Source organism: Sphingomonas sp. RS6 (assembly GCF_054489705.1).
This window is the reverse complement of sequence record NZ_JBTMWM010000005.1, coordinates 169961-227631: the sequence shown is the minus strand read 5'-3', so window position 1 is coordinate 227631 and position 57671 is coordinate 169961. Positions and strand designations below refer to the sequence as shown.

The window sequence follows — 57671 nt, the reverse complement described above, 5'->3', positions numbered from 1 at the left end:
GGCGGCGGGGGTGGCGAGCTGGGCGCGTTCGACCTGGAGCCCGGCGGTCTTGAAGTCGATCGGCAGCGCGAGTTCGGTGCGGGTGAAGCCGCGCCAGCCATCCGCCACCATCGACAGCAGCAGGAACGCGAGGAACGCGGCCGACAGGATCACCGCCGCCGCGCCGAAGAATCGGAAGCGGCGTTCGGCGGCGTAGCGCCTGCGGATGCGCTTCTGCATCGCCGGCGTCGTCCAGTCAGTCGGCGCGCGTTCGGCCATCACCGCGTTGGGCACCAGCTTATTCATAGGCTTCCCGATACTTCTTCACGACGCGCAGCGCGACGATGTTCAACAACAGGGTGATGACGAACAGCGTCAGCCCCAGCGCGAACGCCGCCAGCGTCTTGGGGCTGTCGAACTCCGCCTCGCCGGTCAGCAGGTCGACGATCTGCTTGGTGACGGTAGTGGCGCTTTCGAGCGGGTTGAGCGTGATCGTCGCCGCGCCCGATGCCGCCATCACGACGATCATCGTCTCGCCGATCGCGCGGCTGATCGCGAGCAGCACGCCGGCGACGACGCCGGGCAGCGCGGCGGGGATCAGCACCTTCGAGATCGTCTCGCTGGTGGTGGCGCCCATCGCCAGGCTGCCGTCGCGCATCGCGGTGGGGACGGCGGCGATCGAATCGTCTGCCATCGACGAGACGAACGGGATGATCATCACCCCCATCACCACGCCGGCGGCGAGCGCGCTCTCCGACGAGGCATAGGGATTGCCGAGCATCACCGCGAGCTGGCGGACCGCGGGCGCCACGGTGAGCGCGGCGAAATAGCCATAGACGACGGTGGGCACGCCGGCGAGGATCTCGAGGATCGGCTTCATCCAGCGGCGCGTGCGCGGCGCGGCATATTGGGTGAGATAGACCGCGCTCATCAGCCCGAACGGGATCGCGACGAGCATTGCGATCACCGCGCCGATGAAGAAGGTGCCCCAGAACAGCGGCACCGCGCCGAGCGACGCGCCGGGATCCTTCGCGTCGATCACCTGCGGGCTCCAGTGCGTGCCGAACAGGAAGTCGGTGACTGGCACGACCGAGAAGAAGCGCATCGATTCCCAGAACAGCGAGACGAAGATGCCCACCGTCGTCAGGATCGCGATCAGCGAGGCGACGAGCAGCGCCATCATCAGCGAGCGTTCGACCCGCGAGCGCGCCTGGAAGCCGGCATGGATGCGGCTCATCGCGAAGGCACCGCCGGCAAAGGCGAGCAGCATCGCCACCGCCGTGCCGATCCAGCCATAGCGGCTTTCCGCCGAGGCAACGACGGGGGCGAGCTGACGGGCGAGCGGATCGACGTCGACGGCATAGGGGTTGGCCGCCACTTGGCGGGCCTGGGCGAGCACCGAATCGCGTTCGAAGGCGAAGTCCGAAAGCTGCGCGGCGGCCGGGCTCTGCATCACCGCGCCGCGCACCAGGCCGGGCGTGACCGCGCCCCAGACAACGAGGAACAGCAGCGCCGGCAGCACCGTCCACATCGCGACATACCAGCCATGCTGCGCCGGCAGCGAATGCAGCCGCTTCTGCCCGCCGCGATCGAAGCGGACGGCGCGCGCGCGGGCGCTGAGCCAGCCGATCAGGCCGAACCCGACAATCATGAACAAGAGCGCGTAGACGTTCACCAGAAAACCACTTCAGCATTATGCCCCGTCACGACCGCGACCTGCCGCGGTGCCGATGGAGCCCGTTTCACCGCAACTCGCCCCGATCGAGCGCGACTTCGCCCTTGACGCGATCGGCCATCGCCACGCGCATCGCCTCGGGCGCGGCGATCAACCCGCGCTTGGCGAGCGGCCCGCCCGGGCCCCACATCGTCGTGTAGAGCGTGAGGAAATCCTTGAGGCCCGGCACCGCCTTCATGTGCCGTTTCTTGACGTAGAGGAACAGCGGGCGCGCGCCCGGATACTGGCCGTCGGCGATCGTCTGATAGGTGGGGGCGACCCCGTTGATCGGCACCCCGTGCAGCCGGTTCTGGTTTTCCTCGAGATAGGAATAGCCGAAAATGCCGAGCGCGTTGGGATTCTGCGCCAGGCCCTGGACGATCAGATTGTCGTTTTCGCCCTTGTCCACATAAGGCCCGTCCTCGCGGATGCGGCGGCAGGCCTTGTCGAACGGGGCCGGATCGGCCGCCTTCTTCAGCGCCTCGGCCTCGGGATAGGCTTCGATGCAGCCGGGTTCGAGCATCAGTTCGACAAAAGCGTCGCGGGTGCCGCTGGTCGATGGCGGCCCCATCACCAGAATCGGCACCGGCGGCAGCGCCGGATTGACGTCGCGCCAGGTGCGCGCGGTGTTCGGCTTGCCGCGCGGATTGGCGGCGAGCGCGAGATAGATGTCGTTCTTGGTGAGCTGCAGCTTGGGGCCGTCGTTCGACTCGGCGAGCGCGACGCCATCGAGGCCGATGGTGATTTCCATGATGCCGCCGACCTGATTCTGCTGGCAGCGATCATATTCGTTGCGCGTCATGCGGCGCGACGCATTGGCGATATCGGGGAATTGCGCGCCGACGCCTTCGCAGAAGCGGCGGATGCCGGCGCCGCTGCCGATCGATTCGACCACGGGTGCCTTGCGCCCGCTCTTGGCGTTGACGAAGGCTTCGGCAACGGCGGTGGTGAACGGATAGACCGTGGACGAGCCGACGACGCGAATCTCGCGCGTCGAATTGCCGCCGCATCCGCTCAGTGCGAGCACGCTCGCCGTGATCAGAGCCAGACGACCCTTCATCGTCACCTCCCGTGTTCCAAAACCATTGCGATAGGAAAGCGGGTGCCTCGCCCAACCCGCATCTCGGTCCCTCTCCGGCAATCGCGTTACGACATTATGACACGCGCTCGATCGGCAGCCGCACCGTCACGGTGGTGCCGACGCCGACGGTGCTGGCGATATCGAGCCGCCCGCGGTGGCGCTCGATCACGTGCTTGACGATCGCGAGACCCAGGCCGGTGCCGCCGAGCGATCGGCTGCGTCCCGAATCGACACGATAAAAACGCTCGGTCAGGCGCGGGATATGTTCGGCGGGAATGCCCTCGCCTTGATCGGTCACGCTCAGCGACACCATCGTTTCGCCTTCGCTGCGCAGCGATATCGTCACCGGGGTGCCGTGGCGGCCATATTTCATCGCGTTGCCGATGACGTTGTGGAGCAGCTGGCTCAGCTGCGTCCGGTCGCCGCGGACCGGCGGCACGGCGGCGATCTCGGTCACGAGTTCGGCGGCGCGCCTGTCGCCCGCCAATTCGTTGCAGACCTGCTGGATCAACTCGCCGAGCGCCACCGACTCGGCGGGCGCGCGATATTTCTCCGCCTCGATCCGCGACAGCGAGATCAGGTCGTTGATCAGCCGGTCCATGCGCCGCGCCTCGTCGTGCATGATCTTGAGGAAGCGCTGGCGGATCTCGGCATCCTCGCCGGCGCCATCGGCCAGCGTCTCGACATAGCCGAGCAGCGAGGCGAGCGGGGTGCGCAGTTCGTGGCTGGCATTGGCGACGAAATCGACGCGCATCCGCTCGGCGGTATAGCTGCCGGTGCGATCGATCAGATGGACGACGCGCTCACCGCTTTCGAGCGTGCGGACGCGCATCTCCCAGCGCTGTTCGCGGGTGCCGAGGCCGACAAGGTGGATCGGCGCGGCCTGCACCCGTTCGCGCGGATCGAGCAGCCGTTCGGCCGCCGCCGGGTGGCGGATTGCGAGGCGCACATCCTCGCCGACGATGTGCTGGCCGAGCAGCGCGCGGGCGGCGGTGTTGGCGGCGATCACGCGGGTGGCGTCGATCGCGAGCACGGGCTCGGCAATCGCTTCGATCACCTCGTCGATCGCCGGGCCGCGCGGTGTGGGCGGCGGGGCGAGGTCGGCCGGCGGCGGCGGGGGCAGCGGATCGCCGCCCGACGCGGCGAGCAGCACGGCGGCGGTCGCCCCGACAAAGCCGATCAGCGCCGCCTGCAGGTCGCCGCCGAGCAGCAGCGCGGCGGCCGCACCGATGGCGGCGATGCAGAGGGCGAGAATCGTTCGCGAGCCGACGATCGAGGTCATGGCTGCCCCTGTAGCGCGCTCAGGCGTCCCGATACGAGCCCTGATTTCCCGCGGGGCCGATCGGCGGGTTCATTGGCAGCCGCATTGGCGGTGCCGGGCGCGCCAGTTCGACACATGCGCGGCGACCAGCAACAGGCTGCCGGCGACGCTCACCGGCACCTCGCGCGCGGTGCCTTCCAGCAGCAGCGCTGCCAGCGCCATCAGCGACAGGCCGGCGATTCCGGTGAGCAACGGCCCGGCGCTGCGGTGAACGCGGCAGCCCGAGAGCAGCGCGAAGCTCGAGCTCGGGATCGCGAACATCAGCAGCCAGCGGTGCAGATCGGCGGGGAGGTGAAGCCAGGCGGACACGCCGGGCAGGAGCGCCAGCAGCACCGGCAGCGCCAGGCAATGGACGAGGCACAGCGTCGACATGCCCACCGCCGCACGCTCGATCCAGTCGACGCGGCGCCCCTGGATTGCCTGGACAGGGGAAGGGGCGGCGGGCGTCGGATCGGAAGGCATCGCGGCTATATGTGATATTATATCACAGATTCAAGGTGGCGATGGTGGTGATGTCGATCGTGCGCTCGACCAGCACGAGCGGGGCGGGGCGATGCGAGACGAGAACCAGCCCGACCTCATTCGCGGCGAGCCAGCGGTCGAGCCGTTCGACGAGCTGGCGCTCGGTATCGGCGTCGAGGCCCTCGGTCGGCTCGTCGAGCAGCAGCCAGGACCGGGCTGCCAGCAGCGCGCGGGCGAGCGATAGGCGCTTGCGCTCGCCGCCCGAAAGCGTGCCGCCGGCTTCGGCGACGGGCGTGTCGAGCCCAAGCGGCATCGACGCGACGCGATCGGCGAGACAGGCGATGTCGAGCGCGGCGTGCATCTCGTCCGGGGTGAGGCCGGGGCGAGCGACGCGCAGATTGTCGGCGATCGAACCGGCGATCAGCACCGCGTCCTGCGGAGCGAGCGCGAACTGGGCGCGGAGGGCGTCGGCGCTGCACTGAGCGACGGGTGTGCTGTCCAGCGCCATCGCGTGAACCGGTACGCGCAGTCCGGCCAGCGCCTCGATCAGCCGCGTCTTGCCGGCGCCGGAAATGCCGGTGATCGCGACGCGCGCGGCCGGCGCGAGCTCCAGCGAACCGAGCGTCAGCGGCCGGGCGGCTTCGCGTTCGGGCGCGATGCGGGCGGGTTCGCCGTCGAGGCCCGCGAGCGTCTTCAGCCGGGCGATGCCCTGTTCGACGCTGCTCTGGCGCAGCGCGGTGCGTGCGACCGCCGCCATTGCCTCGACCGAGGCGGTCGCCGCGAGCAGCGCGAGCGCCCGCAGCGGCGCTGGGCCGTCGGCAAGCGCGAACACCGTCGCGGCTGCCAGCGCGCCATAGCCGGCGAGCAGCCCGGCGACCGCCCCTTCGGCATTGGCGAGTGCCGCACGGGCGCGATCGAGCGGCGTTGCCAGTTGCGCCAGCGTGTCGCTGACCCGATCGGCCAGGCCATAGGCGATGATTTCCGGCCGCGCCGCCGCATAGTCGACAAAGGCGGTGCGCAGCGCCCCCAGCGCCTCTGCCGCGTCGGCGGCGGGGCGGGCGGTCAGCCGGTGTGCCGCGAGCGAGAGCAGCACCGGGAGCGCCGCGAGCAGCAGCGCCAGCGCCGCCGCCGCCTGCAAGCCGGCAAACGCCACCAGCCCGACCGCGAACAGCGCGGCGATCAGGCTCGCCGGCCGGGTCGGCCGACGGACGATCAGATCCTCCAGCGCCTCGATATCGCCGATCAGCCGGGCGCTGGCATCGCCGCTGGAAAGATCGGGCGCGGTGCGATTGTCCTGCGCCGCCAGCGTGCCGAACAGCCGTCCGCGTGTCGCCGCCATCGCGGTCAGCGCCGCCTGATGGGCGAGCAGCCGTTCGCCATAGCGCGCGCCCGTGCGCAGGATGGCGAGGCCGCGGATCGCCGCGCTGGGGATCAGATAGTTGAAGGCCAGGATCGCCGCGGCCCCCGCCGCCCCGGCGATGCCCGCGCCGGTGAGGAAGGCGCCCGACAAGGCGAGCAGCAGGATCGCCGCCAGCCCGGCGAGCGCGGCGCACAGCAAGGCCCAGCGCAGCGTGCGCCGCTCGGGCGCGGCGAGTTCGAACGGATCGCGGCTCGTGCTCACAATGCCACCTCCGCGTCCGCCGCCGCGATCAGCCGGGGATCATGCGTCGCGACGATCACCGCATGGCTGGCGGCGACGCTGCGCAGCAGTGCGACGATCGCCGCCGCGCTGGCATCGTCGAGATCGGCGGTGGGCTCATCGGCGAGCAAGAGCGGGCGATCCGCGAGCAGCGCGCGGGCGAGCCCCAGCCGCCGCCGTTCGCCGCCGGACAGCCCCGAGCCGCGATGATCGAGCGGCAGATCGAGCCCGGCGCCGCGCCGCGCCAGCATCGGCATCAGCCCGACGCGATCGGCCGCCGTCAGGATCGCGGCGTCATCGGCGTCCGGCGCCGCGACCGCCAGATTGTCGCGCAGGGTGCCGGGCAGGATCAGCGGATGCTGTGCCGCCCAGGCGGCGGGTGGACGGCGTGGTGGTTCGCCGTCATCGGCATCGCAGCCGGCAAGGCGCAGCGTGCCCGCGTCCGGCGTAATCTGGCCCGCGATCACCGCGAGCAGGCTGGTCTTGCCGCTGCCGGTGGCTCCGGTGAGCGCGACCATGCCGGTAGTGCCGATCGACAGGCTGACCGGCCCGATCGTGCGGCCTGACCAGGCGATCGTCACGCCATCGGCGCTGAGCCCGGCGAAATCGGCGGCGGGGGGCGCGGGTTCGGGGCGGACGGGCAGCGCCGCCAGTTCGCCGCGCGCCGCCTCGCCGAGCTGTTTCTCGTGATAGGCCGCCGCCAGCCGCCGCATCGGGAAATAGAATTCGGGTGCCATCGCCAGCGCGAAGAACGCCTCGCGCAGCGTCAGCGTCTCGGGATCGGGAAAAGGCAGCAGCCCCAGCAGGCTGAAGCCGCAATAGACCGCGACCAGCGCGACGGCGAGCGCCGAGAAGAATTCGAGCACCGCGCTCGACAGAAAGGCGACGCGCAGCACTTCGATCGTGCGCTGGGCGACGTCGCGCGTGGCGGCGCTCACCTGACGGGTAATCCGTTCCTCCGCGCCGAAATGGCGCAGGATCGGCAGGGTACGGACGCGATCGACGAACAGGCCCGACAGCATGCCCAGCGCGGCGAGCTGACGCTGGGAGGCGTGTTTGGCCGCGGTGCCGGCGAGAATCATGCCGATCACGAACGGCACCAAGGTCGCGAGCAAAATGCCCGCCGCGACCAGGCTGGCGCAGGCGATGATCGCCAGTGCGGCGACGGGCGCGGCGGCGGCGGCGACGCGCGCCGGCACGAACCGGGTTTCGTAATTCTCGATCGTCGCGACATGATCGATCGCCAGCGTCGCCGACTGGCCGATCGACGGCGCCGCGCCGCCGCCGAGCAGCCGCGCGATCAGATCGCGGCGCAAACGGGTGCCATCGGCCTGTGCTCCGCGGATCGCGAGCACCGGCACCGCCCAGTTGGTCGCCGCCCGCAACAGCCCGCCCGCCAGCATCGCGACGAACGCGCTCGCGGCGGCCGTCTGGCCGGCGGCCGCGGCGGCGACGCCGTCGGCGATCCCCCAGGCGAACAGGGCGGCGCCGCAAAGATCGATGGTCCAGCCCAATCCGGCCGATTTCTGAGGGTTCATATGAGACATTTTGTACAAGCGACCGGGGCAGGCGAAAGGAATAGGGGATATCCCGCATAGGCGCCAACGCCTTGCGCGCCTAGTCCAGCCTCGCGGCTATAGCTGAGGAAATTTTATGGATATGGCAGTTGTGGAGCTGTCGCGCCTGCAATTCGCGCTGACGGCGATGTACCACTTCCTGTTCGTGCCGTTAACGCTCGGCCTTTCCTTCCTGATCCTGATCATGGAAAGTGTCTACGTCGTTACCGACCGACCGATCTGGCGTGATGTCACGCGGTTCTGGGGGAAGCTTTTTGGCATCAACTTCGTCCTTGGTGTTGCCACCGGGTTAACGATGGAGTTCGAGTTCGGGACCAACTGGTCTTATTACTCGCACTACGTTGGCGACATTTTCGGTGCGCCGCTGGCGATCGAAGGCCTGATGGCCTTCTTCCTTGAGGCGACGTTCGTCGGCCTGATGTTTTTCGGCTGGGATCGCCTGAGCAAGCGACAGCATCTGTTCGTCACCTTCATGGTGGCGCTCGGCACCAATTTGTCGGCGCTCTGGATCCTGGTGGCGAATGGCTGGATGCAACATCCGGCGGGCGCCGTGTTCAACCCGGATACGATGCGAATGGAAGTCGTCGACTTCATGGCGGTGATCTTCAATCCCGTCGCGCAGGCGAAGTTCGTCCACACGGTAAGCGCCGGCTATGTCTGCGCCAGCGTGTTCGTGCTCGGCGTCTCGGCCTATTACCTGCTTCGCGGCCGGCACCTCGAGCTCGCCAAGCGCAGCTTCGGCGTTGCCGCGGCCTTCGGCCTGGCGGCGTCGCTGTCGGTGGTCGTGCTGGGTGACGAGAGCGGCTATGCGCTGACCGACAACCAGAAGATGAAGCTCGCCGCGATCGAGGCCGAATGGCATACCGAAGCGGCGCCGGCCGGCATCACCGTGTTCGGTTTCCCGTCAAACGCCGGGCGCCAGACGCTGTACCAGGTCAAGGTGCCCTATGTGCTCGGCCTGATCGGCACGCGCAGCCTGACCGGCCAGGTGGAAGGCATCTTCCCGCTGGTCGCCAAGGCGAAGCTGCGGATCGAGAACGGCATCGGCGCCTATGACGCGCTGCAGACGCTGAAGGCGAATCGCAACGACGTGGCGGCACGCGCCGTGTTCGAGAAGTCGAAGGCCGATCTCGGCTATGCGATGCTGCTCAAGCGCTGGGTCGACGATCCCCGCAAGGCCGATGCGGCGACGATCGACCGGGCGGCCTGGTCGACAGTGCCCAATGTGCCCGTGGTCTTCTGGCTGTTCCGCGGCATGGCGGCGCTGGGCTTCGGTTTCATCGCCTTCTTCGCGGCGGCGCTCTATTACGCCAATGCGCGCCATTTCCATCACAAATGGTTCCTGCGCGCGGCGATGTGGATGATCCCGCTGCCCTGGGTTGCGATCGAGTTCGGTTGGATCGTCGCCGAGGTTGGGCGCCAGCCCTGGGCGGTCGACGGCGTGCTGCCGACCTTCCTCGCGGCGTCGAGCCTGACGGTGCCGGAACTGTGGACGACGATCATCGGCTTCACGCTGATCTATGGCGTGCTGGCGATCATCGAGGTCCGCCTGATGCTCTCCAGCATCAAGCATGGCCCGGAAACCTATACGCCCTGGCAGCCGCAGCACGATCCAGTGCCGCCGTCGCCGGAGCCGACCCCCCTCCACGCCGTTCCCGCCGAATGAGCGCGAGCCAAGGAGAGCAATAATGTCCATTCCGCTCGATTATGAAAGCCTGCGCCTGATCTGGTGGGCGCTGCTGGGCGTGCTGCTGATCGGCTTTGCGCTGACCGACGGCTTCGATCTTGGCACGGCTGCGCTGCTGCCCTTTGTCGGTCGCAACGATGCCGAACGCCGGATGGTGATCAACACCGTCGGCGCCACCTGGGAAGGCAACCAGGTGTGGTTCATCCTGGGCGGCGGCGCGATCTTTGCCGCCTGGCCCTTCGTTTATGCCGTGAGCTTTTCGGGCTTCTATCTGGCGATGTTCCTCGTGCTGGCCGCGCTGATCCTGCGGCCGGTGGGGTTCAAATATCGCTCGAAGCATCCCGATGCCGCCTGGCGTTCGCGCTGGGATTGGGCGCTGTTCGTCGGCGGGTTCGTGCCGGCGCTGGTGTTCGGCGTGGCGGTGGGCAACGTCCTGCTCGGTGCGCCCTTCCGCCTCGATAGCGATCTGCGTTCCTTCTATGACGGTTCGCTGCTGGGCCTGTTCACGCCGTTCAGCCTGCTCACCGGCCTGTTGTCAGTGGCGATGCTGGCGCTGCACGGTGCCGGCTGGCTGAGCATCAAGGTCGAGGCCGGGCCGGTGCTCGATCGCGCCCGGCGCTTCGGCACGGTGGCGGCGGTGCTGGCGCTGGTGCTGTTCGCGGCCGGTGGCGCCTATGTCGCCTATGGCGATCTCGGCTACCGGCTTGCCGGCGTCGCCGATCCGTCGGGGCCGTCGAACCCGCATCTGCTGGCGGCGGTGCGCGCGCCGGGCGCCTGGCTCGACAATTATGCGAGCCATCCGTGGATGCTGATCGCGCCGCTGCTCGGCTTTATCGGGCCGGTGCTCGCGCTGCTCGGCATTCGCGGCCGCCGCGACCTGTTGGTGTTCACCGGTTCGTCGCTCGCCAATGTCGGCATCATCGCGACGGTCGGCCTGTCGATGTTCCCGTTCATCCTGCCGAGCTCGATCGATCCTGCGTCGAGCCTGACCGTGTGGAACGCATCGTCGAGCCACGTCACGCTGTTCATCATGCTGATCTGCACGCTGGTGTTCCTGCCGATCGTGCTCGCCTATACCGCCTGGGCCTATCGCGTGATGTTCGGCCGGGTGACGTCGGAAGAGGTTCGCCTCAACCCCGACCTTTACTGAGGAGTTGAAACCATGTGGTATTTCGCCTGGATTCTCGGCACCGGCCTTGCGGTCGCGGTGGCCGTGCTCAACGGCATCTGGCTCGAATTCCATACCGATCCGTCGACCGACGTAACCGTGCTCGATTGAGCCGATGAGCAAATGACCGGCGGCGGCCCGCGCAATGCGGGTCGCCGTTTCGTCTGTCGGCGCGTGCGGGCGCCGTCAGGGTGTCTCGTCGGAGCCGGTGGGTGCGGGCGCCAGCGTGAAGCGATCGCCTTCGGACGGCGCCGCGACGTCGGGCACCCCCTGTTCGCGCAGCACCGCGTCGATGGCGAGCGCGCGGCGCACGGCGAGCGGCGCATCGGCCACCGCATCGTCCGCCGGGCGTTCGTCCGGTAGCCCGGGCACGACCAGCGAGCGGATGTTCCACCGTTTCGCCGCCCAGGCCGAGAGCTCCACCGCCTCGCGCGCCGCGGGGGACAGTGTGTCGCTGCCATCCTCGAACGTGATCGCGGGCAGCGGCAGGGTCGGCGGCACCAGATTGACCACCCAGCCCGGCGCGCTGGCGGCGGCGCGGGCTTCGAGCGCGCGATAGCTGGCAAGGCCGGCGCCCGGCAGCGGCGCCGCCGAGGCGACGACGCGCTGATGGTCGCGATCCACGGTCACATTGTCGGACGAAACGCCCGCCGCGACTGCGACGATGCGTGCGATTTCCTGCGCGACGTCGCGTCCGTCGGCGGCGGCGGCGTTGGCGCGTGCGAGCGCCTCGCGCTGGGCTTCGGTGCCCTGGTTCGGATCGATCAGGATCTGGTCGACCTGCAAGGTAAGCCGGTGCTGCAACGCCTTTTCCAGATCGCTGCGAAGCGCCCGGGGGCTGCGCGCCCGGTCTCGCGGGGCGATCACCACCGAACGCACCGCCCACGGATCTCGATCGAAATCGACGTCGAGCTGGGTGATCCGCGCGTTCGGGCCGAACCGTTCGGTCAGCGCCGACCGGATCTGGTTCACCAGAAACGCCTCGCGCGCGATCTGGCCGAGCGAATAGGCCAGCGGCACCGACATGGCGACAAAGGCGAGCAGCAGCACCGCCGTCTGCGTCCAGCTTTGCTGGCTCGAGAGGAAATGGCCGAAGCCATAGATCCGCGCCATGATCGTCGCCGCCAGCGCGATCGTGAGGAAGTTGGTGACGAACAGCGCGAGGCTGCCGCCGAGCACCGCCATGTTCCAGGTCGCGAGGCCATAGCCGACCACCGCCAGCGGGGGCATCAGCGCGGTGGCGATCGCGACGCCGACGATCGTATCGCCGCGCCCGCGGATGATGGCGAAGGTGCCGGCGAGCGCCGCGAACAGCGCGACCAGCAGGTCGAACAGATTGGGGCGGGTGCGTGCGAGGATCTCGGCAGTGGGCGCCTTGAGCGGGGAGAACACGACGATCAGCGCGGTGAACAGCACCGCGACCGCCGAGCCGATCGCAAAGGCGGTGCCCGCGCGCCGCAGCTCGGCAAAGTCGAACAGTGCCAGCGCGAAGCCGAGGCCGAGGATCGGCCCCATCAGCGGTGAGATGAGCATCGCCCCGATCACCACCGCCGGCGACGACAGCAGCAGGCCCAGCACAGCGATGCCGGCCGACATCATCGTCATGAAGACATAGCGCGCCGAAAGCCCGCTTTCGTCGATGATCCGCTCCATCACGCGGCTGTGGTCGACGCTGTCGATGACGTTGATCCGCCACCAGCGATAGAGCGGAACGCGGTTCAGCGGATCGGGCGCGGAGGGCCGGACGATCGGCGATGCGGCGGCTTCATTCATCGTTGCGGTACTCGGTCATTCACCTGCGTTAGCTCGTTCGGCCGCCCGATTGAAGCTGCCGGCGGTGGAACCCGGCGGGTGCCGGCTCCGTTCCCCGGGCGTATCGATCAACCTTGAAAGGAGGCACGTCTGGACCAGATCCTCGCGAAACTGCCCGGCTGGGCGAGCAGTATCCTGATCGTCGCGCTTGCCGTCGCGCTCGCCTGGGCGGTGCACAGCATCGTCATCAAGATCGCCTGTCGCGCCGCGAAGCGGACAAGCACCGACGTCGACGACATTGTCCTGCGCCGGCTGCACGGCCCGTCGCGCTGGCTGCTGATCGTCATTGCACTGTCGTTCGCCCAGCCCGCGCTGACATTGGGCGCATCGGGCACCCGTGCCTGGACGCAGGCCGCGGGGCTGATCATCCCGGCCTTGCTCGGCTGGATGGCGGTTGCGCTGCTGGGCGTCGTGTTCGACGTCGTGCTGGCGCGGACCGATATCACATCGGAAAACAATCTCCGCGCCCGTCGGCGGCGGACGCGCGCCAGCATCCTGCACCGCATCGCGGTGTTCCTGGTGATGCTGATCGCCTTCTGCATGATGCTGATGAGCATCCCGAGCGTCCGCAGCGTCGGCGTCACGCTGATCGCATCGGCCGGCCTTGCCGCTCTGGCGGTCGGCGCCGCCGCACAGCCGGCGCTCAAGAACCTGATCGCCGGCCTGCAGATGGCGTTCACCGAACCGATCCGCATCGACGACGTCGTCATCATCGACGGCGAATGGGGCCGGATCGAGGAGATCAGGCTGACCTATGTTGTGGTGAAGATCTGGGACGAGCGCCGCCTGGTGGTGCCCGTTTCCAAATTCCTGGAGGACAGTTTCCAGAACTGGACGCGCGAAACCAGCCAGCTGCTCGGCAGCGTCTATTGGTATCTCGATCCGGCGGCGGATGTGGACCGGCTGCGCGGGCGGATGGAGGAACTGGTGAAGGCCAGCCCGCGCTGGGACGGACGCTTCTGCAACATGCAAGTCACCGACACCAAGCCGGAAGCGATCGAGGTTCGCGGCCTGATGACGGCGAAGGATGCGTCGAGCGCGTTCGACCTTCGCTGCGAAATCCGCGAAGGTCTGCTGGCGTTCATCCGCGCCGAGATGCCCGAGGCTATCGTCCGCTATCGCGGCGCGGTGGAGTTCAGGCCTCGGCCGGAACCCGGGTAAGCTCGTCGGTGAAGCGCTTGAGCCACCACATCACGTCCTGCTCGTCCACCCCGGCCTTCAGCACCTTCCAGCGCTCGATCCGCTCCTCCAGCGGCATGTTGAGCGCGCGGTGGATCGCGTCGGAAACTTCCTCGGCGCTGTACGGGTTGACGAGCAGGGCCTCCTCCATCTGGATCGCCGCGCCGGCGAATTTGGAGAGGATGAGGACGCCCGGATCCTCGGGATCCTGCGCCGCGACATATTCCTTGGCCACCAGGTTCATGCCGTCGCGCAGCGGCGTGACCAGGCCGATCTTGGCGGCGCGGTACACGCCGGCGAGCACGTCGCGCGGATAGCCCTGGTTCACATAGCGCAGCGGCACCCAGTCGAGATCGGCATGCGCGCCGTTGATCTTGCCGGCCAGCCCTTCGAGCGTGTTGCGGATGCGCTGATAGCTTTCCACCGACGCGCGCGAGGGCGGGGCGATCTGGAGCAGGAACACTTCCTTGCGCTGATCGGGATGTGCGCTGAGGAAGCGCTCATAGCCGAGGAAGCGCTCTTCCAGGCCCTTGGAATAATCGAGCCGGTCGACACCGACGATCATCGAGCGGCCGACCGCGCTCTTGCGCATCTGGGCATAGGCCTGGCGCGCCGTATCGCTTTCGGCCAGCGCCTCGAATTCCTTGGCATCGATGCCGATCGGGCAGGCGACCAGCTTCACGCTCTTCAGGCCGATACGCAGCACGCCGTCGGGCTGCACCACCGCCTCCATCTCGGCACGCGCGAAATCAATGAAGCTTTCCATCCACTCTTGGGTGTGAAACCCGATCACGTCATAGGCGAACAGCGTCTCGATAAGTTCATGCGCCTTGGGCAGGCTGGAGAGCAGGCGGCGCGGCGGCCACGGAATGTGGAGGAAGAAGCCGATCTGGTTGTTGCGGCATCCGCGCCGGCGCAGTTCCTGGCCGAGCGGGAACATGTGATAGTCCTGAACCCAGATCACATCGTCCGGCTCGATCAGCGGGCGGACGGTCTCGGCGAAGCGTTCGTTCACGCGCTGATAGCCGCCCGCGAAGCCGCGCTCATATTCGGCAAGGTCGATGCGGTAATGGAACAGCGGCCACAGCGTGCGGTTCGCATAGCCGTTATAATATTCGTCGATATCCTGCTCTTCCAGATCGACGGTGGCGGTGGTGACGCCGTGGCTGCGCTGCATGCTGATCTGGCCGGTGAACTGATCGGTTTGTTCGCCGGACCAGCCAAACCAGATGCCGCCATTTTCACGGAGCGCCGCGGCGAGAGCGACGGCGAGCCCGCCCTGCGCACCGGAATTGGAGCCCTTGGGCGCGGAAACGCGGTTTGAAATGACGATGAGGCGGCTCAACGGATCGAACTCCAGGGTTTGCTCAGCAGAACGGCGCAATTGATCATGCCGACCAGCGAGTAGGTCTGGGGATAATTGCCCCACAATTCCCCGGTGACGGGGTCGATATCCTCGGAAAGCAATCCGGCAGCGGTGCGCCGCATCAACATCTCCTCGAACAATGCTCGCGCGTCGTCTGTGCGGCCCGTGATGTGCAACGCTTCGATCAGCCAGAACGTACAGAAGTTGAATGCGGTTTCAGGCAGGCCGAAATCATCCTCGGTGGCATAGCGAAGCATCGTCGGCCCGCGCCGCAGCCCGGCCTCGACCGCGTTCAGCGTGTCGACGAAACGGGGATCGTCGGGCGCTAGGAAGCGCATCTCCAGCAGCTGGAGCAGGCTGGCATCGAGATCGTCGCCGGAGAAGGTGGCGGAAAACCGGCTGGTATCGTCGCGCCACGCCTTTTCGAAGATCGTCGAGCGGATCGTGTCGGCGCGCTGCTGCCAGAAGTCGCGTCGCGCCGCGAGCCCCAGCACATGCGCGGCATTGGCCAGCCGGTCGCACGCCGCCCAGCACATCGCCACCGAATAGGTGTGGACGCTCTGGCGGGTGCGCAGCTCCCACAGGCCGGCATCCGGCTGGTCATGATATTCCCATGCGCGCTCGCCGACGCGCTCCAGCGCCTCGAAATCCTCGATGCCCGCAATGCGGTACAGCCGCTGGTCGAAGAACGCCTGGACATTGGACAGGACGATCTGGCCATAGGCATCGTGCTGAACCTGCTCATAGGCCTGGTTGCCGACGCGAACCGGCCCCATGCCGCGATAGCCGCCCAGCGCCGGCGCCTCGCGTTCGACCAGCGTGGCCTCGCCGAGCACGCCGTAGAGCGGCTGGATATGGCCGCCGCGCGGTTCCGAGCGGGCGTCGTCGACGATGTTGCGCAAATAGCCGAGATAGGATTCGAGCACGTCGAGCGCGCCCAGCCGGTTGAGCGCCTGCACCGTATAATAGGCGTCGCGGATCCAGCAGTAGCGATAGTCCCAGTTGCGCTGCGACCCGGCATGTTCGGGGATCGAGGTGGTGAGCGCGGCGACGATCGCGCCGGTTTCCTCATGCTGGCACAGCTTGAGCGTGATCGCCGAGCGGATCACCACATCCTGCCATTCGAGCGGGATGGCGAGGCCGCGCACCCAGTGCTGCCATTCGCGCAGCGTGTTGGCCAGCATGTCGTCGATCGTCTCGCCGACATCGCCGCTGAAGCTCTCGTCCGGGCCGAGGAAGAAATGGAGCGGTCGTTCGACACGAAACACGCGCTCCTCGCTCACCATGCCGACCGGGGAAGTGGTGGTGAGGCGTAGCGTCATCGGTTCGACCAGATAGCGAAGATGGTTCGAGCCGCCGATCCGCTTGCCGCAATCATTGCCCCAGCCGCAGGTGGGCCGCAGCTTGACGCGGATGCGCGGGCTGCCCGCGACCGGCCGGACGATGCGGGCGAAGGCGACCGGGCGGTAAACGCGGCCCATGCGCTGGAAGCGCGGACAGAAATCGACGACCTCGATCGCGTTGCCGGCGGCATCGCTGTGCCGGCTGACGAGCACCGGCGCGTTGCGCATATAATGCTGCTCGACCGAGACGACGCCTTCGAGCTCGATCGCCCAATAGCCGTTATCGGGTTCTTCGCCGCCGATCAGCGCGGAGAACAGCGGATCGCCATCGACGCGGGGCACGCATCCCCACACGAACCGGCCTGCGCGATCCACCAGCGCGCTGACCTGACAATTGCCGATCGGCCAAAGATCCAGCGACGTCATGCCTCTACTCCCGCGATCGTGCCGAGCCAGCCGAGCACGGCATCGACATCCTCCAGTCTGAAACGCGCATCGGTCGGCCGTTCCGGCCCCACCAGAATGCCCGCGCCGCCCAGTGCGGCGACGGCGGCGAAGCCGGGTTCGTCGGTCAGGTCATCGCCGATGAAAACGGGGCGGGTGTCGGCGAAGCGCGGCTCGGCGGTGAGGGCGCGGATCGCGCTGCCCTTGTCGCCGCCGCTTGCGCGCACCTCCACCATCATCTTGCCGTGCTGGAGGTGAAGCCCGTGGTCGCGCGCCAGTCGCTCGGCAAGCGCGACGCACACGCCCTCGCGATCCGGGGCAGCGCGGAAATGGAGCGCGGCGCCGAGCGGCTTGTTCTCGACGATCACGCCGGGGGCGTCGGCGGCGAGCGCGGACATCGCGGCGAGCGCGTCGGCGAGGCCGGCCGGGCGCTCGGCCTGTTCGCGCTTGCCGTCCGGCCGGCGGAATTCCATGCCGTGGCTGCCGACCACGGTGCAAAGATCGGCGCCGAACAGCGTGGCGATCTCGTCGGCGGGGCGACCGCTCACCAGCGCAAGGCGACCGTCAAGCCGCCGGTCGAGCGCATGCATCAGCGCGGCGAGGCGGGGGCTGACGGATACCGCATCCGGGCGGTCCGCGATCTCGACCAGCGTGCCGTCGAAATCGAGAAAGAGGCTGGCGTCTTCCAGAAGGTCCGCCGGCGGCGCGATCAACTGCGTCGGATTCCGGTCGGGCATTGCGTCTCCTTGTAATCGATGTGCCGGGCAGCGGATGAATGCTGCCCCAATCGTTACGATTGCGAAGTCAATCCGTTCCCTTCGGGACTGCCTCCGCCCCGGTTTTTTTGTGCGGTGCAGCGCTAAATCGCATCGACAGGCCGTGATAGAGCCGCTCCTTGCAGACGAACTGGGCGGCGAAATCGGCGACCAGCGCCGAGGCGAGCAGCGGCAGCATCAACCCGCGGCTCGCGGTCGTCTCCGAGATGATGATGACGGCGGTCAGCGGCGCACGCACCACGCCGGTGAAATAGGCGACCATGCCGAGCAGGACGATCGCGCCGCTGGGGTCGCGCGGGAAGAGCAGGTGGACGAGATCGCCAACCCCGGCGCCGACCGAAAGCGACGGCGCGAAGATGCCGCCGGGGATGCCGGCGACGGCGGTGGCGAGCGTCGTCGCGAACTTGGCGGGGGCGAACCACCAAGGCGCATCGGCGCCGGTGATGACGGCGCGCGCGGCGCCATAGCCGGTGCCCCAGGTGAGCCCGGTCAGCACGCCCAGCACCGCGACGACGGCGCCGCACAGCGCCGCGAACAGCAGCTTGCGCTGGCGGATCGCGACCAGCGGCGCCCAGTTCGAGCCGCCCGATGCCAGCATCAGTCGCGAAAACAGCCCGCCCGCAACGCCCCCGATCACGCCGGCGACGGGCGCGGCGACGATCGCGTGATCGATCGACAGCGTTTCGCGCATCACGCCGAAATAGACATAATCGCCCGACACGCCGAGGCTGACCATGCCGGCGATCAGCACCGCCGCCATGACGAGCATCGTCATCCGCTGCTCATAGGCGGCGGCCAGTTCCTCGATGGCGAAGGCGACGCCGGCCAGCGGCGTGTTGAACGCCGCGGCGACGCCCGCCGCACCGCCGGCGATGAACACCGACGCACGCAGCGGGATTGCCGCCAGCTTGTGGGCATAGCCCATGATCGAGGCGGCGACCTGCACCGTCGGCCCCTCACGCCCGGTGGACGCGCCGACAAGCACTGCGCCGATCGTCAGGAACAGCTTGGCGATCACCGTCCTGGCCGAGGTCAGGCTTTCCATCGCCTGATTGGGATCGCGCGTCGCGGCCATCACCTGCGGGATGCCCGAGCCGGTGGCATCCGGCGCAAACCGCATCGTCAGCCACGCGAAGAAGGCGAAGCCCGCCGGCGTCATTAGCAGCGGTGCCCACCACCATTGCCGTTCGATCGAGCCGAACACCTCCGTCGCCCAGTCGGCCGTGGCGGCAAAGGCGAGCGCCACCAGCCCGATTGCAATGGCACCACCTAGGATCGCGACGCGCCGGCGCCAGATCGGCGCGCCCGGCCCGTGCCGGCGAACCATTGTGCGTATTCTTCGGCTGGGTTGGGGCGGTGCGATGCTCATCCTTCGGCGGGTGCTCCTGCAAGTGCGGCGACGACGCAGATCAGGCCGATCGCCATGAATCCAAGCCGCTTGACCAGCGGCGTGCGATGCCGCGATCCCACCATCAGCGCGAGGACGCACTGCATCGCATAAAACAGCGCAAAGGCGCGGGAGGCGATCGCGACGACCTGGAACGGATCGGTGAGCCAGACAACGGCGATGGCGAGCGCACCGGCCACCGAGAAGGCGGCGCCCACGCTCAGCCGCTTGTGGGTGACTTCGCTCATCAACCCGCCGGCGCCGATCGAATCCGCCACCGCGGCGCTGAGTTGGCTCGACAGTGCACCCAGCAGGACGAGCACGCCCATCGCGGGCGCGATGAAGCGCATCACCTCCAGAATGCCGGCCACGCCCTCCGCTTCGGCCGCGCGCCCGAGCAGCGGGGTCAGCAGCGCGAGGAACGCGATATAGATCGCCGCAGCAATCCATTGTGCATGGCGCATCGTGCGGATCCGCAGTTGCTGCGAATAGGCAAAGCCCATGTAGCGCGATGTCTCGAAACCCTGAACGGTGATGAGCAGGCCGAGCAGCATCGGGATGCTGGCGATCGAGATCTTCGCGGGAGGAAGCGGATCGCCGGGCGCGTTGAGCACCCACCAGCAGGCGAGACCGGCGAGAAGCCCGACGATGATGCCGATCTTGATCGATACGGTTTCCTGCGCGAGCCGCTCGACCCGGTGAAGCCCGTTGCCGAATGCGAGCGCCATCAGCCCGAGGATCAGCACGGTGACGAGCGCGCTCGACAGGAAGGCGTGCCAGCCGGGCTCGATCTGGAGCGGCGCCAGCGCGAATTCGGCCAGCAGCTTCAGATAATAGGCCACCGACACGGCATAGGCGAGCGAGAGCACAGCCTGGGTCGCGCGGGCGAACCACACCACCGAATCGCGCGGCGACGCGCTTTCGAGATGGTTTTCGACTTCGGTGATGTTGAACCGCACCACCCAGCCGACCGCATAGGCGAGCAGCAGCAGGACGATTTCCGCAAGGATCGCCGCGCCGCCGAACTCGCGCGCGAGCAGCGGGCCGCAGATCAGGAAGCCGCTGCCGATGATTGACGCAAGCGGCGTCACCGTGGCGCGCCAGCCGTCGCTTTTCGCGAACTTGCCGAACGACAGCACCAGTGCGGCTGAAACGGCGCAGACGAGCGCCACGATCGTGATCGTCATTCGACTCCCTTCACGTGGCGGCTGCCTAACGCCAATGGCCGGCATAGGCAAAGCAAAGACACCCGCAGGTGCCGCGCCTGCCGCCGCCTTTCGTTCCCGGCCTCAAACGAAAGCGGGCATTCCGGGCAACAGCTTGTCGAGCGTGACCGGATAGTTGCGCACGCGCACGCCGCAGGCATTGTAGATCGCGTTCGCCACCGCGGCGCCGACGCCGCAGATGCCGAGCTCGCCCACGCCCTTGGCCTTCATCGGCGAGGTCGTCGGATCGGTCTCGTCGAGGAAGATCACGTCCTGATGCGGAATGTCGGCATGAACCGGCACTTCATAGCCCGCCAGATCGTGATTGACGAAGAAGCCGAAGCGCTTGTCGATCGCCAGTTCCTCCATCAGTGCTGCGCCGGCGCCCATCGTCATCGCCCCGATCACCTGGCTGCGCGCCGATTTGGGGTTGAGGATGCGGCCGGCGGCGCACACCGCGAGCATGCGGCGGATGCGGATTTCGGCGGTGGCGGCGTCGACCCCAACCTCGACGAAATGCGCGCCGAAGGTGGATTGCTGATATTTCCGGGCGAGATCGCCATAGTCCATCCGGTCCTCGGCGACGATCTCGCCGTCCTTCGCCGCGTCGGTCAGCGCGACGACGCGGTTGCCCGCGCGGACCTTGCCGTCCTCGAACACGCTGTCGGCCGAGTTGAAGCCCAGCGCCGCCGTGATCTTGTCGCGCAGCGCGACGCAGGCGGCATAGACGCCCGCGGTTGAACTGTTCGCGCCCCATTGCCCGCCCGAACCGGCCGAGACGGGGAAGCTCGAATCGCCGAGCCGGACGACCACCTGGTCGAGCGGCACGCCCATCATCTCCGCCGCCGTCTGGGCGATGATGGTGTAGGTGCCGGTGCCGATGTCCGTCATGTCGGTCTCGACCGTGACGACGCCGTCGCGGCCCAGCCGCACGCGCGCCGCCGAGCGCATGTTGATGTTGTTGCGGAACGCCGCCGCCATGCCCATGCCGACCAGCCAGCGGCCGTCGCGCACCTTGCCGGGCAGCGAATTGCGCCTGGCCCAGCCGAACTCGTCGGCGCCGGTGCGCATGCATTTGATCAGCTGGCGCTGCGAGAAGGGGCGATCCTTGGCCTCCGGATCGACCTGGGTGTCGTTGATCGCGCGGAATTCGATCGGATCGAGGCCGAGCTTTTCGGCCATTTCGTCCATCGCCATTTCCAGCGCCATCATGCCCGGCGCCTCACCCGGCGCGCGCATCGCATTGCCCTCTGGCAGGTTGAGCACGGCGAGCCGCATCGCCGTCAGCCGGTTCGCGCCGGCATAGAGCAGCCGCGTCTGGCTGACGGCCGTTTCGGGGCTGCCGCCGGGCAGATCGCCCGACCAGCTTTCATGGCCGATCGCGGTGATCTTGCCGTTCGGCTCGGCGCCGATGCGGATGCGCTGGATCGTCGCGGGACGGTGGGTGGTGTTGTTGAAGATCAGCGGGCGCGGCAGCATCACCTTTACCGCGCGCCCGGTCGCCTTGGCGCCCAGCGCGGCGAGGACCGCGTCGGCGCGCACGAACAGCTTGCCGCCAAAGCCGCCGCCGATGAACGGCGACATCAGCCGCACCTTGTCCTTCGCGATGCCGAGCGTCTTGGCGACATCACCCTTGCCCCAGTCGATCATCTGGTTGGACGTCCAGAGCTGGAGCTGATCGCCCTCCCATTTCGCGATCGAGGCGTGGGGCTCCATCATCGCGTGGCTGTGATCGGGCGTCGAATAGCGTGCGTCGAGTTGTACAGGCGCGGCGGCAAAGGCACCGGCAAAGTCGCCGACCTTGCTTTCGGCGGGGCCACCAAAGCCCTCGGCGGGCAAGGTCGCGTCGGCCATTGCCGCTTCGAGGTCGTATTTGCCTGGTGCGCGCGCATAGTCGACGCGGATCAGCGCCGCCGCCGCCCGGGCCTGTTCAAAGCTCTCGGCGACGACCAGCGCGATCGCCTGGTGATAATGCTCGATTTCCGGGCCGCCGAGCAGCATCGCGGTGTTGAAATCGCCCTTTTTCAGCGGGCCGGCATTCTCCGCCGTGACGATCGCGAGCACGCCGGGCGCACCAAGCGCCCCGGCCTTTTCCATGCCGGTGATCCGGCCCCTGGCGATCGCCGAGCCGACGACATAGCCATAGGCCGGATTGGCCACCGCGTCGTGGCGTTCATAGGCATAGGGCGCACGGCCGCTGGTCTTGAGCGGCCCGTCGATCCGGTCGGCGGGCTTGCCGATCACCTTCAGTCGGTCGATCGGATTGGTGGTGGCGGGCGTATCGAATTTCATGGCTCAGCCCCTCGCTTCGTGCAGCACGGCGGCGAGCGTCCGCTCCGCCAGCGGCACCTTGAAGGCGTTGTCCGGCGTGGGCCGGGCGCCTTCCAGGATCAGCTTCATCGTCGGGCCTGCGCCCTTCGGCAGCGAGGCTTCCGCCGCTTCGACGCGCCACGGCTTGTGCGCCATGCCGCCCAACGCGACGCGCCCGGTGCCGTCCTTCTGGACCACCGCCGCGACGGAGACGAGCGCGAAGGCATAGGAGGCGCGGTCGCGTACCTTGTGGTAGAAATGCTTGCCGCCCAACGGCCTTGGCAGGGTGACCGAGGTGATGAACTCGCCGGGTGCCAGCGTGTTGTCGCGCTCCGGCGCGTCGCCCGGCAGCCGGTGGAAGTCGGCGATCGGGATGCTGCGAGTCGCGCCGTCAGGCGTCACCGTTTCCACTGTCGCGTCGAGCAGTCGCATCGCGATGGCCATGTCGCCGGGATAGGTGGCGATGCAGGCGTCGCTCGATCCGATCACCGCCAGCTGACGGCTGTAGCCGCCGATCGCGGCGCATCCGCTGCCGGGCTTGCGCTTGTTGCAAGGCTGGTTGGTGTCGTAGAAATAGGGGCAGCGGGTCCGCTGGAGCAGGTTTCCGGCGGTCGTGGCCTTGTTGCGGAGCTGACCCGATGCGCCCGCGAGGATGGCGCGGGCGAGCACCGCATAATCCCGCCGCACGCGCTTGTCGGCGGCCAGATCGGTGTTGCGCACCAATGCGCCGATCCTCAGCCCGCCGTCGGGCGTCGCCTCGATCTTGTCCAGCCCGATGCGGTTGACGTCGATCAGATGGGTCGGCGCCTCGATCTCGAGCTTCATCAGGTCGAGCAGGTTGGTGCCGCCGGCGATGAACTTCGCGCCCTGCGTCTGTGCGGCCTTCTTCGCGGCGTCGGCCGGGCTGGTCGCCCGTTCATAGGTGAACGCCTTCATGCGGACCTCCGGGCGGCGACCTCGCGGATCGCCTCGACGATGTTGGAATAGGCGCCGCAGCGGCAGATATTGCCGCTCATGCGCTCACGGATCTCCGCCTCGCTCATCGCAGGGGCGGCGACGACGTCGGGCGTGACATGGCTGGGCACGCCGGCCCTGATCTCGTCGAGCACCGCCACTGCCGAGCAGACCTGGCCGGGCGTGCAATAGCCGCACTGATAGCCGTCATGCTTCACGAACGCCGCCTGCATCGGATGCAGATCGTCCGGCGATCCCAGGCCTTCGATCGTGGTGATCGAATCGCCGTCATGCATCACCGCCAGGCTGAGGCAGGCATTGATGCGAGTGCCGTCGACGAGCACGGTGCAGGCGCCGCACTGGCCGTGGTCGCAGCCCTTTTTGGTGCCGGTGAGATGGAGATGCTCGCGCAGCGCGTCGAGCAGAGTCGTGCGGCTGTCGAGCGACAGCGCGTGCTGCTTGCCGTTGACGGTCATCGTCACGGGCAGCCGGGCTGGGTCGGTGGCCATTCCCGGGTTCGGCTCCTTCGTCGTTGCGCCTGCTGGAAGCGCAGTCACTGCCATCGTTGCCGCGCCGCTGGCGAGCACGCCGCGACGGGAAACGTGCCTGCCGGTTGGATCATCCATGTGGCTTCCCCTGTCTCCGCTCGATTTGACTTGCCCCTGACGACCGTGTCGGCGGCAACGGCCGAACCGCCGATTTCGTTGCGCGGGCGATGCGTTTTGTCGATCCTAGGCGGCTTGCACCGCTGCGGCAAATGTCCGCGCCGCCGTGTCGGCCCGGCGCCAGGATCAGACCTGTGCGTCGCATAGATCCATGAAGTTGCGCGCCGCCTCCTGATCCGCCGCGTCCTCGAAGGTCGCGTCGAGATCGGGCGCGCTGCCCAGCATGAACAGCAATGCCCACAGCGCGAAGCGGCGGCTTCGATCGGCTTCGAGGCCGATATCGACCTTCATCCGCTCGATCCCGGCGGCCAGCGCGGGCGGGGTGAGGGCACCGATGTCGGTGGTGCCGAAGTAGCGGAGCAGCTGATCGTCGAATTGCATGGCCGCAGCCTAGCAGGCCGGGGTGCCGGGGCGCCAGCGCGATGACGACCGCTAGCCCCAACTACGGAAGTTTACCAAGCGACGTCACGGCGTGATCCCGCCATTGCGGATGACATGCCGACCTATCACCCCGATCTGCTCGCGACGCCGGTGCCGCGCTACACCAGCTACCCGACCGCCGCCGAATTCGGCGACAGCATGGGATCGGACGACATGGCGGCGGCGCTGGACGCGATCGAACCGGGGACACCCGCTTCGCTCTATCTCCACATCCCCTTTTGCAAGGAGATCTGCTGGTATTGCGGTTGCAATACCGGCGCGGCCAATCGCAGCGCGCGCTTGCAGGCCTATCTCGACCGGCTGGGCGAGGAGGTCGAGCTGGTGGCGGCGCGGCTGGGCGGTCGCGCCGCCGTGGGACGAATCGCCTTTGGCGGCGGCAGCCCCAATGCGATTTCGCCCGAGGCATTTCGGGCGCTCGCCGGGCAGGTGCGCGCCGCGTTCGGCGCCGAGGCGCCGGTGCTGTCGCTCGAGGTCGATCCGCGCGGCTTCGATCGCGGCTGGGCCGATGCGATCCGCGAAGCCGGCGTGCGGCGCGTCAGCCTGGGCGTACAGACCTTCGACCCGGCAATCCAGGCGGCGATCGGCCGCGTCCAGCCGGCGGACACCATCGCCGAGGTGGTGATGCTGCTGCGCGATGCGGGGGTCGATTCGATCAATTTCGACCTGATGTACGGCCTGCCTGGGCAGGATATCGAACGACTGGGGGATTCGATCGAGGCGTCGGTAGCGCTTGGCGTCGATCGGCTGGCGGTGTTCGGCTATGCGCACGTGCCGCATCTGATCGCGCGGCAGCGACGGATCGATGCGGGCGCGCTGCCCGATGCGGCCGCCCGGTTCGACCAGGCCGTTCATGCCCGCGCCGTGCTGGTGGCGGCGGGCTATCAGCCGGTCGGCTTCGATCATTTCGCGCGACCGGACGACGCGATCGCGGTCGCGGCGCGCGACGGGCAGCTGCGCCGCAACTTCCAGGGCTTTACCGAAGATCCGGCCGAGGTGCTGATCGGCATCGGCGCGACGGCGATCAGCCAGTTCCCGGACCGGCTGCTGCAGAACGAGAAGAACAGCGGCCGCTGGCACATGGCGATCTCGGCCGACCGGTTCGCGGCGTCACGCGGCATTCATCGCGATGCGGAGGACCGCCGCCGCGCCGAGGCGATCGAGGCGCTGCTGTGCCGGGATGCCGCCGATCTTGCCGGGCTTTCCGATCCGGCGGCGATCGTTGCGCAGCTGGCGCCGTTCGAAGCGCGCGGCCTGCTCCATCGGCAGGGCACCCGGATCACGCTGGCGGACGATGCCTGGCCCTATGCCCGCACCATCGCCAGCGCGCTCGATCGCTATCGCACGCCGGCGGCGACCCGGTTCAGCAGCGCGGTTTGAGGCCAGGCTAAGGGCAATTCCCGAGCCGGTTCGTTTCGCCTTCGTATAGCCTGCGTTCAGCTGGCCTTCTATAACATTGGGTATCCGTTCGCTGCGTCCGGCATTCGATCGATGCCGGTGCGTCTGAAGGCCATTCGATGTCGCGTCCCATCTTTTTCGACCCCACCGGCACCCGCCGGCGCTGGACCTTTCGTGCAGCGTTCGCCGTCGCCGCCGTCGTGCTCGTTGCGGCGGCGGTGTTTGCCGCAACGATCCTGATCGTGCCGCGGGGGCGGGATCTGCCGATCCGCTGGGAGAATGCGCGGCCCGCCGAGCTGCGTTCGGCAAGCGCGCGCGGCCAGCCGCACCATAGCCGCTGGCTGCCGGCGGGCGGCGCGGCCAAGCATCAGGGCGCGCCGCTGACGATCGGCTTCTATGTGCCCTGGGACCAGTCGAGCGCGGATTCGCTGGTGCGAAATATCGGCGATCTGGACTGGGTGGTGCCGGCATTCGTTTCGGTGACCGGCCCAGACCACAAGGTCGACGTGACCGAGGACGCCAAGTTTAACGCGATCCTGGCCGGGACCAAGCGTGCGCCGCGCGTGCTGCCGATGGTCCAGAATATCGGCGAGGGTGACTGGGACAGCGCCGGCACGGCCAAGCTGCTCGCCAGCCCGGCCGCCCGGGCGGCGCTCGCCAACCGTCTGGCCGCGATGGTCAAGGCGCGGCACGAAGCCGGGCTGGTGATGGACTTCGAAAGCCTGCCCGCGGGATCAGTGCCGCACTATGTGGCGCTGCTGGCGCAGATCAACGCGGCGCTGCCCTCGGACAAGCTGGTCGCCGTCACGGTCCCCGCCGGCGACCCGGCGTGGAACCTCAAGCACATCGCCGCCGTGGTCGATCGCGTCATCCTGATGAACTATGACGAGCATTGGCAGGGCGGCACCGCCGGGCCGATCGCATCGCAGCCCTGGTTCGTCGATCAGCTCAAGGCGGCGGTGAGCCAGGTGGGCGCCCACAAGCTGGTCGTCGCGCTCGCCAGCTATGGCTATGACTGGCACGGCGGCAAGGTGGATGCGCTGAGCATCGAAGAGGCCTGGCTGGCCGCGCATGACAGCGACGCCAAGGTCCAGTTCGATCGCGGCAGCGGGAACAGCGCCTTCGCCTATGACGAGAATGGCGAACATCACGAGGTGTGGCTGGTCGACGCTGCGGCGAGCTGGAACCAGCTCCAGGCGGTGCGCGCGGCGGGCGTCGGCAGCGTCGCGCTATGGCGGCTGGGAAGCGAGGATGCCGGAATCTGGACGGCGCTGCTGAGCTTCCGGCACGGCGGCCTGCCCGATCTCAAGCGGATGGTGCCTGCCACCGACGTCGATGTGAGCGGCAATGGCGAGATATTGCGGATCACCGCCACGCCGACCTTCGGCCAGCGGGTACCCTCGTTCGATGCCGCCGGCATCATTCGTGACATGCGTTACGACACGCTGCCGACCCCCTATATGGTCACGCGGACGGGCGACTTGCCGCGCAAGGTGGCGCTGACGTTCGACGACGGGCCCGATCCGACCTATACGCCGCCGATCCTCGACGAACTGAAAGCCGCCGGCGTGAAGGCGACGTTCTTCATCGTCGGCGAAAACGCGCTCCAGCATCCGTGGCTGCTGCGGCGGATGGTGGCCGAGGGGCATGAACTGGGCAACCACACCTATACCCATCCCAACCTCGCGATGATGTCGTCGCAGAACACGGCGATCGAACTGAATGCGACGCAGCGGCTCGTCCAGGCCTATACCGGCCGAGCGATGCGCCTGTTCCGCGCGCCCTATTTCGGCGACGCCGAGCCAACCACCGCCGACGAACTCGACCCCGCAATGGTCGCGCAGCGCCAGGGCTATACGGTCGTCGGGCTGCATGCCGATCCGGACGACTGGAAGCGGCCGGGAACCGACGAGATTGTCGCGCGCGCGGTGGCCGCCGTCGAAGGCGCGACCCCGGACCATTCGGCCAATATCATCCTGCTGCACGATGGCGGCGGCGATCGTTCGCAGACGGTGGCGGCGCTGCCGCGGATCATCGCCGCGCTGCGCGCGCGCGGCTATCAGTTCGTGCCCGTCTCCGAACTTGCCGGACTTTCCTATGACGCGGTGATGCCGAAGGTGGAGGGGAGCGACCTGCTGGCGGTGCGCGCCGATGTCGCGATCTTCATGGTGCTCGCCGCGATCGCGACGACGCTGCGCTGGCTGTTCTTCATCGCGATCACGCTTGGTATTGCGCGCGCACTCGTGCTGGCCGCGCTGGCGCTCTACCAGCGGCGCAGGGAGCGTGGGGAGAAGCCGGTCCATACGCCCAGCCTTACCGTCATCATCCCCGCCTATAACGAGGAACGGGTGATCGCCGCATCGATCCGGCGGGTGCTGGCGAGCGATTATCCGTCGGTCGAACTGATCGTCGTCGACGATGGCTCCAAGGACCGGACGAGCGAGGTGGTCACCGCCGAATTCGGCGATGACCCACGCGTGGCGCTACTGACGCTGCCCAATGGCGGCAAGGCGGCGGCGCTCAACACCGCGCTTCGCCGCGCGAAGGGCGAGATCATCATCGCGCTCGACGCCGATACCCAGTTCGAGCCGGAGACGATCCGGCGGCTGGCGCGCTGGTTCGCCGATCCGGCGCTGGGCGCCGTCGCCGGCAGTGCGCAGGTGGGCAACCAGGTGAATCTCGTCACCCGCTGGCAGGCGATCGAATATATCACCGCGCAGAATCTGGAGCGCCGGGCGCTCGCCGCATTCGATGCGATCACGGTTGTCCCCGGGGCGGTCGGCGCGTGGCGCCGTGCGGCGCTGGACGCGGTTGGCGGCTATCCCGAGGACACGCTTGCCGAGGACCAGGATCTGACCATCGCGATCCAGCGGGCGGGCTGGCGCGTCAGCTATGATCCCGACGCGGTTGCCTGGACCGAGGCGCCGGAGGGGTTCCGCTCGCTTGCCAAGCAGCGCTATCGCTGGGCGTTCGGCACGCTCCAGTGCCTGTGGAAACATCGGGGCCTGTACCGCGATCGCAATCGTGCGGCGCGCGGGCTGGCCTGGGTGGGGCTGCCCCAGGCCTGGCTGTTCCAGATCGGCTTCGCGGCGATTTCGCCGCTGATCGATCTGGCGCTGCTTGCCGCGCTTGTCGCGACCGGCCTCGACGTGTGGCAGCATGGCTGGGAACGCACCAGCGGCGACGTGCTGACGATGGGCACCTACTGGATCGCCTTCACCACGATCGACCTGTTGTGCGGCTGGGTCGCCTATCGGCTCAACAGCCGGCGCATCCGCTATCCGGCACTGCTGCTGCTCGCGCAGCGTTTCGTTTATCGCCAGCTGATGTACTGGGTGGTGCTGCGCGCGATCGGCTCGGCGGTCGGCGGCTGGTGGGTCGGCTGGGGCAAGCTGGAACGCACCGGCAGCGTCGGCGCCGCCGCCCAGCCGGGCATCGCCTGAGCCGGCGCCGCCGCGCGACGGCGCACGCCGACAGGGCGCGCCATGCAAAGGTTTGCAGTAAGCTCCTTGATTTATGTTTGTGAAATTCCTTGGATTCTCAGGTCTTGGTGACTTGCGTGGCCCATGCCGGGCGCATAGCCTTGACTGGTGAAGAACGATATGAACGACGTAATCGACCGCGCGTCGCAGTTTCTGAAGGCGCTGTCTGGTCGCAGCCGCTTGCTCTTGCTTTACCATCTTGCCGATGGTGAGAAATCGGTCGGCGAGCTTGCGAAACTGACCGAAGCGCGAGACACGGCGGTTTCGCAGCAACTGGCGTTGCTCCGCCGCGAGGGCATGGTGTCCGCCCGGCGCGCGGGCCAGATGATCTTCTATTCGATCGCCAGCGACGAGGCGACGCGGATGCTCGACGCATTGAACGACATGTTCTGCCCCTCCGATGACGAGAGGCGGCAGGATGCGGGCCAACTCGCCAGGCGCGAAGCGGAAGCGGTTTAGCGCCCGATCCGGGAGCGACCGCGCCCTTAAAGTTCAATATTTCCGATTCTCGCGGGGTTGCCAGCCTTGGTGCGGTCAGCCTCGACGCGGTCGCTCGATCATGCCGCGTGCCGCCGGCAGGATCAGGTCCATATGGCGGTTCGCGCGAAGGCGATGCCAACCGAACAGATCGCCGATGCTACGGCGGGACTGTTCTCGCGCGACATCGGCCGTCGCATCGGACGCATCGCCGGTGCGGGCGGCGACGCGGGCGATGCGATCGCGCTCCGGCGCCTCCAGCCAGATGCCGGTGAACGGCACCCGCGCCTGGAGCGCCAGCGCCTCGGCGACTTCGCGCTCGCTGCGGTTCATGAACACGGCGTCGAGGATGACGGTGGTGCCGCAGGCGAGATGGTCGTCCGCCGATTCGAACAACGCCTCATAGGTTTCGTCGTCGTTGCGGCGGGTATAGTGCGACGACGGCAGCCGTGCCTCGGGCGGCAGACCGGCTAGCCGCTTGCGAAACACGTCCGATCGCAGCACGCGCGCGCCGGGCGCACGGCCGTATCGCCCGCCCAGCAGCCGGGCGAGGCTGGACTTGCCGGTGCCCGAAAGGCCACCGACAACGATCAGTTGCGGCAGCGCCGGCAGCAACAGGCGATCGGCAAGCTCCGCCTCGGCGACGTGCAGCGACAGCATCAGCGGCAGCAATGCCCAGCCCGCCGCGCCCTGCGGGGACAGATCGAGATAGCGATTGGCGAGAATATTGGCATCGACCATGCGGTCCTGATCGATCAGCGGCGCCAGGACCCGCGCGAGATCGTACAACAGGTCGGCAGGCTGCCCGTCCTCGAACAGGCGAATCCGGCCGGCGCGGGCGCGGCGTTCGATGTCGGCGCCCTGGACGGCGACGGCGCTGCGCTGTGCGGCGGTGCGCGCCTGTTCCAGCAGCCGCGCCCGGAACGCGGCGCCGGCCGCGATGACGGTGGCCGACGCATGGGCGCGCGCCAGCGCATCCGCCTGCGCCTGCAGCGCCGTGATGTCGTGCAGCGGCTCCGCCTGGTCGGTGCCGGTGCGTGCTTTGGTGGTCGCGGCAAAGGCCGCCATCTTGTCGCTCCCTGGTCCGCCGGTCCCGCTCGTCACTTCCGGCCTTTCCACTATAGGACTGGATTCTGAACGGGAGCGTACCGATCAGCCGTTCCGTACAGTCGCCTGTGCAAATCGGTGCGCAATCGCCGTGTACAGCGGCTTTCGCTCGAAGCGATTATCATAAGGCGTCCCTCGCGTCATTGTACCGTCGCTGCGCGGTTTGAAGCCGTTCAGCCAGCTATATCGGTCGCACATGCCCCAGGCCAAGATGTCCCGAAGCTGTGGATAGCCGAACATGATCTGAAGATAGGCGTCCGCATAATCCGCAATCATCCGGTCGCGCTCGGCAAAGTCGGTGGGCAGATGCTGGTCGGCGACATCGAATTCGGTGACGACGAGATCATAGCCCATCGCGACCACCGCATCGAGGAACGCGCGCCATGGCCCTTCCTGTCGGGCGGCGAGCACGCCCGCCTTTTCGTCGCCGACCGGGCCGATATGCGACTGGACACCGAGCGCGTCGACGGGCGTGCCGCGTTTGCGCAGCCCCTCCAGCAGGCGAAGCACGCCGGCGCGATGCGCCTCGTTGCCGGGCTCCCAGCTCATATAGTCGTTATAGACAAGCTGGGCATGCGGCGCGGCCGCGCGCGCCGCAGCGAAGGCGCGATCGATCATCGCCTCGGTGCCGCCGAACGCCGTGGACAGGCTGGTCTCGCGCAGTTCGCCGGTGCGTTCGTCGACGGCTTCGTTGACGACGTCGTAGCTGCCGATCCGCTGGCCGTATCGACGGCAGATGGTGGCGATATGTTCGCTCAGGATGCGATCGGCCTCGCGGGCCGGAGTGCTGCCGAAATCATGCTCGTTCAGCCATTCCGAGAAATATCGGGGCTTCTGCCACAGCAAGGTGTGCCCGCGCATCGCGATGCCGAAGGATTCGGCGGCGTCGAGGATGGCGTCGAAGCGAGTGAAATCGAACCGATCGGGCGCGGGGCGAACCGCCTGCCATTTGAGCTCGTTCTCCGGCACCGCAAGTCCGCAGTCGCGCCGCATCAGCGCGGCATAGGCGGGGTTCTGGAACGACCCCGCGTTTGCCCCCGGCGGGCTCCACGCGACGCAGGAGCCGAATCGCATGCCGTGCCGTGACGCGATCATGTTCACCCCCGGGATCGTGCTGGCCGCGCGCGAGGCCGCGGGCAGGGCGGTGGCGGCGGCCGCGCCGGCCAGGATGGTGCGGCGCGTGACCTTGGCTGGAGGCATGTCCATGCGTGCTCGTCCCTCTCCTTGCCCGGCGTCGACAAGCGCCGGTTGCTTGGTAGCGTTACCATGATCGGGCTGCTACAGCCTTGTCAACGGCGGCAGGCGACCGCGATCGGGAGAGCAGGCCATGTGGCGACTATTGCTGGCGGTTTTGTGCGTTTTTTGCGGGTTTGGCGTTCCGAATCAGGGATATGCCGAAACCGGTTATGATCTGTGGCTGCGCTATGAACGTCTCGATCCGCCGCTGGCCGACCGCTACGCACCGATGCTGCGCTACACCGTCGGCGATGCCAGCCGGCCGACCCTGCGCGCGGCGCTCGACGAACTCGATCGCGGCATCGCCGGGCTGACCGGCACCGCGCCGGCGCATCGCGACGCGGTGGCCGGGACGGGCGGAATTGTGGTCGCGGTGGCGGGTGCGCCGATCCTGCGCGGGCTCGATCTGCCGCTGGCGCGGATCGGCCGCGAGGGATTCGTGCTGCGGACGGTGACGATCGGCGGCGCGCGCGTGACGCTGGTGGCGGCGAACAGCGACGTCGGCGCGCTCTACGGTGCGTTTCGCCTGCTCAAGCTGATCCAGACGCATCAGCCGATCGACCGGCTGGACATCGTCGATGCGCCGAAGCTCAAGCTGCGCATGCTCGACCATTGGGACAATCTCGATCGCTATGTCGAGCGCGGCTATTCGGGCCAGTCGCTGTGGGACTGGCAGAAGCTGCCGGGCTATCTCGATCGGCGCTACACCGATTATGCCCGGGCCAACGCCTCGATCGGCATCAACGGCACCGTGCTCAACAATGTCAACGCCAATGCGGACATCCTCACCGCTCCCTATCTGGCGAAGGTGAAGGCGCTGGCCGCGGTGTTCCGGCCCTATGGCATCCGGGTCTATCTGACCGCGCGGTTCTCCGCCCCGATCGAGATCGGCGGATTGAAGACGGCCGACCCGCTCGACCCTGCGGTCCGCGCCTGGTGGAAGGCCAAGGCGGACGAAATCTATGACGAGATCCCGGATTTCGGCGGCTTTCTGGTCAAGGCCAATTCGGAAGGCCAGCCGGGGCCGTCCGATTATAAGCGCAGCCATGCCGATGGCGCGAACATGCTGGCGGATGCGCTGGCGCCGCACGGTGGCGTGGTGATGTGGCGCGCCTTTGTCTATTCCGAGCATGACGAGACCGATCGCCACAAACAGGCCTATGACGAGTTCGTGCCGCTCGACGGCAAGTTCCGCGACAATGTGCTGCTCCAGGTCAAGAATGGCGCGATCGATTTTCAGCCGCGCGAGCCGTTCCATCCGCTGTTCGGGGCGATGCAGAAAACGCCGCTGATGATGGAATTCCAGATCACCAAGGAATATCTCGGCTTCGCGACGCACCTCGCCTATCTGGGGACGATGTGGCAGGAAACGCTGCGCAGCCGCACCTATCGGCCGAGCGCGCAGAGCACCGTCGCATCGGTGATCGAAACGCCTGTCGACGCGCAGGCGCTGACCGGCATGGCTGGCGTCGCCAATATCGGCAGCGATTTCAACTGGAGCGGATCGCAGTTCGATCAGGCGAACTGGTATGCCTTCGGTCGGCTCGCCTGGAATCCCGATGCGAACGCCGATGCGATCGCGCAGGATTGGGCTCGGATGACGTGGAGCAACGATCCCGCCACCGTGTCGACGATCGTGGCGATGATGATGGAATCGCGAGAGGCGGTGGTGAATTACATGACGCCGCTGGGGCTCGGGCATCTGATGGCGACGGGGCATCATTATGGCCCCGGCCCGTGGGTTTCCGATCTCGCCCGGCCGGAATGGAACCCGGCCTATTATCACCGTGCCGATGCGAACGGGATTGGTTTCGATCGCACCGCCAGCGGCACCAACGCGCTCGGCCAATATGCCCCCGAAGTCGCGAAACGATGGGGCGACCTGAAGACCGTGCCGGACAGCCTGCTGCTCTGGTTCCACCATGTGCCCTGGGACTATCGGATGCGTTCGGGCGAGACGCTGTGGGACAGCCTGGTCGAACATTATGACGCCGGCATCGCAAGCGTCGAGGGCATGCAGCACCGATGGGCCGAGCTGAAGGGCAAGGTCGATGCGCGGCGCTGGGCGGAGGTTCGCGACTTCCTTGGCATCCAGCGGCAGGAGGCGCAATGGTGGCGCGATGCCTCGATCGCATACTGGCAGTCGCTTTCGAAACGCCCGCTGCCGGCCGGCCATGCGGCGCCGCCGCACCCGCTGGCCTATTACGAGACGATCCGCACGCCGCACGCGCCCGGCAACGGCAAATAAGCGAAGAAGGAAGGCGACATGCGACCCACGCCACACTGGCTGCTCGCGGCGCTGGCCGCGGCGAGCCCAGCGATTGCGCAACAGCAACCGGCGATCGACCTCAACCAGCTGGGATTCGAGCCCGCCGACGTGAAGCTCGCGGTGGTGCGCGGGGCAGGCACGCAGCCGCAGTCCTGGCAGCTGCTCGACGCCGAGGGCAAGGTGGTGGGGCAGGGCGAAACCTTCGTCTATGGGCCGGACGCGAGTTCGGGTGCGACGGTTCAGCGGATCGAGTTCTCGGGCTTTCGTCGCGAGGGCAAAGGCTATCGGCTGTCGGTGGCGGGGATTGTCAGCGATCCGTTTACGATCGCGCCCGCGCTCTATCGCCCGCTCGCCCGCGATGCGGCGAACTTCTTCTATCAGCAGCGGGCGGGGATTCCGATCGAGGCGCGGTTCGCCGGTGCCGCCTGGGCCCGGCCGGCGGGCCATGCCCGCGAAGTCGCCGGTTGTTTTGCCGGTGCCGACGGACGTGGCACCAAATGGCCTGGCTGCGACTATCGACTGGACGTGACCGGCGGCTGGTATGATGCGGGCGACCACGGCAAATATGTCGTCAATGGCGGCATCGCCTTGTGGACGCTGCTCAACGCCTATGAGCGCCGGCCCGGGGCGTTTCCCGATGGTTCACTGCGCCTACCCGAATCGGGCAATGGGGTGAGCGACCTGCTCGACGAGGCCCGGTGGGAGATGGAATTCCTGCTGGCGATGCAGATCGCCGATGGGGTGCGGACCAGCGTGCCGTCGGGGCCGCTCGGCGCGCCCAAGCCCGGGCGCCCCGCCTGGGAGCCGAGCTTTCCGCCCTTTGCCGAGATCGACGCCGGCGGCATGGCGCATCAGAAAGTCGCCGATCGCAACTGGACGGCCCTGCCTATGCCGCCGCAGGACGATCGCGAGGAACGGCTGCTCTATCCGCCCACCACCGCCGCCACGCTGAACCTGGCGGCGACGGCGGCGCAGTGCGCCCGGCTGTGGCGCGGCGTGGACGACGCCTTTGCCGATCGCTGCCTGTTGGCGGCTCGGCAGGCCTGGGCTGCAGCGCAGCGCAACCCGAAGGTCTATGCGACCAGCAGCTTCACCGGCAGCGGCGGCTATGGCGATAGCGAGCTGAGCGACGAATTCTACTGGGCGGCCGCCGAGCTCTACGCGACCACCGGCGAGGCGGCGTTCCGTGAGGCGGTGACGGGTTCGCGTCATTTCGGCGAGACCGTGGGTGCGCCAGGCTGGAGCTTCACCGTACCGCTGGGGACGATCACGCTGGCGACGGTCAAGACCGGGCTGGACGACGCCGATGTGCAGCGCCTGCGCAAGGCGCTGATCGCTGGTGCCGACCGCATGCTCGGCGAACGGCGCGCCAATGGCTATGCCATTCCCTATCGCGCAGCCGGCTATCCCTGGGGATCGAACGGCGATCTGCTCAACCAGGCCATGGTTCTGGGCGTCGCGGGGGACCTGACGGGCGATGCCCGCTACCGGGCGGGTGTCGTATCGGCGCTCGACTATGTGCTCGGGCGCAATCCGCTCGGCCAGTCCTATGTCAGCGGCTATGGCGCGCGGCCGCTGCGCAATCCGCACCACCGCTTCTGGGCGCATTCGCTCGACGCGAAGTTGCCGGGGCCGCCGCCGGGCGTGCTTTCGGGCGGCGCGAACGACACCGCGATGAGCGATCCGGTGGCCATGCGGCTGAAGGGCAAATGCGCGCCCCAGACCTGCTGGGCGGACGATATCCGCGCCTATGCGCTGAACGAAGTGGCGATCAACTGGAACGCGCCGCTGTTCTGGGTCGCGGCCTGGATGGACGATTGAACCGGGTGGGGGAGGGCGCTGCGCTCTCCCCCAGCGCCGATCAGCGTACCGTCAGCGTGGCGCTTTTCAGCGTTGCCGAATTCGGGCCGGACGAGATGGTGAAGGTGCCCGGCTCCACCACATGCTTCATCTCGATGTTCCACAGCGCCAGATCGTCCGGCGTCAGTTCGAACCGCACGGTCTTCTTCTCGCCGGGCCTGAGCGTCACGCGCTGGAAGCGCTTCAGTTCCTGCACCGGCCGGGTGACCGAGGCGAGATCGTCATGGACGTAAAGCTGGACGACCTCGTCGCCGGCGACCTTGCCGGTGTTGGTCACGTCCACCTCGACGGTTGCCTTGTCGGCGATACCGATCGTCGGCGCGCCGAGCCGGGGCGCGGCGATGTCGAACGTCGTGTAGCTGAGGCCATAGCCGAACGGATAAAGCGGGCTGGTGTCGCCGAACAGATAGCCGCGGCGCGCGCTCGGCTTCCGACTATAATAGATCGGCAGCTGGCCGACATTGCGGGCGATCGACACCGGCAGCTTGCCGCCGGGATTGTAGCGGCCGAACACCACATCGGCGAGCGCGTTGCCGGTCTGCTCGCCGAGATACCAGCCCTCGATCAGCGCCGGGGCGTTCTCGGCGAGATAGTTGACCGAATAGGGGCGGCCGTTGAGCAGGATCACCACCACCGGCTTGCCGAGCGCAAAGATCGCCTTCGACAGCTGGTCCTGCGGCCCCGGCAGGTCGAGCGTCTCGCTGTCGCCCAGATGATTGTCGGCCCAGGCCTCGCGGCTCACAGCCTCGTTGCCGCCGAGCACCAGCACGACGACATCGGCGTTCTTCGCGGTCTCCACCGCCTGCGCCCGCAGCTGATCGTTGATCGAATCCGGGACCAGCTTGACCTCGTCCTTCGACCAGATCCGGTGATCGGTGATGCGCACGCCTTCGGCATAATCGACCGCGAACTTGCCCTTGCCTTCGCTCTGCATGCCTTCGAGCACGCTGACGACGTGGCGGGGCTCGTCCGAATAGCCACCGATCGGCGTGTCCTTCGCATGCGTGCCGATCACCGCCATCCGCTTGATGCCGCTCGCGTCGAGCGGGAGCAGGCCCTGCGCATTCTTGAGCAGCACGATCGATTCGCGCGCGGCCTGGCGGGCGAGGGCGATCGCTTCGGGCGTATTGGTGCGGGCGGCCGCCAGCTTCACGTCGGGATAGGGGTTTTCGAACAGCCCGCCCTCGAACTTCATGCGCAGCACGCGACGCACGGCGTTGTCGATCTGGCCCTGGCTGATCCGGCCTTCCTTCACCAGCTCGACCAGATGGTTATACGCTTCGCCATCCGGCGTCTCGACATCGACGCCGGCATCCATCGCCCGCGCCGCCGCGTCCTTCAGATCCTTGAACATATGGTGGCGGGTGATGAGTTCGCGGATCGCGAAATAGTCGCTGACGACAGCGCCCTGAAAGCCCCATTCGCCGCGCAGCACGTCGGTCAGCAGCCAGTGATTGGCATGGCTGGGGATGCCGTCGATCTCGTTATAGCTCGCCATGACCGAGAGGACGGGCAGCGTTTTCACCGCCGCCTCGAATGGCGGGAAGAAATCCTCGCGCAGCGTCCGCTCGCCGAACGAGGCCGGGCCGACATTGGTGCCGTTTTCCGGCTGGCCATGCCCGGTCATGTGCTTCAGCGTGACGAACACCTTGTCGGGCGCGAGCGGCAGCGTCAGCCCCTGAAAGCCGCGGATCGCGGCCAGGCCCATCTGCGTCACCAGATAGGGGTCCTCGCCATAGGTTTCCTCGATGCGGCCCCAGCGCGGATCGCGGGCGACGTCGACGACCGGCGCAAGGACGAGGTTGGCGCCGCGCGCCCGCGCTTCCTTCGCGGCCATCGAGAAGACCTGCTCGACCAGCGCCGTATCGAAGCTGCTCGCCAGCCCGATCGACTGGGGAAAGCTCGTCGCGCCGGGCGCGACCAGACCGTGCAGTGCCTCCTCGTGCATCAGCATCGGGATGCCGAGCCGGGTCTTCTCCACCGCCCATTTCTGCGTGGCGTATACGTAGCGGGCGGTCTCCTCGGGGCTGCGGTTGACGTCGCCGGCATTGGCGCCCGCGGCGGCCGATGCGCCGGGGGCCACGCCGCGCCGATCATAGGGGCGGGAGATCATGCCGAGGCCGTTGGGGAAGTTCCGGCTCGCCGCGACAGGATCGAATTCACCCTGAGCAGACTGGACCTTGCCCTTGTTGAGCCAAAGCGCGACGAGCTGCGAGACCTTTTCCTCCAGCGTCATGCGGCCGAGCAGATCGTCGATGCGCGCCTCCACCGGCTGCGACGCATCCTTGTAGAGCGGCTTTTCACTGCTGCGGCTGGCCTGTGCGGCGGCGGGCAGGGCACCGGCCATCGGTGTCAGCGCGGTGGCGGCGACGGCCAGCGCGACAAGGCGGCGAAACGAGCGCATGTTCCTCTCCCTGATGATGACGCGGCAGTCAGCTGCTGCCGTCTGGTCGTTATGGTAGCGCTATCAGCTATAAATGGCGCTCGCGCCGCCGGTCAACAGCCTCGATCGCCGCCGATTGCTTTCCTGTTAGCGCGAACTTATGCGTTCTTGCAGGAGGGGCAATGAGCAAATCGAGCCGGCGCAGCCGGGGGTCCGTGACGGTGCAGGATGTCGCGCGCGAAGCCGGGGTGTCGGCGATGACCGTGTCGCGCGTCGTCAATGGCGGCACCAATGTCCGCGAGGCGACGCGGGAGGCGGTGCTTGCGGCGATCGCGAAGCTGAACTATTCGCCTAATGCTGCGGCGCGCAGCCTGGCGGCGGGGGAGGCGACGCAGATCGGCCTGCTCTATTCCAATCCCTCGACGGCGTATCTGTCGCAGTTCCTGATCGGCGCGCTTGCCGCCGCGCGACGGGCGGGGTGCCACCTCGTGCTGGAAGCCTGCGAGGGCGAGCGGCCCGAGGAGCAGGCGGAGGCGACGCGCGGCTTTGTCCAGACGCATGTCCAGGGCGTGATCCTGCCGCCGCCCCTGTCCGAAGCGGCAGCGGTGCGCGCCGAACTGGAGGCCGCCGACATTCCGTGGGTGTCGGTGGCGATGGGCCTGCCGCCGACGGGGAGCATGAACGTCCGCATCGATGATTTCGCGGCGGCGGCGGCGATGACGCGCCATCTGATCGATCTCGGCCACCGGCGGATCGGCTTCATCCGCGGCAACCCGAACCAAACGTCGAGCGCGGAGCGCTATCGCGGCTTCAAGGCGGCGGTGGAGGCGGCGAGCCTCGACCTTGCGGACATGCCGGTCGAACAGGGTTATTTCACCTTTCGCTCGGGCATCGTCGCGTCCGAGCGGCTGCTCGATTCCGCCACGCCGCCGACCGCGATCTTCGCCAGCAACGACGACATGGCGGCGGCGGCGGTGGGCGTTGCGCATCGGCGCGGGCTCCATGTCCCGCAGGATCTGAGCGTCGTCGGCTTCGACGACACCGCGCTCGCGACGACGATGTGGCCCGAACTGACGACCGTGCGTCAGCCGATCGCCGCGATGGCCGAGGCGGCGCTGACCGTGCTGCTCGACGAACTGCGCGGCCCGGCGGCGCCGGAGGATCGCCAGCAGGTGCTCGCGCACGAGCTGATCGTCCGCGAATCCTCGGGTCCGCCGCCGGCCGGCCGCGATGCGCGCGGCTGAAAAGCGCACGCGCGCTGACGATGCTTGCTTTTCCCGGTTGCACCGGGCAGCGTTACCGCTAACAACCAGCCCATGTCGGGGGCGTTAGGAGAGGGATCCCATGAATCAAACGGCGGAGCGGGCCAATTTCGGCCTGATCGGCGCCATCGTGGCAGTGGCCACAATCGGCGGGTTGCTTTTTGGATATGACAGCGGTGCCGTGAACGGCACCCAGCCGGGGCTTCAGGCCGCGTTCCAGCTCGACGAGGCGGGACTCGGCTTCACCGTCGGCTCGCTACTGATCGGCTGCTTCATCGGCGCCTTCTTCGCCGGCACGCTCGCCGATGCGGTGGGGCGTCGCAACGTGATGCGGCTCGCCGCCTTCATCTTCCTCGTCGGCGCGCTGGCGCAGGGCTTCGCGCATCTGCACGGGGTGTTCGTCGTCGCCCGTATCGCCGGCGGCATCGCGGTCGGCGCCGCATCGGTGCTGTCGCCCGCCTATATCTCCGAAGTCGCGCCCGCGAACATTCGCGGCCGGATGACGACGGTGCAGCAGATCATGATCATTTCCGGCCTCACCGCCGCGTTCGTGGTCAATTATTACCTGGCCGCCGCCGCCGGCGCCTCGACCGAACCCTTCTGGGGCGGGCTGGAAGCGTGGCGTTGGATGTACCTGATGCAGGCCATTCCCGCTGCCGTGTTCCTGATCGCGCTGTTCTTCATCCCGGAAAGCCCGCGCTACCTGGTCGCCAAGGGCCGCACCGAGGAAGCCGGCAAGGTGCTGACCGACCTGTTCGGCCCGAACACCGCGCGCACCAAGCTGGAGGAAATCCGCGCGAGCTTCAGCGTCGACCATCGCCCGAGCTTCCGCGATCTGATCGATCCGCGCACCGGCGGCATCCGCCCGATCCTGTGGGCGGGCCTGGTGATCGCGGTGTTCCAGCAGCTCGTCGGCATCAACGTGATCTTCTATTACGGTTCGACGCTGTGGCAGTTGGCCGGTTTCACCGAGGCTGACTCGCTTCTCATCAACATCGTGTCGGGTGCGGTCTCGATCGCGGCCTGCCTCGTCACCATCGGCCTGGTCGACAAGATCGGCCGCAAGCCGCTGCTGCTGATCGGCTCGGCGGGCATGGCGGTGACGCTGTTCGTGCTGGTCTATGCCTTTGGCCAGGGGGCGCTCGTCGACGGCAAGCTCGTCCTTTCGCCCGATCTCGGCAAGACCGCCGTGGTTGCCGCCAATCTCTACGTCATCTTCTTCAACATCAGCTGGGGTCCGGTGATGTGGGTGATGCTGGGCGAGATGTTCCCCAACCAGATCCGCGGATCGGCGCTGGCGGTGTGCGGCTTTGCCCAGTGGTTCGCCAATTATCTGATTGCGCAGAGCTTCCCGGTGATGGCGTCGAAGCTCGGGCTCGCCGTCAGCTACACCTTCTACGCGGTCTGCGCCGTCGTCAGCTTCTTCCTCGTCCTGAAATTCATCAAGGAAACCAAGGGCAAGGAACTGGAGGCGATGGAAGGCTGACTTGATGATCCTCCCCGGCACGGGAGGGGAACCATCGCCGAAGGCGATGGTGGAGGGGGATTGCCCCAACGGATGTCGCGTGTGGCTGGCCCCCCTCCACCAGCCTGCGGCTGGTCCCCCTCCCTGTGCCGGGGAGGATTGTGAGGTATCGATGACCCGCACGCCCGTCCGTCCGTTCCGATCGCGCGAATGGTTCGCCGCCCCCGGCCGCGCCGACATGGCCGCGCTCTATCTAGAGCGCTTCATGAACTACGGCATCACGCCCGGGGAGCTGACCTCGGGCAAGCCGATCATCGGCATCGCCCAGTCGGGCAGCGACATCGCGCCGTGCAACCGCATTCACCTGGAGACGGTGAAGCGCGCGCGCGAGGGCATCCTGGCGGCGGGCGGCATTCCGATGGAATTCCCGCTCCACCCGATCTTCGAGAATTGCCGGCGCCCGACCGCTGCGCTCGACCGCAACCTCGCCTATCTCGGCCTGGTCGAGATCCTCAACGGCTATCCGATCGACGCGGTGATCCTGACCACCGGCTGCGACAAGACCACGCCCTCGTCGCTGATGGCGGCCTCCACCGTCGACATCCCGGCGATCGTCCTCTCGGGCGGGCCGATGCTCGACGGCTGGCACGAAGGCGAGCTGGTCGGCAGCGGCACGGTGATCTGGCGCAGTCGCCGCAAGATGGCGGCGGGCGAGATCGACGAGGCCGAGTTCCTCCGCCGCGCGATGGAGAGCGCGCCGTCCTCGGGGCACTGCAACACGATGGGCACCGCCTCGACGATGAACAGCCTGGCCGAGGGGCTGGGCATGAGCCTGCCCGGCTGCGCGATGATCCCGGCGCCCTATCGCGAGCGCGGGCAGATCGCCTATGAGACCGGCAAGCGTATCGTCGAGATGGCCTATGAGGATCTTCGCCCGTCGAAGATCCTCACCAAGCAGAGCTTCCTCAACGCGATCAAGCTGCTCACCGCGATCGGCGGCTCGACCAACGCCCAGCCGCACCTCAATGCGATGGCGGCGCATGCCGGCATCACCATCACCCCCGAGGACTGGCAGACCGGCTATGACCTGCCGCTGATCGTCAACATGCAGCCGGCGGGGCAATATCTGTCCGAGCGCTTCCATCGCGCCGGCGGCATCCCCGCGGTGCTCAAGCTGCTGGTCGATGCGGGCATCCTCGACGGCAGCGTCGCAACCTGCACCGGTCGCACCATGGCGGAGAATGTCGCCGAGGCGCGCGTGCTCGATGCCGACGTCATCTTCCCGCTCGACAAGCCGCTGATGGAGAAGGCCGGGTTCCTGGTGCTCACCGGCAACCTGTTCGACATGGCGATCATGAAGACCAGCGTGATCTCCGAGCAGTTCCGCGCGCGCTATCTCTCCACCCCGGGGCAGGAGGGCGTATTCGAGGTCCGCGCGGTCGTGTTCGACGGATCGGACGACTATCACCACCGGATCAACGATCCGGCGCTCGGCATCGACGATAACTGCATCCTGGTGATTCGCGGCGCTGGCGTGCTCGGCTGGCCGGGCTCGGCGGAAGTCGTCAACATGCAGCCGCCCGACGCGATCCTGCAAAAGGGCATCCAGAGCCTGCCGACGCTGGGCGACGGCCGCCAGTCGGGCACGTCGGACAGCCCCTCGATCCTCAACGCCTCGCCGGAGAGCGCGGCGGGGGGCGGCCTTTCCTGGCTGCGCACCGGCGACGTGATCCGCATCGACCTCAACCAGGGCCGTGTCGACGCGCTGGTCGAGGCCGACGAGATCGCCCGCCGCAAGGGCGAGCCGGCGCCGCCGATCCCGCCGAGCAACACGCCGTGGGAAGAGCTGTACCGCGAGAAGTCGGGCCAGCTGCACGAAGGTGGCGTGCTGGAATTCGCGACCAAATATCGCGGCACGGGGCTCAAGGTGCCGCGGCATAACCATTGATGGGGGGGATCGTCGTCCCGTGAGGATGGGAGATGGATGGCGCCAGCGCGCGAAGCCACGCCCATACTGCGAGTACGTCGGGCCGCGCCGCCGCGGCCGGTCGGGCGACGATATGATACGCCTTGCCATCGATCACCGGCCCGAAGGGCTGCACCAACAAGCCGCTGGCAAGGTCGGGTGAGGCGAGCACGAGGCTGCTGACGACGGCGCCATGCCCAGCGATTGCGGCTTGCAAGGCATGGGCGTCATCGGTGAACCGCGGGCCTGCGCTGACCGGCAGGTCGAGGATGCCGGCCTGGTGGGTCCATGCCGCCCAGTCGGGTCCGGCGGCCGGGCTGATCCATTCGGCGTGCAGCAACTGCACCCGTCGCAGATCCGCCGGGGTCGCGACGCCCAGTGCCGGGCTGCACAACACGCCCGTCTGCTCGACCATGAGAGGCTCGGCGACAAGTCCATCGAACGGCCCGCCGCCATAGCGGACTGCGAGGTCCGCATCCCCCGCCTCCAGATCGACGCACAGATCGCTCGCATGGAGGTGAAGGTCGATATCGGGATTGGCTTCCGAGAAGCGCCCGAGCGCCGGCACGAGCAGGCGCGCCGTGAACAGCCGCGTTGCGGAAAGCACCACCGTCGCCCGCTTCTGGACGTTGCCGATCTGGGCGAGCGTCTGCGCAAAGGCATCGAACCCGTCGCGCAGCACCGGATATAGCAGCGCGCCTGACGGCGTCAGCGAGACACGGCGGACGTGCCGGGTGAACATCGGCTGCCCGAGCACGTCCTCCAGCAGTCGGATCTGATGGCTGATCGCGGTTGGCGTGACGCCGAGTTCGGCTGCCGCCTTTCGAAAGCTCAGGTGCCGCGCCGCCGCCTCGAACGCGCGCAGCGTCGCGAGTGGCGGCAGTTTGCGGCCGTTGTTCATCGATGAATTCATTGCATCCATCCCCTGAGGTATTCGCCTTTGTCACCGCTATGGCGCTGGCTTAGCGCGACCGCATCATAGATGAGGAATATGCCACCATGAACATGCCAAAGCACGGCCCGATGCGCCTTCTGCACATCGATTCGAGTGCGCGGACGGGGATTTCGGGGGAAGACCCACGCGGATCGCATAGCCGCCGTCTTTCCCGTCACTTCATGGATCGCTGGAAAGCGGCGCGTCCCGGCGACATCGTCTGTCGCCGCGACGTGGCGGCGCTTCCGCCCGCGCCCGTCGACGAAGCCTGGATCGACGCCGCCTTCACGCCCCAAGCGCAACGATCGCCCGGCCAGACGGCCCGGCTGGCGGAGAGCGATCGGCTGGCCGGGGAGTTGCTTGCGGCCGATCTGCTGGTGGTGGGCGTGCCGATGTATAATTTCGGGGTTCCGTCGCCGCTCAAAGCCTGGATCGACAATATCGTTCGGGTCGGGATGACCTTCGGGTTCGATCGCGCACGGGTCGGCGAGCCCTATTGGCCGATGGTGCCTGCGGGGAAGCGGCTGGTGATCCTGACGTCGCGTGGGGATTATGGCTATGCCCCGGGTGAGCGTCTGGCAGCGATGAACGTCGTCGAAGCAGGGTTGAAGGTTCCGCTGCGCTACATCGGCATCACCGAGAGCGACACCATCGCGATCGAATATGATGAGTTCGGCGACGATCGACTCGCCGCCTCGATCGCCGCGGCGGAAGCGGCGGTGGAGACGCTGGTTGGGCGGTTGCTGGGGGCGCTTTCGGCATAGCAGGCACTGAGGGCGCCTACGTCCGATTCCGGAGATGGCGCTAGTCACTCGGCAGTGATAGTTAACGCCTCCGACATGATTTGGGGGCGTGATGGACGGCACGGATACGGCACCGGCGAAGCGACCGCGCAATGCGGCCAATACGCGGGGCGTCATTCTGGAAGCGGCCAAGCGGCTGCTGGCGGAGCAGGGCTTTGCCCACTGGGGCGTGAACGCGATTGCGCGTGCCTCAGGCTATGACAAGCAGCTGATCTACCGCTATTTCGGCGGCATGGACGGGCTGGCGGAGGCGATTGCTGCCGACGTTTCCGCCTGGATGGAAACGGCGCTGGTGAGCCCCGAGAACGTGCCACCGCCAGCGACCTATGCCGAGATGATGGCGCGCGTCGCGGTGGCGCTGCTCGATGCGCTGCGCAGCGATCCGCTGGCGCAGAAGATCCTCGCCTGGGAGCTTTCTGCGCCCTCCACGCTCGCCACGGCGTTCACCGAGGCGCGTGGCAAGGCGCTGAGCGCGTGGATCGCGCGCGAGCGCGGCACGCTGCAGCGGCCCGCGGGAATTGACGCGCCGGTGCTCAACGCCCTGCTGATTGCCTCGATCCAGCAGTTGGTGCTGTCGGGCGCGCAGAGCGGACGGTTTCTGGGGCTGGATCTCAGCGACGAGGCCGGCTGGGAGCGCGTGCGCAGCGGCATCGCCGGGCTGACCAAGGCGATGTTCCAATAGTCTGGATCCTCCCTCGGCCTTGCTGGGGGAGGAATTTGGGTCAGGCGCCGACGCGGATCATCGATGTTGGCTGGCCGGCCACCGTCACGCGGAAGCTGAACAGATCGCCCGACGTCGGCCGGGCGGCCTTGTCTTCGGCCGAGAGGTGCTTGTTCGCCGTGGTGGCGAACACCGTCTTCAGGTCCGGGCCGCCGAACGCGATCTTGGTGATCGCATCGACCGGGAAGGGCACCGTCTCGACCAGTTCGCCCGCCGGCGAATAGCGGCGAACCTCGGAACCCGCATAGAGGCTCACCCAAACAAAGCCCTCGCTGTCGACGCAGGGGCCGTCCGGATAGCCCTCGCCCTCGGCGATGCGGGCGAACTCGCGGCGGTTCACCAGCGCGCCATCAGAAGCGATGTCGCAGGCGTAAATCAGCTGGCCGAGCGTATCGACATGATAGAGCGTCTTGCCGTCGGGCGAGACCGCCGGGCCGTTGGTGATCGACACCTTCGGACTCGATGCGACGCAGCTTCCGTCAGCGGCGAGGCGGTAGATGGTGCCGGTGGCTTCGCTTTCGCCGTCGTCCATTGTGCCGAACCAGAGGCGGCCTTGCGGATCGACAGTGCCGTCGTTCAGGCGGTTGCCGGGCAGTTCGGGCTCGGGATCGATCAGCTGGGTAAAGCTGCCGTCGGCGGGGTCGAATTTCGCGAGGCCCGTCTGCAGCCCCGCGACGAAGCCGCCGCTGGCACAGGGCAGCGCGAAGCCCACCTGCGCGGGCGCATCCCAGCTCGCCTTGTCGCCGGTGGCGGGATCAAGGCGGTGGATCTTGTGGCTCTTGATGTCGACGAACCACAAGGCCGCGTCGCGCGCCACCCAGACGGGGCCTTCGAGCAGCGGGGCGGCAAGCCCCCACACGCTTTCCGGCGCCGATGCCACCACCTTGTCGCTCATCTTATCTCCAGCCCGCATCCACGAAATACTCGTGGCCGGTTACCAGCCGCGCATCGTCGGATGCAAGGAACAGCGCCATCGCGGCGATGTCGTCGGGGACCAGCCGGCCGGTCATGCACTGCGCAGCGACGATCTCGGCCTCGCCCTCGGGCGTGTACCATTTCAGCTGGCGCGGCGTGCGGACATTGCCGGGCACGACGCAGACCGAACGGATGCCGTCCGGGCCGAGTTCGCGGGCAAAGCTGCGCGTCAGGCCCTCGATCGCGGCCTTAGCCGTCTGATAGAGGGTCAGATCCTCCAGCCCCAAATGCCAGGAAATCGAGCCGAGGTTGATGATCACGCCGGCGCCCTTGGCCTTCATGCCCGGGATCACCGCCTGCGCCATGAAGAACTGGTGGCGCAGATTGACGTTCATCCGGTTGTCCCAATAGTCGGGAGTCACCTCTTCGATCGTGTGGCGATCGTCATTGGCCGCGTTGTTGAGCAGCACGTCGAACGCGCCCTCGGCCTCGACCAGCGCCTGGACCTGCGCCTGGGCCGCGCGCACGTCGGTCAGGTCGACCTTGTGGAATCGCGGCGCGATCGGCGCATCGGCCAGGCTGGCGGCGAGCGCCTGCGAATCGGCATCGGCAATGTCGAAAAAGGTCACGTCCGCGCCCTGGCGCACGAACCCTTCGACCAGCCCGGCGCCGATCCCCGATCCGCCGCCCGTGATCAGCACGCGCTTGCCCTTCAGGCTGGGATAGACGGCTCGCTGGTCGCGGGCCAGCGGCGCCTGCTTGGGGTCGGATTCGGACATCAATTACCCTTACGAATTCGAGAGAAGGCCGCGCGAGGCCAGGTTGCGCATCAGATCGCGAATGCCGAACGTCCAGGGCGCGGCGTCCTTCGACGTGGTGACGCGGTTGACGAGCGTGCCGAGCTTCGGCGTGGAAATGCGGACGACGTCGCCCGGCTTGTGGGTGAAGCCGCGGCCGGGATGGTCGCGATCCTGCACCGGCGCGAACAGCGTGCCGAGAAACAGCGCGAAACCGTCCGGATACTGGTGCTCGCTCAGCGTCTGGCGGACGAGATCGGTCGGATCGCGGCTGATCTCGCTCATCTTGTTGGTGCCCGACAGACGATAGCCTTCCGGCCCGTCGATGGTGAGATCGACCACCGCGCCGCGCACATCGTCCATCGTGAACTGATCGTCGAACAGGCGGATGAACGGGCCGATCGCGGTCGAGGCGTTGTTGTCCTTCGCCTTGCCGAGCAGCAGCGCACTGCGGCCCTCGAAGTCGCGCAGGTTGACGTCGTTGCCAAGAGTCGCGCCCTTGACGGTGCCGTTCCGGTCCACCGCCAGCACAATCTCCGGCTCGGGATTGTTCCAGTCGCTGTCAGAACGAATGCCGATGTCCGCGCCCCAGCCGACGGCCGAAAGCACCGGCGCCTTGGTGAAAACTTCCGCATCGGGGCCGATCGCGACCTCCAGATATTGCGACCACATGCCCGCGTCGATCAGCGCCGCCTTCAGGCTGGCGGCTTCGGCGGTGCCCGGCACGACCGAGCGGATGCCCGATCCGACCTTGGCTTCCAGGTCACCGCGGATTTCGGCTGCCTTGTCCGCGTCACCGCGCGCGCGTTCCTCGATCACGCGCTCAAGCGCCGAGACCGCGAAGGTGACTCCGCAGGCCTTCACGCACTGCAAGTCGAACGGCGCGAGCAGCGTCGGCCCCTGATCGGTGCCCAGCGCCTCGACGGTGCAGATTGTCTCGCCATCGATCGTGGCGATATCGTCGCGTTCGAGCAGATCCGCCACCGTCGGCGCGGTGGCCGACACGTCGATGACGGCGCCGCCGCGGACGATGATGGGGCTGGGGCCGGCCTGACGCTGAACGCGGCCGACCAAGATCGCCTGCGGATGATCCGCGGGCAGCAAAACTTGGGATGCTTCCAAGACCTCTCGCCTACCTTGTCGTGGTTTTGTGATAGCGCTACCAATGCCGCCAGCGGCGCGACATTGTCAAGCGCGGCAATATCCCGGTTTCAGCCGTTTTCAAATATAAGATAGAATTTCACTCACGATCGCCTCGCGCGCGCGCATCGTGCCGTTCTCGCTCGCCTGAACGGTTCGCCACGGGCCGAGCCGGTCGGCCGCGACGATCGCCTCATAATGGGTGCGCACCCGCTGTTGCAGGGCTATGTCGGCTTCATATTCGTCGAAGCTGCGATCGGTATAGCTGCGCTGCGCCTTTTGCAGGATCAGCTCGCGCGCCAGTTCCCACGGCGTGTCGAGATAGATCGACAGGCGCGGCGCGGGCAGGGCAAACTGCCCGGTTTCCAGCGACTGGATCCAGTCGCGCAGCGCGGCCGCGCCGCCGCCGTTCAGCTTGGCGGCCTGATAGGCCATGTTCGAGGCGATATAACGATCGAGCACGACGATATCGTGGTCGGCCAGCGCGTCGAGCAGTGGCTGACGCCATTCCAGCCGGTCGAGCGCATAGAGCACGGCGGCGGCCTGCGGCGTTACCGGCACGGCGAGTTCGCCCGCCAGCATCCGGCCGATCGTGACGCCGGCCACCGTCTCGCCATATCGCGGAAAGCCGATCACCGTCGCGCGCTGGCCGCGCGCGTTGAGCGCCGCGCACAGGCCGAGCGCGGCGGTGTTCTTGCCGACGCCGTCGGCGCCTTCGATCGCGATCAGTTCGCCCATGACGCGGCCTTTAGGCGTCGGCCCAGGAAACGGCAACGGCGCGTCAAACGAAGACGGCCGCGATCACCGCCGCCAGCCGGCTCGGCTCGCATTCGTCGAGCGCGACCTCCAGTTCGGGGTGAAGGCTGTAGCCGATCGTGCGACCGTCACGGTCAGCGCCGACCGACAACAGCCGCCAGCCCGTTTCCTCGCGCAGCGCGGCGATCCCGCCGGGCATCGGCTGGCGATCGGGGTCGACGATCGTGATCGCCTGCGCCGGCAAGCCCGCGCCGAGCGTCGCCCGACAGACGCGCAGGGCAAAGGCGCGCGGCCCGGCGTTCGACGGCGCCTCGACCGTGTCGACGCTGGCGGTCTCTGCGATCAGGCCCTGGCCCAGCGGGCTGCCATGGACGGTGAGGTCGCGGCGCGGCGGGCCAGGCGGAACGGCGTGCGGAGCGAGGGGGGAAACGCCGCTCGCCACCGCTGCGCCGCCATCCACCGGAACCGGTGCGTCGACCGCCAGTTGCGCCTTGAGATCGGCGATACGGGCGCTGTTGCGGGCGAGCCGCCCGCTCGTATCGGTAACCTGATCGAGTGCCTCGTCGAGCTCGCCGGCCCCGAACTGGCGTTCGATCGCGTCACGCAACGCGATTTCGTTGTCGACACCGAACAGCGCGAACAGCGACGCCTGGACCGAGGCGTTCCACCGCGCGAACGGCTTCTGCGCATTTTCGACGCGCGACAGATTGACCGGGGCGAGCGCATAGTCGCGCTCGACCGCACTGATCGTCAGATCGGGGTCGCGCATCCTGCGGGCGCGCGTCGCAGCGGCGAGCAGCACCGCGAAGCGCGCTTCATCGATGTCGGGCGCGGCATTGTCACGGAACGGTTCGGCCCAGGCGGCGATATCGAAGCCGGGGGCATCGATGTCGATCAGCAGGTCCGCCGGGGCGATTCGTAGCGCCGCCGCGATCCGGCGCAACTCGTCCGCGCGCGCGACCACTTCGCCCCGCTCGATCTTCGACAACCGGATGTACGGGATCTCGGGCACCACACTGGCGAGGCGCAGCAGCTTTGGAAAGCCGCGTTGTCGCCGCTGTTCGCGAAGTCGATTGGGGAAAACGATCGATCGATTCAGGTCGACATTCACCACGCGCCCAACTGGTGCACGCGCCCGCCCTTCGCCCTTGCCTTGCATTCATCTGTCCCGATTCGCATCATAGGATGCGTTCTGGAGCCATTTTGAAGTATATTAGGGATAATACAAGGTTAATGGCGCCGCCTTAGTGTCGGCGATGGGTCCGTTCTGGTGTGCATAGCAGCGCACAGGCGCCCGTCGGCTCGAGCGGCAGGATGGCCGTCAGCTGTCCGCCGCCGGTGGCGTGATGAAGCAGCCAGCCCGGCTCTGCCGTGGCCGGGCGGGCGGGGGAGAAGGCCACGCCATTGCCGTCGGTGATCACGCCCAGCCGCGCGGGCGGGGCGGGCCAGCGGCCGGCCAGATAGCTCAGCAGCGCGGACGCCGCATCCTGCATCGCGCCTTCTTCGGTGTCCTCGGGACAAAATCCCTCCGGGGTGGCGTCGATTTCCGCGACGACGCGAAAGTCGTCGCTGCGCCACCAGGTCATCCGCAGCGCGCCATCGCTGGTCTGCTGCAGCCCCAGGATCAGCCTCGCGGTGCTCGGCAGCAACGGCCTTGCGCATCGCGCGACCTGCTGTGCCAGTTCGGTCAGCCTGTAGTTCGGGCGCGGCAGCGCCGGGATCGTTTCGGCGGCTGCGATGGCATTGGTCTGTCTGGGCATCATCTCGTTCCGCAGGCTGTGTCAGCTCATTATAGGACGAAGATGGGGCCTGCGGTTCAGTGGAGTGCGACGCTGCTTGCGGTCGGGGCTGCGGCGAGCACCACCGCCTCGGCGGTTTCGCGCTGTGCCTCGGCGACGACGGCGTCGATGCTGCCCGGCTCGATCGCCTGCACGCTGGCCAGGCGATTGTGCGGCTGGGTAGCGTCGGGCAGGATCGGCGTCGCCGGACGGGCGCCGGGCTGGCGGCGCTTGGCGGCGACGGTGTCGCGATATTCGGCCATCACCGCGAAGCGCGGATCGGCGGCGGCGATCTCGGCGATTGTCTTGGCGGCGCGCTTGGTGATCTGGCGGACGCGCTCCTTGGTCACGCCGGTTTCGAGCGACAGGTCGTCGAGCGTGGCGGTCTGGAACACGCGGCGGGCAACGATCTCGCGATCACGCTCCAGCTTGGCTTCCAGCTTTTCCAGTTCGGCGGGGTCGATGCCATAGGTGGCGTGGCGCAGGCGCGGGCCTTCGCGGCGGATCGCTGCTTCTTCGCGCTTCGGGCGGGGGCGACGGCGGAGCTGCTCGATCCCGACCTTGCGGAGGTGATCGACATAGGCTTCGATCAGCGATCCGATCGCGCCATCGGCCAGGTAATCCGACGCGGCGCTCTCGGTCCGCGACAGGGCGTCCTCGTCCTCGATCATCGCTTCGGGGGACAGTTCCTCGCCGTCGGGCGAGGTGGCAAGCGCGCTGAGCGACACCGTGGTCGCCTCGACCTTCTTCGCCGAGGGGCGCTGGTCGGTCATCAGGCGGAAGCGCAGGCTCTGAAGCTCGCCGCGGATCTGCCAGTTCACGAATGTGGTGAACTGGGCCTTTTCCGGCTCATAAGCCTGGATCGCGCGGTGAACCGCGATCGCGCAGCACTGTTCGGCGTCGTCCCAGTGCGCGGTCAGGCCATATTGGCGGATGAAGTGGCGGATGCGGGGAGCGATCAGCTTGAGGATCCGGGCAAAGGCGCGGTCGACCTCGGCGCGCTGGCGAGCGGTCTGCTTCGCGTCCTTCGGCGTGTTCTCGATGACGGAGGCGACAGCAGCCTCGAGAGCGATCGTGATCTTCGACATGTTTTCTTCCCCTGGTCCGTGGCGGCGCGAACCTTCGTTACGGCGCCGTCGACAAGGGCAGATTTCGCCTGAAACACTTAAAGGAATGCTAATCGATCCTATAGGTAAAACCCGCACATTATAGGATCGGTTCCGCAATCGCGCCCGCTAAGCGCATGAAAATAATATGGTTAATTCGCGGTCCACCATCGTCCCGCACCATTTCGTTGCGGTGTCGAAATTTTTAGGAGGAGAATTTTTCCGGCTGGATTCGGCGATCGATGAAGCCGAGCAGCCATTGCCGGTGCGCCTGGGTGGCATCGCCGGTGGTGCTGATGCGCGCCCTTGCCGCGTCGTCGCCGATCTGTGCGGCGAGCAACGTCCGGGCACGGCCGGCATCGATTCCGCCGGCGAGGAACTTGCGCGCGTCACCAATGCCGAGGTGATGGCCGAGATAGGCCGCCTTGGCGAGCGTCTCCGAATCGGCGCGCACGTTGAGCCCGGCCTGTTCGAGCCGGTCGAGATTTTGCCGCGCCAGGTCGGCCACGCACAGAATCGACGCATCGGGATCGTAGCGAAGCGCCAGCAGCTCGCCGCGCCGGCCGGCTGCAACCTTGCCGTCCTCGGTCAGCCAGCCGCGCTCGCGCGAAACCTGGTTCAGCCAGGTGCCGGGCGTCTGCGCCAGCGTCTGCCACGTGCCGCTCAGAAACTGGCCGAGCCCGGCCGCGCTCGATCGCGGGTTGCGCGAAAGCGGATTCCAGCTGCCGTCGCCGCCCTTGGCCGCCTCGGCATCGAGAATCGCGGCCAGCGCCGTCGCGGGCACGCCGCTGCGCGCCTCGGCGGCGTTCAGCGCCGCGGCGTATCGGGCATTGCTGCCGAGCGCGAGCGGGCCATCGGCCCGGTCGACCATCGGCGGTCGGCTTGCGCCGGCCATCGGCAACGGCGCGGGCGATGCGGCGGGGGCGGGCCTGGCTGGTGCGTCTGCGCCGATCGGGTCCGCGGCGTCGTCGTCGCCCGCGTGGCAGTTGCAGGCGCATCGGCAGTTGCACCGCGCCTTGGCAGCGGGCGTGGCGGGCGCGCCCAGCAGCTGCAGCAGCGAATCCATCGTCATGTCGGTCGCGCCCAGCGGCGATCCGTTGCGATTCTTGTCGTTTTCGCCGTCGCCGATCGCCGCGCGCCACAGCCGCGTCGACAGTTCGGACTGCGCCTGGGCATAGATCACGGCGGCGCGCTGCGACGGGGTCAGCGCGGCGAGGTCGGCACGCTGGATCATGCGGTCCTCGCCCGCTTGCGCCGCTCGCGCAGGAATCGCGCGGCGGCGATGTCGTCGATCGCCGCCTGTTCGGCCGCCTCGACCGCGCGGTCGGCTTCCTGCTGGTAGCGTTCGGCTGCGCCTTCGATCGCGCGCATCGTGCCGTATACTTCCACCGCCTGCTCGCGCAGCGTGGTCAGACGCGCGCGCGCCATTTCGGCGGCCTGCTCAATCGCCTCTCGCTGGCGCTTCGCCGCTGCAAGCCATGCGTCGGTCGCGAACGGAAGCGCATGGGCGACCATCCGCTCATCGCGCATCCGCTCGATCTGGTCGCGCTGCTGCAACTCCAGGCTGGCGATCCGTTCGAGCTCGACGCTGATCGAAACCTTGATCGCATCGACCTCGCGGCGCTGCACGCGCAGGGCAGTGTCGAACGGGGTCATGCGGCAAGGCCCACATTATCGGGCGCATCGCCGAGCGCGGTCGGGGAATTGCCCTCGAGGATCGCGTTCAGCGCGGCAAAGGCGTCGTCGACGTGCCCGCGATCGTCCTTGCCCTGATTGAGCAGCGCTTCGATCTGCGGGGCGAGCGCGACGGCGCGGTCTACCTCGGGCGACGAGCCGGCCTTATACGCGCCCAGCCGCACCATTTCCTCCATGTCGGTATAGGTCGACAGCAGCTTACGTGCGGCGACGCGCGTCGCATTCTGCGCATCGTCCATGCAGTGCGGCAGCGTGCGCGACACCGACTTGAGAATGTCGATCGCCGGATAGCGGCCGCGCTCGGCGATCGCGCGGCGCATCACCACATGGCCGTCGAGGATGCCGCGCACCGCGTCGGCAACCGGTTCGTTATGATCGTCTCCGTCGACAAGGACGGTGAACAGCCCGGTGATCATGCCCGCACCCGGCGCGCCCGGCCCGGCCCGCTCCAGCAGGCGGGGCAGTTCGGCGAACACCGTCGGGGTATAGCCCTTGGTGGCGGGCGGCTCGCCAGAGGCCAGGCCGATCTCGCGCTGCGCCATCGCGAAGCGCGTGACCGAATCCATCAGGCAGAGCACGTTCATGCCGCGATCACGGAAATGCTCGGCGACGGCGAGGGTGGTCCAGGCCGCCTGGCGGCGCATCAGCGCGGGCTCGTCGGAGGTGGCGACGACCACCACCGATCGCGCCATGCCCTCCGGTCCCAGATCGTCCTCGATAAATTCCTGAACCTCGCGGCCGCGTTCGCCGATCAGGCCGATCACCGCGACGTCGCATTGCGTCCATCGCGCAAGCATCGAAAGCAGCACCGATTTGCCGACGCCCGAACCGGCGAACAGGCCAAGCCGCTGGCCGCGGCACAGCGGCACGAACAGGTCGAGCGTGCGCACGCCGGTCTCGATGCGTTCGGCGACACGCGACCGGCCGGCGGCGGCGGGGGGCGGGGCCTTGATCGGTTGCGGATCGGCGCCGCGGGGCAACGGCCCCAGGCCATCGACGGGCCGACCCAGCCCGTCGATCATCCGACCGAGCCAGGCGGTCGACGGGCGAACGGTGAACTGGCCGGCGCCGAGTTCGGCGATCGCGCCGAGGCCGACGCCTTGCGGATCGACGAACGGCAGGCACAGCGCGACGCCGCGATCGAGCGCGGTCACTTCGGCTTCGACCTTGCCGACGGGGGACTGGATCTCGACCCGGCTGCCGATCTGCGCCACGCCCATCAGCCCTTCGACTTCGATCAGCGCGCCGCGAACCGCGACGACGCGGCCGAACCGCCGATCGGGGACCATCTCCCGGATCGCGCGCGCTGCACTGGCGAGCGTCTGCATCGCCCCGTCGCCTCAGGCTGCTTCGATCTCGGGGCGATCTTCGGCCTGCTCGATCGCGATCAGATCGCGCGCGACCATCAGCGCCTTGTAATAATCGCCCTGGGCCAGATCATGCGCAAAGCGCACACAGGTTTCACGCGCGGCGGGCGTCGCCAGGATCGTCATCAGCGACTTCAACACCTGAAGCACCGAGTCATTGTGCGCCTCGCGGCCGGGCTCGTCGATATAGGCGAGCATCGTCGTGAAGTAGAGCTGACGGGCAGGGGTGGTCGCCTCCTCCGGCCGCATCACTTCGCGGCCGCGCAGGATCGCGACCTTGTTCTCGACCGCGATCTGCGTGCGACCCACGGCGCGCAGGACGGCGCCGTTGACGATCGCCTTCTCGCCGTCGCGAAGCGTGATGCGGAGCATGGTCGTGCCTTTCATTGAACCTTATACATTTTATAGGATCAATTTTCCGGCACGGGCGCATCACCCGGCAAATTTTGCCCACCGCCGATTTTGCGCGGTCAATTTCGCAACTCGATTTGGGCCCTCACTCCGTCATCCTACAATGGGCTTGTGGCCTGTGTGAGCATCGCGCGGGCATCGCGAGGAGTGTAAGACTTGAGCCTCTATTCCGCTCTTTATGCCGGTGTGTCCGGCCTGAGCGCCCAGTCGAGCGCAATGGCGACCGTGGCCGACAACATCACCAACATCAACACCGTCGCCTATAAGGGCGTCGAAGCACAGTTCCGGACGCTCGTCACCGACGGTCGTTCGTCGAGCAGCTATTCCGCCGGCGGCGTCGCCGCGGCCCCGATCTCGCAGGTGTCCAAGCAGGGCCTGCTCCAGGCATCCGGCAGCAGCACCGATCTCGCGATCGATGGCGGCGGCTTCTTCATCACCCGGACCGGCCTGACCAACAGCGACGAGGTCGCCTATACCCGCGCCGGCTCGTTCAAGCCGGATGAGGAAGGCTATCTGCGCAACTCCTCCGGCCTGTATCTCTATGGCTGGCGCCTCGACGCGAGCGGCAACTATACCAATACCGGCAGCCTGAGCGCGCTCGAGCCGGTGCGCGTGAGCGACCTGGTCGGCACCGCCTCGGCCACCACCCGGCTTCAGGTGCGCGCGAACCTCCAGATGGACGCCGATACTTATACCGGCGCCTATACCGCCGGTGACATGGCGACCGGAACGGTCACGCCGACCTTCACCCGCTCGTTCACCATCTCGGACGCGCAGGGCACCAATCACCAGCTCAACATGAGCTTCATCAAGACCGGCCCGAACACCTGGCAGGTCGAAAACTATGTCGTGCCGGCATCCGACGTGACCGCCGCCGACGGCCTGGTCTCGAGCGGCACGATGCTGTTCAACGGCGATGGCAGCCTCAACAAGGCAGGTTCGACCGCCGCGCTGTTCGATCCGCTGAGCATCACCTACACCAACGGCGCCAGCTCGGTGCCGATCGACATGCAGCTCGGCGACGATGGCGGGATCAACGGCATCACCTCGTTCGGCCAGCCGTCCTCGCTCGTCTCGTCGAACGTCGATGGCGGCGTCAACGGCAACATCTCGGCGATCGAAGTGTCGAAGGAAGGCGTGGTCAGCGCGATCTTCGACGACGGCTCGAACCGCAAGGTGTTCCAGCTGCCGCTCGCCACCTTCCCGAACGCCGATGGTCTTACGCGGATTTCGGGCAACGCCTATTCGGCGAACCGCCAGTCGGGCGGCATGACGATGAACCCGCCGGGCGAACTCGGCGCCGGTGCGCTGTCGTCGAACACGCTCGAGGCATCGACCGTCGATCTCGCCGGTGAATTCACCAACATGATCCGCTTCCAGCGCGCCTACAGCGCATCGTCGAAGATCATCACCACGGTGGACGACATGCTGCGCGAAGTCAGCGATCTGAAGCGTTGACGCAGCCGGCCGGGGGATCGTCGTCATGTCGCTGAACGATATTTTGGGAACCGCCGTGTCGGGCCTGGCTGCTGCGCAGTCCGGCTTGCGCGCGGTTTCCAACAACATCGCCAATGTCGGCGTCACCGGCTATGCGCGCGAGCGGGTCGGGCTCTCCACCGCGGTGGTGTCGGGTCAGATCAGCGGCGTGCGGGTCGGCGAGCCCGAACGGGTCGCCGATCGGTTCCTCGAAGCGACGGTGTACCGCCGTGCGGGCGATTATGGCCGCACGGAGGTGACGTCCAACTATCTCGATCGGCTTCAGGCGCTGCTCGGCGAGCCCGGCGCCTCGTCCGGGCTGCCCGCGCGGCTCGACGCGATCTCCGCGTCGGCAACGGC

At 67.6% G+C, this 57671-nt stretch carries 48 protein-coding genes (2 of these 48 running past the window's edge); 16 read left to right on the top strand and 32 right to left on the bottom strand.

Annotated features, from left to right (window positions below; translation table 11 throughout):
• The 7 genes from pstA to ACX40Y_RS11735 all read right to left on the bottom strand — a co-directional run.
• Nucleotides 1-285 carry the start of a phosphate ABC transporter permease PstA gene (gene pstA, locus ACX40Y_RS11765; RefSeq protein ID WP_459119755.1) on the bottom strand. The gene continues 1023 nt to the left of window position 1, outside the view, so the window shows 285 of its 1308 coding nt (coding positions 1-285); its start codon is at nt 283-285; its stop codon lies off the left edge, out of view.
• On the bottom strand, nt 278-1654 hold the full coding sequence (gene pstC, locus ACX40Y_RS11760; RefSeq protein WP_459119754.1) for a phosphate ABC transporter permease subunit PstC: 1377 nt from the start codon (nt 1652-1654) through the stop codon (nt 278-280). Before pstC ends, pstA begins: the two co-directional genes overlap by 8 nt.
• Before the next feature lie 67 nt (nt 1655-1721).
• Nucleotides 1722-2753, bottom strand: coding sequence for a substrate-binding domain-containing protein (locus ACX40Y_RS11755; RefSeq protein WP_459119753.1), 1032 nt, complete (start codon nt 2751-2753; stop codon nt 1722-1724).
• A gap of 94 nt (nt 2754-2847) precedes the next feature.
• On the bottom strand, nt 2848-4056 hold the full coding sequence (locus ACX40Y_RS11750; RefSeq protein ID WP_459119752.1) for an ATP-binding protein: 1209 nt from the start codon (nt 4054-4056) through the stop codon (nt 2848-2850).
• Between the two features lie 69 nt (nt 4057-4125).
• Nucleotides 4126-4557, bottom strand: a complete 432-nt coding sequence (locus ACX40Y_RS11745) for a MerC domain-containing protein (RefSeq protein ID WP_459119751.1) — start codon at nt 4555-4557, stop codon at nt 4126-4128.
• A gap of 22 nt (nt 4558-4579) precedes the next feature.
• Entirely contained in the window at nt 4580-6178 is a 1599-nt protein-coding gene (locus ACX40Y_RS11740) for an ATP-binding cassette domain-containing protein (RefSeq protein ID WP_459119750.1), read from the bottom strand.
• A complete protein-coding gene (locus ACX40Y_RS11735) occupies nt 6175-7734 on the bottom strand; it encodes an ABC transporter ATP-binding protein/permease (protein ID WP_459119749.1) in 1560 nt (519 codons plus the stop codon). Before ACX40Y_RS11735 ends, ACX40Y_RS11740 begins: the two co-directional genes overlap by 4 nt.
• 115 nt (nt 7735-7849) lie before the next feature.
• Between ACX40Y_RS11735 and ACX40Y_RS11730 the strand changes: the two genes are divergently transcribed.
• From ACX40Y_RS11730 to cydX, 3 genes are read left to right on the top strand one after another with little or no spacing between them, the layout of a single operon-like run.
• Nucleotides 7850-9439, top strand: a complete 1590-nt coding sequence (locus tag ACX40Y_RS11730; RefSeq protein WP_459119748.1) for a cytochrome ubiquinol oxidase subunit I — start codon at nt 7850-7852, stop codon at nt 9437-9439.
• 22 nt (nt 9440-9461) lie between these two features.
• The gene (gene cydB, locus ACX40Y_RS11725; RefSeq protein ID WP_459119747.1) at nt 9462-10610 is read left to right on the top strand and encodes a cytochrome d ubiquinol oxidase subunit II; all 1149 of its coding nucleotides are present in this window, start codon (nt 9462-9464) and stop codon (nt 10608-10610) included.
• 12 nt (nt 10611-10622) lie between these two features.
• Nucleotides 10623-10739, top strand: a complete 117-nt coding sequence (gene cydX, locus ACX40Y_RS11720; RefSeq protein ID WP_459119746.1) for a cytochrome bd-I oxidase subunit CydX — start codon at nt 10623-10625, stop codon at nt 10737-10739.
• A gap of 75 nt (nt 10740-10814) precedes the next feature.
• Here cydX and ACX40Y_RS11715 read toward each other — a convergent pair whose 3' ends face one another.
• Nucleotides 10815-12401 (bottom strand): DUF389 domain-containing protein, encoded by a 1587-nt coding sequence (locus ACX40Y_RS11715; RefSeq protein ID WP_459119745.1) that lies wholly within the window; start codon nt 12399-12401, stop codon nt 10815-10817.
• A gap of 210 nt (nt 12402-12611) precedes the next feature.
• Between ACX40Y_RS11715 and ACX40Y_RS11710 the strand changes: the two genes are divergently transcribed.
• The gene (locus ACX40Y_RS11710) at nt 12612-13601 is read left to right on the top strand and encodes a mechanosensitive ion channel family protein (protein ID WP_459119744.1); all 990 of its coding nucleotides are present in this window, start codon (nt 12612-12614) and stop codon (nt 13599-13601) included.
• Here the strand turns inward: ACX40Y_RS11710 and ACX40Y_RS11705 are convergent.
• The 9 genes from ACX40Y_RS11705 to ACX40Y_RS11665 all read right to left on the bottom strand — a co-directional run bounded on the left by ACX40Y_RS11705 (nt 13576) and on the right by ACX40Y_RS11665 (nt 24450).
• Nucleotides 13576-14964: an alpha,alpha-trehalose-phosphate synthase (UDP-forming) gene (locus tag ACX40Y_RS11705; RefSeq protein WP_459119743.1), complete on the bottom strand. Its 1389-nt coding sequence runs from the start codon at nt 14962-14964 to the stop codon at nt 13576-13578. The two genes, ACX40Y_RS11710 and ACX40Y_RS11705, sit on opposite strands and share 26 nt — an antisense overlap.
• Complete coding sequence (locus ACX40Y_RS11700; RefSeq protein ID WP_459119742.1) at nt 14961-16754, bottom strand: glycoside hydrolase family 15 protein; 1794 nt, start codon at nt 16752-16754, stop codon at nt 14961-14963. Before ACX40Y_RS11700 ends, ACX40Y_RS11705 begins: the two co-directional genes overlap by 4 nt.
• A complete protein-coding gene (gene otsB, locus ACX40Y_RS11695; protein ID WP_459119741.1) occupies nt 16751-17509 on the bottom strand; it encodes a trehalose-phosphatase in 759 nt (252 codons plus the stop codon). Before otsB ends, ACX40Y_RS11700 begins: the two co-directional genes overlap by 4 nt.
• A gap of 67 nt (nt 17510-17576) precedes the next feature.
• Nucleotides 17577-18875 (bottom strand): chloride channel protein, encoded by a 1299-nt coding sequence (locus tag ACX40Y_RS11690; protein ID WP_459119740.1) that lies wholly within the window; start codon nt 18873-18875, stop codon nt 17577-17579.
• 38 nt (nt 18876-18913) lie between these two features.
• Nucleotides 18914-20122, bottom strand: a complete 1209-nt coding sequence (locus ACX40Y_RS11685) for a hypothetical protein (RefSeq protein WP_459119739.1) — start codon at nt 20120-20122, stop codon at nt 18914-18916.
• 102 nt (nt 20123-20224) lie between these two features.
• The gene (gene paoC, locus ACX40Y_RS11680) at nt 20225-22432 is read right to left on the bottom strand and encodes an aldehyde oxidoreductase molybdenum-binding subunit PaoC (protein WP_459119738.1); all 2208 of its coding nucleotides are present in this window, start codon (nt 22430-22432) and stop codon (nt 20225-20227) included.
• 3 nt (nt 22433-22435) lie between these two features.
• Nucleotides 22436-23386 (bottom strand): FAD binding domain-containing protein, encoded by a 951-nt coding sequence (locus ACX40Y_RS11675; RefSeq protein WP_459119737.1) that lies wholly within the window; start codon nt 23384-23386, stop codon nt 22436-22438.
• Nucleotides 23383-24030 (bottom strand): aldehyde dehydrogenase iron-sulfur subunit PaoA, encoded by a 648-nt coding sequence (gene paoA, locus ACX40Y_RS11670; protein WP_459119736.1) that lies wholly within the window; start codon nt 24028-24030, stop codon nt 23383-23385. The genes ACX40Y_RS11675 and paoA overlap by 4 nt, the downstream gene beginning before the upstream one ends.
• A gap of 165 nt (nt 24031-24195) precedes the next feature.
• Nucleotides 24196-24450: a hypothetical protein gene (locus ACX40Y_RS11665; RefSeq protein ID WP_459119735.1), complete on the bottom strand. Its 255-nt coding sequence runs from the start codon at nt 24448-24450 to the stop codon at nt 24196-24198.
• 114 nt (nt 24451-24564) lie between these two features.
• Between ACX40Y_RS11665 and hemN the strand changes: the two genes are divergently transcribed.
• From hemN to ACX40Y_RS11650, 3 genes are all read left to right on the top strand, one after another.
• Nucleotides 24565-25887, top strand: coding sequence for an oxygen-independent coproporphyrinogen III oxidase (gene hemN, locus ACX40Y_RS11660; protein ID WP_459119734.1), 1323 nt, complete (start codon nt 24565-24567; stop codon nt 25885-25887).
• A 137-nt stretch (nt 25888-26024) separates the two neighbouring features.
• The gene (locus ACX40Y_RS11655) at nt 26025-29348 is read left to right on the top strand and encodes a glycosyltransferase (protein ID WP_459119733.1); all 3324 of its coding nucleotides are present in this window, start codon (nt 26025-26027) and stop codon (nt 29346-29348) included.
• A gap of 147 nt (nt 29349-29495) precedes the next feature.
• Nucleotides 29496-29846, top strand: a complete 351-nt coding sequence (locus ACX40Y_RS11650) for an ArsR/SmtB family transcription factor (RefSeq protein ID WP_459119732.1) — start codon at nt 29496-29498, stop codon at nt 29844-29846.
• A gap of 75 nt (nt 29847-29921) precedes the next feature.
• On the opposite strand, the gene ACX40Y_RS11645 is transcribed toward ACX40Y_RS11650, so the two are convergent.
• Nucleotides 29922-30932 (bottom strand): AAA family ATPase, encoded by a 1011-nt coding sequence (locus ACX40Y_RS11645; protein WP_459119731.1) that lies wholly within the window; start codon nt 30930-30932, stop codon nt 29922-29924.
• An 84-nt stretch (nt 30933-31016) separates the two neighbouring features.
• Complete coding sequence (locus ACX40Y_RS11640; RefSeq protein WP_459119730.1) at nt 31017-32177, bottom strand: endo-1,4-beta-xylanase; 1161 nt, start codon at nt 32175-32177, stop codon at nt 31017-31019.
• Between the two features lie 121 nt (nt 32178-32298).
• Between ACX40Y_RS11640 and ACX40Y_RS11635 the strand changes: the two genes are divergently transcribed.
• Together ACX40Y_RS11635 and ACX40Y_RS11630 are read left to right on the top strand one after the other, a co-directional pair.
• The gene (locus ACX40Y_RS11635; protein WP_459119729.1) at nt 32299-34455 is read left to right on the top strand and encodes an alpha-glucuronidase family glycosyl hydrolase; all 2157 of its coding nucleotides are present in this window, start codon (nt 32299-32301) and stop codon (nt 34453-34455) included.
• Between the two features lie 18 nt (nt 34456-34473).
• Nucleotides 34474-36297: a glycoside hydrolase family 9 protein gene (locus ACX40Y_RS11630; protein ID WP_459119728.1), complete on the top strand. Its 1824-nt coding sequence runs from the start codon at nt 34474-34476 to the stop codon at nt 36295-36297.
• Between the two features lie 40 nt (nt 36298-36337).
• Here ACX40Y_RS11630 and ACX40Y_RS11625 read toward each other — a convergent pair whose 3' ends face one another.
• On the bottom strand, nt 36338-38740 hold the full coding sequence (locus ACX40Y_RS11625) for a glycoside hydrolase family 3 N-terminal domain-containing protein (RefSeq protein WP_459119727.1): 2403 nt from the start codon (nt 38738-38740) through the stop codon (nt 36338-36340).
• Between the two features lie 161 nt (nt 38741-38901).
• Between ACX40Y_RS11625 and ACX40Y_RS11620 the strand changes: the two genes are divergently transcribed.
• The 3 genes from ACX40Y_RS11620 (at nt 38902) to ACX40Y_RS11610 (ending at nt 43394) form a co-directional block, all read left to right on the top strand.
• A complete protein-coding gene (locus tag ACX40Y_RS11620; RefSeq protein WP_459119726.1) occupies nt 38902-39963 on the top strand; it encodes a LacI family DNA-binding transcriptional regulator in 1062 nt (353 codons plus the stop codon).
• Between the two features lie 100 nt (nt 39964-40063).
• Nucleotides 40064-41467, top strand: coding sequence for a sugar porter family MFS transporter (locus tag ACX40Y_RS11615; protein ID WP_459119725.1), 1404 nt, complete (start codon nt 40064-40066; stop codon nt 41465-41467).
• Between the two features lie 151 nt (nt 41468-41618).
• Nucleotides 41619-43394, top strand: a complete 1776-nt coding sequence (locus tag ACX40Y_RS11610) for an IlvD/Edd family dehydratase (protein ID WP_459119724.1) — start codon at nt 41619-41621, stop codon at nt 43392-43394.
• Here ACX40Y_RS11610 and ACX40Y_RS11605 read toward each other — a convergent pair.
• Nucleotides 43369-44313, bottom strand: coding sequence for a LysR substrate-binding domain-containing protein (locus ACX40Y_RS11605; protein WP_459119723.1), 945 nt, complete (start codon nt 44311-44313; stop codon nt 43369-43371). The two genes, ACX40Y_RS11610 and ACX40Y_RS11605, sit on opposite strands and share 26 nt — an antisense overlap.
• A 98-nt stretch (nt 44314-44411) precedes the next feature.
• Between ACX40Y_RS11605 and ACX40Y_RS11600 the strand changes: the two genes are divergently transcribed.
• Nucleotides 44412-45110, top strand: a complete 699-nt coding sequence (locus tag ACX40Y_RS11600; protein ID WP_459119722.1) for an FMN-dependent NADH-azoreductase — start codon at nt 44412-44414, stop codon at nt 45108-45110.
• A gap of 91 nt (nt 45111-45201) precedes the next feature.
• Nucleotides 45202-45831 (top strand): TetR/AcrR family transcriptional regulator, encoded by a 630-nt coding sequence (locus tag ACX40Y_RS11595; RefSeq protein WP_459119721.1) that lies wholly within the window; start codon nt 45202-45204, stop codon nt 45829-45831.
• Nucleotides 45832-45871: 40 nt separating this feature from the next.
• On the opposite strand, the gene ACX40Y_RS11590 is transcribed toward ACX40Y_RS11595, so the two are convergent.
• From ACX40Y_RS11590 to ACX40Y_RS11540, 11 genes are all read right to left on the bottom strand, one after another.
• Entirely contained in the window at nt 45872-46765 is an 894-nt protein-coding gene (locus ACX40Y_RS11590; protein WP_459119720.1) for an SMP-30/gluconolactonase/LRE family protein, read from the bottom strand.
• Nucleotide 46766: 1 nt separating this feature from the next.
• Nucleotides 46767-47564: an SDR family NAD(P)-dependent oxidoreductase gene (locus ACX40Y_RS11585; protein WP_459119719.1), complete on the bottom strand. Its 798-nt coding sequence runs from the start codon at nt 47562-47564 to the stop codon at nt 46767-46769.
• Between the two features lie 9 nt (nt 47565-47573).
• A complete protein-coding gene (locus ACX40Y_RS11580) occupies nt 47574-48686 on the bottom strand; it encodes a fumarylacetoacetate hydrolase family protein (RefSeq protein ID WP_459119825.1) in 1113 nt (370 codons plus the stop codon).
• Nucleotides 48687-48803: 117 nt separating this feature from the next.
• Nucleotides 48804-49460, bottom strand: a complete 657-nt coding sequence (locus ACX40Y_RS11575; protein WP_459119718.1) for a dTMP kinase — start codon at nt 49458-49460, stop codon at nt 48804-48806.
• Nucleotides 49461-49503: 43 nt separating this feature from the next.
• The gene (locus ACX40Y_RS11570) at nt 49504-50589 is read right to left on the bottom strand and encodes a helix-turn-helix domain-containing protein (RefSeq protein ID WP_459119717.1); all 1086 of its coding nucleotides are present in this window, start codon (nt 50587-50589) and stop codon (nt 49504-49506) included.
• Between the two features lie 133 nt (nt 50590-50722).
• Nucleotides 50723-51238: a hypothetical protein gene (locus ACX40Y_RS11565; protein WP_459119716.1), complete on the bottom strand. Its 516-nt coding sequence runs from the start codon at nt 51236-51238 to the stop codon at nt 50723-50725.
• Between the two features lie 56 nt (nt 51239-51294).
• The gene (locus tag ACX40Y_RS11560; protein ID WP_459119715.1) at nt 51295-52344 is read right to left on the bottom strand and encodes a sigma factor-like helix-turn-helix DNA-binding protein; all 1050 of its coding nucleotides are present in this window, start codon (nt 52342-52344) and stop codon (nt 51295-51297) included.
• Nucleotides 52345-52567: 223 nt separating this feature from the next.
• Nucleotides 52568-53596: a peptidoglycan-binding protein gene (locus tag ACX40Y_RS11555; RefSeq protein WP_459119714.1), complete on the bottom strand. Its 1029-nt coding sequence runs from the start codon at nt 53594-53596 to the stop codon at nt 52568-52570.
• Nucleotides 53593-54018: a hypothetical protein gene (locus tag ACX40Y_RS11550; protein WP_459119713.1), complete on the bottom strand. Its 426-nt coding sequence runs from the start codon at nt 54016-54018 to the stop codon at nt 53593-53595. Before ACX40Y_RS11550 ends, ACX40Y_RS11555 begins: the two co-directional genes overlap by 4 nt.
• Nucleotides 54015-55385 (bottom strand): flagellar protein export ATPase FliI, encoded by a 1371-nt coding sequence (fliI, locus tag ACX40Y_RS11545; protein WP_459119712.1) that lies wholly within the window; start codon nt 55383-55385, stop codon nt 54015-54017. Before fliI ends, ACX40Y_RS11550 begins: the two co-directional genes overlap by 4 nt.
• Nucleotides 55386-55397: 12 nt before the next feature.
• Nucleotides 55398-55796, bottom strand: a complete 399-nt coding sequence (locus ACX40Y_RS11540) for a flagellar biosynthesis repressor FlbT (protein ID WP_459119711.1) — start codon at nt 55794-55796, stop codon at nt 55398-55400.
• A gap of 195 nt (nt 55797-55991) precedes the next feature.
• On the opposite strand from ACX40Y_RS11540, the gene ACX40Y_RS11535 reads away from it, so the two are divergent.
• Together ACX40Y_RS11535 and ACX40Y_RS11530 are read left to right on the top strand one after the other, a co-directional pair.
• Nucleotides 55992-57293 (top strand): flagellar hook protein FlgE, encoded by a 1302-nt coding sequence (locus ACX40Y_RS11535; protein WP_459119710.1) that lies wholly within the window; start codon nt 55992-55994, stop codon nt 57291-57293.
• Nucleotides 57294-57318: 25 nt separating this feature from the next.
• Nucleotides 57319-57671 carry the beginning of a flagellar hook-associated protein FlgK gene (locus ACX40Y_RS11530; RefSeq protein WP_459119709.1) on the top strand. 1747 nt of this gene lie beyond the right edge of the window, so only the first 353 of its 2100 coding nucleotides appear in the window; it begins with the start codon at nt 57319-57321; the stop codon falls past the right edge of the window.

Coding starts and splice junctions, on each gene's coding strand:
- ACX40Y_RS11755 (WP_459119753.1), bottom strand. CDS start 2,753: ATGAAGGGTCGTCTGGCTCTGATCACGGCGAGCGTGCTCGCACTGAGC.
- ACX40Y_RS11700 (WP_459119742.1), bottom strand. CDS start 16,754: ATGACGTCGCTGGATCTTTGGCCGATCGGCAATTGTCAGGTCAGCGCG.
- otsB (WP_459119741.1), bottom strand. CDS start 17,509: ATGCCCGACCGGAATCCGACGCAGTTGATCGCGCCGCCGGCGGACCTT.
- ACX40Y_RS11630 (WP_459119728.1), top strand. CDS start 34,474: ATGCGACCCACGCCACACTGGCTGCTCGCGGCGCTGGCCGCGGCGAGC.
- cydB (WP_459119747.1), top strand. CDS start 9,462: ATGTCCATTCCGCTCGATTATGAAAGCCTGCGCCTGATCTGGTGGGCG.
- paoA (WP_459119736.1), bottom strand. CDS start 24,030: ATGGATGATCCAACCGGCAGGCACGTTTCCCGTCGCGGCGTGCTCGCC.
- ACX40Y_RS11605 (WP_459119723.1), bottom strand. CDS start 44,313: ATGAACAACGGCCGCAAACTGCCGCCACTCGCGACGCTGCGCGCGTTC.
- ACX40Y_RS11595 (WP_459119721.1), top strand. CDS start 45,202: ATGGACGGCACGGATACGGCACCGGCGAAGCGACCGCGCAATGCGGCC.
- ACX40Y_RS11555 (WP_459119714.1), bottom strand. CDS start 53,596: ATGATCCAGCGTGCCGACCTCGCCGCGCTGACCCCGTCGCAGCGCGCC.
- ACX40Y_RS11730 (WP_459119748.1), top strand. CDS start 7,850: ATGGATATGGCAGTTGTGGAGCTGTCGCGCCTGCAATTCGCGCTGACG.
- ACX40Y_RS11685 (WP_459119739.1), bottom strand. CDS start 20,122: ATGACGATCACGATCGTGGCGCTCGTCTGCGCCGTTTCAGCCGCACTG.
- ACX40Y_RS11550 (WP_459119713.1), bottom strand. CDS start 54,018: ATGACCCCGTTCGACACTGCCCTGCGCGTGCAGCGCCGCGAGGTCGAT.
- ACX40Y_RS11575 (WP_459119718.1), bottom strand. CDS start 49,460: ATGGGCGAACTGATCGCGATCGAAGGCGCCGACGGCGTCGGCAAGAAC.
- ACX40Y_RS11750 (WP_459119752.1), bottom strand. CDS start 4,056: ATGACCTCGATCGTCGGCTCGCGAACGATTCTCGCCCTCTGCATCGCC.
- ACX40Y_RS11645 (WP_459119731.1), bottom strand. CDS start 30,932: ATGGCGGCCTTTGCCGCGACCACCAAAGCACGCACCGGCACCGACCAG.
- ACX40Y_RS11585 (WP_459119719.1), bottom strand. CDS start 47,564: ATGTCCGAATCCGACCCCAAGCAGGCGCCGCTGGCCCGCGACCAGCGA.
- ACX40Y_RS11715 (WP_459119745.1), bottom strand. CDS start 12,401: ATGAATGAAGCCGCCGCATCGCCGATCGTCCGGCCCTCCGCGCCCGAT.
- ACX40Y_RS11625 (WP_459119727.1), bottom strand. CDS start 38,740: ATGCGCTCGTTTCGCCGCCTTGTCGCGCTGGCCGTCGCCGCCACCGCG.
- ACX40Y_RS11655 (WP_459119733.1), top strand. CDS start 26,025: ATGTCGCGTCCCATCTTTTTCGACCCCACCGGCACCCGCCGGCGCTGG.
- ACX40Y_RS11620 (WP_459119726.1), top strand. CDS start 38,902: ATGAGCAAATCGAGCCGGCGCAGCCGGGGGTCCGTGACGGTGCAGGAT.
- ACX40Y_RS11675 (WP_459119737.1), bottom strand. CDS start 23,386: ATGAAGGCGTTCACCTATGAACGGGCGACCAGCCCGGCCGACGCCGCG.
- ACX40Y_RS11610 (WP_459119724.1), top strand. CDS start 41,619: ATGACCCGCACGCCCGTCCGTCCGTTCCGATCGCGCGAATGGTTCGCC.
- fliI (WP_459119712.1), bottom strand. CDS start 55,385: ATGCAGACGCTCGCCAGTGCAGCGCGCGCGATCCGGGAGATGGTCCCC.
- ACX40Y_RS11640 (WP_459119730.1), bottom strand. CDS start 32,177: ATGGACATGCCTCCAGCCAAGGTCACGCGCCGCACCATCCTGGCCGGC.
- ACX40Y_RS11635 (WP_459119729.1), top strand. CDS start 32,299: ATGTGGCGACTATTGCTGGCGGTTTTGTGCGTTTTTTGCGGGTTTGGC.
- ACX40Y_RS11600 (WP_459119722.1), top strand. CDS start 44,412: ATGAACATGCCAAAGCACGGCCCGATGCGCCTTCTGCACATCGATTCG.
- ACX40Y_RS11665 (WP_459119735.1), bottom strand. CDS start 24,450: ATGCAATTCGACGATCAGCTGCTCCGCTACTTCGGCACCACCGACATC.
- paoC (WP_459119738.1), bottom strand. CDS start 22,432: ATGAAATTCGATACGCCCGCCACCACCAATCCGATCGACCGACTGAAG.
- cydX (WP_459119746.1), top strand. CDS start 10,623: ATGTGGTATTTCGCCTGGATTCTCGGCACCGGCCTTGCGGTCGCGGTG.
- ACX40Y_RS11560 (WP_459119715.1), bottom strand. CDS start 52,344: ATGTCGAAGATCACGATCGCTCTCGAGGCTGCTGTCGCCTCCGTCATC.
- ACX40Y_RS11745 (WP_459119751.1), bottom strand. CDS start 4,557: ATGCCTTCCGATCCGACGCCCGCCGCCCCTTCCCCTGTCCAGGCAATC.
- hemN (WP_459119734.1), top strand. CDS start 24,565: ATGCCGACCTATCACCCCGATCTGCTCGCGACGCCGGTGCCGCGCTAC.
- ACX40Y_RS11590 (WP_459119720.1), bottom strand. CDS start 46,765: ATGAGCGACAAGGTGGTGGCATCGGCGCCGGAAAGCGTGTGGGGGCTT.
- ACX40Y_RS11540 (WP_459119711.1), bottom strand. CDS start 55,796: ATGCTCCGCATCACGCTTCGCGACGGCGAGAAGGCGATCGTCAACGGC.
- ACX40Y_RS11690 (WP_459119740.1), bottom strand. CDS start 18,875: ATGGTTCGCCGGCACGGGCCGGGCGCGCCGATCTGGCGCCGGCGCGTC.
- ACX40Y_RS11615 (WP_459119725.1), top strand. CDS start 40,064: ATGAATCAAACGGCGGAGCGGGCCAATTTCGGCCTGATCGGCGCCATC.
- ACX40Y_RS11565 (WP_459119716.1), bottom strand. CDS start 51,238: ATGCCCAGACAGACCAATGCCATCGCAGCCGCCGAAACGATCCCGGCG.
- ACX40Y_RS11735 (WP_459119749.1), bottom strand. CDS start 7,734: ATGAACCCTCAGAAATCGGCCGGATTGGGCTGGACCATCGATCTTTGC.